This window comes from Mesorhizobium sp. M8A.F.Ca.ET.165.01.1.1 (assembly GCF_004792065.1).
Taxonomy (GTDB): Bacteria; Pseudomonadota; Alphaproteobacteria; order Rhizobiales; family Rhizobiaceae; genus Mesorhizobium.
Genome location: NZ_SRTH01000007.1, coordinates 113,522 through 168,644, shown reverse-complemented (window position 1 = coordinate 168,644; position 55,123 = coordinate 113,522). Strand labels below are relative to the sequence as shown.

The window sequence follows — 55,123 nt, the reverse complement described above, 5'->3', positions numbered from 1 at the left end:
GTCATGCTGGTTCCATGGCGGATGGCGGCGACCGCCGGGCGCTTGCCGCCGGCCCCGATTCAGGCCGATGGAAAGGCCGGGTCGGCGCCGTGGCCGTCAGTCGCGCCGCATTCGGCGCAGGGCGCGCTGGCGCCGGGGCAGCCGCGGTAGTGCGTGCCGGCGGGACAGCAAAGGCCGTTTGAACTCGTCCAGCGCGGGCACTGGAAAACCTGTCCGGTGCCGCCGCAGCCATCGCACTCCAACACCGGTGACCGGACCAGATAGGACTTCGTTCCCAATCTGACGCTTGCGCCCAAAACTCGACCCACCCCAAAATGACTGCACAGGACACGCCGTGCATTAGCCCCAGCTAACAATATCACGTTGCCGGTTACGGACAAGTTTCAGGATCGTTAATTGTTCGTCAACGCCCGGCGCATGTTGTGGCGGCTGACGACCGGCGCCCTGCGCGTGCTCCGAAATCGGAGAGAAAAAAATCGCCGACTCATGAAAAATCGCTGGCCCATGTCGGATCCGCGCGTGGCGGCGCGTCCTTGGGGCTGATGAAGCTGGAGAACAACCATGTCGTCGCAAATCGCACAATCGCCGTGGCAGACCGCGGCCCTCCTCGTTGCCCGGCTGATCTTCGCCGCCGTCTTCCTGATGGCGGTGACCTTCAAATTCATGGGCATGGAGGCCACGGCGGGCTATATCGCGGCCGCCGGTTTCCCGTTCCCGCTCTTCCTCGCCTGGTGCGCGGCGATCCTGGAGGTTGCGCTGGTGCTGTGTCTGCTGAGCGGCGCCTTCTTCACGCAGGCCGCCCTGGTCGCCGCCGCCTATGTGCTGTTCCTGGCCTTTGCCTTCCACGGACCCAGCCACTGGTCAGGCAACCAGGCCGAATTCGGCTTCTTCGTCGACCATTTTTCATTCCTGGCCGGGCTGCTGTTCGCGGCGGTCCATGGACCGGGGAGGATTCTGGCGCTGAACCTGGGATGGCCGGGCAGGGCTTAGCAGCCCGCCCGGGGCAGGGATTAGGAGCCCGCCGGGGCAGGGCCTAGGAGCCCGCCCGGGGCAGGGCTTAACAGCCCGCCCGGCAAGGCGCGAAGAGGACCTTACATCTGGTCGTTGTAGGGCTCCTTCATCTGGCCGACCATGCGGGCCAGCTTCGAGAAGGACGGCATGTCCGCCTCCGGCTGGCACTGGTTGGCGAGTTCCAGCAGCCGGATCGGGAAGTTGACGGCGTCGCGGCTCGACGCCGACATGCCTCCTGATCGCTCCTCGCCGGTTTCGGAGGCCTCGGCCTTGCGCAGGGCAATGTCGATCTCCTCCGCTGTCAGCACGCCCTTCTTGACCAGGACGTGGTTGATCGAGGCGACGGCCATCAGCAGGCCTTCGAGTTGCAGGTTGGCGACGTTCATGGACTGCTCCCTCCATTGATCGCAGTGGAAACGCGTCAGCAGCGTTTCCGATCCCAGGACGCTGGCCGGCCGGACGCGTCTATTCCTGCGTCAGGCGCTCGCCATATTCGCGCCACACCGCCTTGACCTCGAGGCTGCCGAGGCGCGGGATCGAGGGGTCGCCGCAGTCTATGGCGACGGTGCTGATGTCGTAGTTGGGGTAAGCGTGGGCGACGAAGCGGATCGCTTCGCCAAGCGAGTGCACCCGGATGATCGGATCCGCCTGGCCCTGGCCAGTGCTGCGCACACCGGAAACCGTGGCCGGAGCGTGCCGCATCCTAAAGACGGATGCCATGGCTGGTCTGTCCATCGTCCTCTCCTAAAAGGCCGTGCGACGGGAATCATTCCATGAGCTGCCGCTGATGATTTCACAGGAGCCGGCTGTTGAAAAGCCTGATGAATGTCAGGGCCGCGGTCATGCCCCTTCCAGCAAAATATGAATTTTTTCCTAGAAGCTCGTTGACCGGGTGAGGGCAGCCATGCTACATATTTGTCCATGGTGCTGATTTGCGCCAACGACCCGCCGCCGAGGCGGGTTTTGTTTTTTGGCGCCATGCCAGGAACGCCGCTGCGATTGCAAATCTGAATGCTGGCGGGACAGCGCCCCCTCTGTCCTGCCGGACATCTCCCCCACATGGAGGGAGATCGGCAGCTTTGGCGCTCCGCCACTCCATAAGACGTTGGAAATTGGCGAAAGCCGGCGAGTGCTTAATCTCCCCCCTCGTGGGGGAGATGTCCGGCAGGAGAGAGGGGGGCGCCGTAGAGCGCTACCTCCGCGAGATGCGAGAAATCCCATGCCCCGCTATGCCACCATCATCACCGGCGACGACGGCCTTGAGGTCGTCAGCGCCATCGGCGAATTCGACGGCGTGGCGCCGCAGGCGCGGCTCGGCCGTGTCGAGGCGGTGGCGCCCGGCGTGCTGATCGGGATGGTGCGAGACGCCAGCGGTGGGTTTTGTTTTCCGCGGGCCGGCATCGACAGCCGCGCTGTCGGCCTCGCCATGGCGAAGCTCAAGGCGCGGGCCGAGGCGGCAAAACCTGCCGCAAGGCCCAAGCGTGGCAAGCGGGCCGGGAAGAAGACCGTTCGCTCGAAGAAGGCGGTCCGGCGAAGCAGATCGGAGCCGTCCAAAGCGGCGACCGGCGATGCCTTGGGGTAGGCCGATGGCTGACGAAACCGACGTCGCGCCGAAGCGCCGCAAGGCAAGGCCGGCGAGGCGCAAAGCCGCCGCCAGCCCGGCAGCCGCGAAGGCGCCCCGCCCGAAGCGGACGAAGAAGACGCTGGGCGACGATTTTCTCGCCGCCGTGCGGGCCGATTTCCGGGCGCATGGCGCCGGCGTCCTGGCCGAGGTGCGGGCCGACAAGCCCGACCAGTATCTGAAGATCGTGCTTTCGGTGCTGCCCAAGGACATCGATGTCGCCATCAACCAACTGGACACGCTGAGCGATGAAGAGATCCGCAGCCGAATCCGCAGCCTCGAAACCGTCCTCAGGCCGTTCCTCGACGACCCCGCCGATCGCCGCGAAGACGGAATATCTGGCGCTGCTGGCGGAACTTGACCGCCGGCGCCGCGCCAACCAGTTGGCGGCGTACAAACCGTATCAGCGCCAGGCCGAGTTTCACGCGGCCGGCGCGACCAATCGCGAGCGGCTGTTCATGGCCGGCAACCAGCTCGGCAAGACCAGAGCAGGCGGCGCCGAATGGGCCATGCACCTCACCGGCCGCTATCCCCAGTGGTGGCAAGGCAAGGTTTTCGACACGCCGGTGCGGCTGTGGGCCGCCGGCGTCACCGGCGAGGGCACGCGCGACAACCCGCAGCGCGTGCTGGTCGGCCCGCCGCAGCAGCAGGCGGCATGGGGCACCGGCATGATCCCGGCCGACGCGATCGCCGACGCCATCATGGGACGCGGCGCGCCCGGTGCGCTCGACAGCGTCGTGGTGCGCCATGGCGGCGGCGGCGACCGACAGGCCGGCGAGAGCGTGTTGTCGTTCAAGAGCTTCGAGAAAGGCCGCGAGAAATGGCAGGGCGAGACGCTGCACGGCGTCTGGTTCGACGAGGAACCGCCGCTCGACATCTATTCCGAGGGCCTGACCCGCACCAACGCCACCGGCGGCATCACCATCGTCACCTTCACGCCGCTGCTCGGCATGAGCGATGTGGTGCTGCTGTTTTTGTCGGCGGGGGAGGTGGAGCGGATGGGGTGAGCAGCCGGTTCGCGTAAGCGAATTCATCGTGCCGGTGGCACGATGAAAGGCCGGCGAACGCCGGGACGCTGCAGAGCAGCGGGGACCCGGCCGGGTCCGCTCAGGACTTGGGTTCCTCGCCCCCGCAAAGCGCGGGAGAGGTGGCCGTGCAGCGGTCGGAGAGGGGCTTCGTGGGGCGCCCGCTTAACCAGGTCGGCGCCATGCCCCTCTCCGTCTCGGCTTCGCCGAGCCACCTCTCCCCCCGCTTCGCGCGGGGCGAGGAAACCAAGCTTTCCAAGGACAGCCCTCATGTCCCGTCACGTCACCTTCATGACCATCGACGATGCCGCGCATTATTCGCCCGGGGAACGCGCGGCGATCGTCGCCGCCTCTCGGATATTCTGTTCGAGGTGATCGTGCGGAGGTTCAGGCGCGCGGCGGAGGAATAGCCCGAGACTTTGCTCGGCGTCGAAAATCTGCACCTGTCGGTTCTATCGAGCCAAAGCCCGCTTCGGTTCGCGCCGAGGCGGGCTTTTTGCATTTGTGGCTCCCGACCGGCCACTGCTATATCCCGACGCAAGGCTGCCGCGTTCGCGGCGGCGTTGATTCAGCTTGGGTTTGCGGATGCACATTGAACGATATGACGGGGACCGCGACGCGTTGCGGCCGCTGTTTGCCCTTGCCGACGATTCATCCATGCAGATCTCCAGCTATATCGCTCAGGGCGAGGTGCTCGTCGCGCGGGATGGCGGGAGGGTCGTCGGCCATGCGCAGATCATCGAGACAGGCGACGGCGGTGTCTTCGAACTCAAGAGCCTTGCCGTGCGTCCGGCAAGACAGAGCGAGGGGTTGGGGCGTGCCCTTGTCGCGGCGGCAATCACCCGCTGCCGCGAGTGCGGCGGCCGACGCCTGATCGTTTCGACGGCGAGCGCCGATATCGGCAACCTGCGATTTTACCAGCGGCAGGGCTTTCGGATGTACCGCATCGTTCGGGATGCGTTCGGGCCATCGACCGGTTATCCCGAAGGCCTGCTCGTGAACGGCATTCCGTTGTGCGACCAGGTGGTCTTTGAACGGGATCTCGGCGCCGATTGACGATGGCGGATTGCCCGCATGTGTTGCAATGCCATTGGACTAGCGACAGCCATCGCACACAACCAATAGCCCGCTCCGGTTCGCCGGGGCGGGCTATTGGTGTTTCTGGGCCTAACGCGCATCTTCGGATTTTTCATGCATGGCGTGCTCCAAAGCCGGGTTACTTCGGTAGACCTGCCTTAGGCCAGGATGTTGACGGCGCGGGCCGCGACCAGCGCGATCGTCAGCAGCGAGATCATCGCCTCCGCCATCATCAAAAGCTTGGCGCGTCGGGAAAGCGGCAAGGTGTCGGTCGGAGAAAATGCCGTCGCGTTGGTGAAGGCGAGGAAGAAATAATCGACGAAGCCAGGCAGCCAGTCGCGGATTTCGCGATCATTCAGGGTCATTTGCGGAAACAGGAAATCGGCATCGGCGCGTTTGACCAGGCCGCAGGTCGGCGGCCCGCCCCGGTCGGTGCTCCAGAACCACAAGGCAAAGACGATCACGTTGGTGACCCAGATGTTGAGCGCGTCGACCAGCAGCGTCTGGCCGCTGGAGCCGGCATGGCCAGCCAGCAAGGCACGCACCAGGAGCACCAGCGAACCGCAATTCATGACGCTGACGACGCCGGTCATCACCAGGGCCGTCCGGCGGATCATGACGCGAAACCGTCCGACCAGATACCAGTGCTCCTCCTCGACCGCTTTCTGGGTGGCGGCCTGCGTCCAGGCGGTGGCCACGGACAGCGGCGCGAGCAGGGCGGCCTCCAGCGCCGGCGCCAGCCAGCGGGGACCGAATGAAAGATCGTTGATGACCAGAAGCTGCAGGCAGATGATGACGAGGACCGCCGCGCGCGCCAGCCAGAAGTCGAGCGCACGGTGGTGAATGACGGCATGCGGGTGACGCATCGAATATCCGGGATTTTCTAGTGGGATCAGGTGTGCGGGCTGTTCTGCCCGGTAAGGGCAACGGGACGCCGAAGTTCCCGCTCAATCTTGGTCTAGCAATGACCTGCAAGTATACTTTTTTGTAAGCTTTGACGTTGGGGCTGTTCGGCAAACCGGGCAATGTGGTTTAAGCCGCGCATGGCGGGAATTGACGACTCCATCGATCGTTGGGTGCCGGCAGGGCTGCCTGCCGTGGCGCTGGACTCGTCGTCGTTCTGGTCCGCCCTGCTTCGGCACCCCTGGGGTTTGCTGGCACTTTTGTGTCTGGTGCAGACGCTGTGCTGGACCGTGGTGCCAACACTCATCGATCCCGCACCGCCCGGCGATGTCGTGGAAGGCTTCATGTGGGGCCGCGAATGGGTGCTTTTGACCTACAAGCACCCGCAGCTCCCCGGCTGGCTGCTCGAGGCCAGCCATCTCCTGACCGGATCGTTCCGCTGGCCGCAATATCTGCTGGCCCAACTGACGATCTCGGCCACGTTCGTCCTGGTCTATCTGCTGGCCCGCGACATGCTCGGACAACGCCGCGCGCTGGCCGCCGTGCTTTTGATGCCATCGGTCTATTTCTTCGGCTGGCCGACGCCGCAATTCAATCACGACTATGCGCAAATGCCGTTCTGGGCCGCGATCTGCTGGCTGCTGTGGCGCGCCGGCCGCGGTGGCGGGCCAGGCTGGTGGCTGGCGCTCGGACTGGTGTCGGGCGTCGGGCTTTATGCCAAGTTTTCCACCGGCCTGCTGCTTGCCTTCGGCGCTCTCTGGCTGCTGTCCGACGCGCGCGCGCGCAGTCGGCTGGCGACGCCCTGGCCGTGGCTTGGCCTGGCCGTTTGTCTCGCGGTCGCCGCGCCGTTGGCCATCGCACTCTACCGCATCGATTTCCTGCCGTTGACCTATTTCGCCGGCCGCGATGCCTGGGTAACCGAGCACCGTGCGCGCCTCTACTATATCGGTGTCCAGCTGGCCGGGTTTTCCGGCTTCCTCCTGGTGCTGGCGATATCAGGGCTGCTGCGGCGTACGTCGGCTCCGCAGGACCCCGTCGAGCGCGGTAAGCTGGTCTATCTCACCTGGATGGGACTTGGGCCGGCGACGCTGATCATGGTCGCCTCTTTGTTCACCGGCACCGGCGAGGCCTGGGGCGCGCCGATGTACAATCTCGTCGGCGTCGTCGCGCTCGCCTTTCTCGGTCACCGGCTCGGTGCCCCCGAGATGCGAAGGTTGGCGATCTGCGCCTTCATCTGCATCGTGGCCATGTCGGGGGCCTATGCGGCCATCCGCTGGACGGATTGCAATGTGCGCGGGCGGATGGACGCCGTCTGCTGGCCGGCGCGGCCGATCTCGGACGAGGCCGAGGCGGTGTGGCACGCCGCGGTGCCCGGCCGGCTCGACATTGTCGGCGGCGATACCAATCTTGCCATGCTGGCGGGCCTCAACGCCTATGACAAGCCGTCGATCTTCACCGATCTCGATATGCGGTTCGCACCCTGGATCACGAGGCAGCGGTTGCGCGACCATGGCATGCTGATGGTTTGGTCGGGTCCTCACGTGCCGTCGCAGCTGCGGGCATGGTTGGACAACGTTCCGGTCAAGACCGTTCTTTTCAACTGGTCGCGCGAGGCGCCGCCTGTGGCGATCAGTTTTGCGGCCATTCCGCCTGGTATCCGATATCTGCCGGTCGCCGCCAGCAGCCGGACTCGGCATCCGCGCATCTAAGGTTTCCCCGTTCCTTAGGGGGCGCCTTTCACCGGTATAGCCGAATGGCCCGCTCGTCCGACTGGACGAAGCAGGCGACAATGCCCATTTATGGGACTATCCAAATTTGTTGTCGCGCAATTCCCCGGGGAACGCCGCTACAGTTTTCCCGGAATTGCCTTTTGAGGAGACGTTACATGGCGACTTCGAGCGAACGTGCAGTGCTTGCCGGCGGCTGTTTCTGGGGCATGCAGGATCTGATCCGGCGCATGCCGGGCGTCCTCGCCACGCGTGTCGGCTACAGCGGCGGCGACGTGCCGAATGCCACTTATCGCAATCATGGCACCCATGCCGAAGCCATCGAGATCAGCTTCGATCCGGCGAAAATCAGCTTCCGCCAGCTTCTGGAATTCTTCTTCCAGATCCACGATCCGACGACGCGCAACCGCCAGGGCAACGATGTCGGCATGAGCTATCGCTCGGCAATCTACTACACCAGTGAGGAGCAGAAGCGTGTGGCGGAGGACACCATCGCCGATGTCGATGCCTCTGGCCTGTGGCCCGGCAAGGTTGTCACCGAGCTCGCTCCGGCGGGAGCGTTCTGGGAGGCCGAGCCCGAGCACCAGGATTATCTGGAGAAGTATCCGAACGGCTACACCTGCCATTTCGTCAGGCCGGGTTGGAAACTGCCGGTTCGTGAAAAGGCCGTTTCATAAGGCTCGCGGATCAGTCTTTGCGGCAGTGGGTTTAAGCGCCCGCCGATTGCCGCGAGGCCATATCAATAGCGGCTGTTAACCACCGCCCGGCGGTTGACAGTGCGCGGCGTTGCTGACCAACTACGCGGGTTGATTGGTTTCAGGGGGAGCATGAGGAAGCTCTACGAGAAGCGTGTGTTGGTGAAGCGGGAAAGGCTCCCAAGTGTCGCCGCGGCAGGACCGCTTTCTCCCAAACCAGGCTGACGGCTCGGCCGGTCTTTTGGTAGTGACTGGACCGGTTCGTTACGGTGCTCGGATTGCCGGGCGATGTCTTGCCCCGCCGGATCTGAAAAGATGATTTCTTCCGAGCCTGTGGCCGGCGCCCGGCAGCTCAATGCAGTTTTCATCCTGGATGTTTCTGCTTACACCGGGCCCCTGCTTTCCGGGTGGGTCGAGGCGGGAAATCGTATTGGCGCGATCATCGTGCCTGGCTTTCAGCGCCCATCCAGAGGCTTCAGCATTGGCAATTTTCGACGCCGGCTGAGGCGCCAGCTTCTGCTCAGGCGCTATCTCGGCAACACGCCGGTAAAGTTGATCGAATTCGGCCGGCCTTACGACTGGGATGAGCTTGGCCGGCAATTGCCTGAGATCGCCGCGGATGTACTGATCTGCTACGCTTTCCCGACCCTGATCCCGCAACAACTGCTCAGCCTCTTTCCCAAGGGCGGCCTTAATTTTCATCCGGCGCTGCTGCCCAACTACCGGGGTCCGCATCCTCTCCATCGCCTGGCCGCGGACGGCCAGCATGCCGTCCATGGCGGCGTGACATTGCACAAGATGTCCGCCAATTTCGATGACGGCGACATCCTCGGACACGTGCCGTTCTGCGAAGCACACTGGGCAACGCGGCGGGATGTGGCCGACAGCGTGGCGACCGCGATGCGCGCGTTGGTGCGCGAGGTGGCGCCAGCCTATTGCGAGGATTTGGTGTCCGGGACGCGGCAGCCAACCGGTGATTTCGTCTGGGCGCGACTTGAGCGGAACCACATGGCGATTTCATCCGACATGTCGATCGAGCACGTTGCCCGATTGTGGCACGTCCTGGGCGGCAATCCCGGTATCTATCTGGACGTTGCCGGCCGCGAGGTTCGGTTGGCCTTTCAGATCGCGCGACTGGGTCCGCCAACTGGAAAAGGTCCGGTCAGGCGATGGGGGAGGGTGGAGTTCGATCTTGCCAATGGCCGGGTTCGATACCTCACCTATGGCCGCCTGCTCAAACGGCTGATGAAAATGCACACCGCATTCGCACGGCCAAAAGCCGGAAAACCGTGCCCCGAAATAAGAGTGTTTGGCAAAGTGGCCAGCGAATCGGTGCCAGAGGTACCGCCAGCCGGTCGTGGCGTATAGTGAGACCAACGAGCATGGAAAGCGCGGAACTTGCGTCCGCGCTTTCCCTGCTGCGAAAACTACTTACCGCAGTTCTTGTCGGCCACGGTCGGCGCGGTCGCCCTGCCATTGGCATCCGTCTGCGCGCTGGTCGGGCAATTCTGGTCCGCGTTGGAATTCATTCCGCCCGGCGTGATGGTCGGGCTGTTGGTTGCACCCGGATCGAGCCAAATTCCCGGGCGCCGGCACCCGGTTGTGCCTGCGCTGGCGCAATGCTTTGGCGCAGCTTGCTGAAAAAACAGCTTCCCCAACCGATCGAATGGTGCTTTAACGCCGCCATCCACAGGGGTGCTCCGTACGGTCGGGGCTGAGACGGGGGCGGCAAGCCCACAGACCCTAGAAGCTGATCTGGGTAATACCAGCGGAGCGAGGCGGGCGATGTTTTCAGGCGCACAGGTTTCCCTATATCTCATGGCCGACGATTTTGTCGGCGTCATCCTGGGCGCGCTTGGCGCGCTCGATTCGTATCGCGACAAGCTCAGGATCGAGACCGACGACATCTCGACCTTGCTGGTCGGGCCCCCCGAGGTGCTATTCCCGGCGCTGCGCGACCTTTTCGTGGCTGCGTCTGGCAGCGGTAAGCATTGCGTGCTGTCGGCGACCATTTCGCGTGGTTGCCCAGGTGAGCCGGACGATCCGATCTGCCGCTCCGACACGTTTGGCGGACCTGCCGGGCCACTCGGCCCGCGCAAGCAAGCCGCCATTTCCGCCGTGCGCGGCGCGCCCGCCACTGGGCAGCCAGCGGCGGCGCAGTTCTCGCTCTATGTGATGGGCACGGACGACCACATGGACGAGATCTATGGCTGCATCGATTTCCTGAAGCAGTCCGGCGTCTACGATCGCTCCAAGAATTTCTGCACCAAGCTGCGCGGCGATGCCGGCGCGATCTTCTCGGCGCTCGACGAAGCCTTCTGCCGCTTCGGACCAGGCGCCGGCCACGTAACCCTCGACGTCACGGTTTCGGCCAACAGTCCCACTGCCGTCTGAACCGTTCGCGCCGACGCGCGCCGTCAAGGTCATCCTCTCGTGGCTTCATCGTCGTTCAACCCGCGTCAACTCGCGGGCTTCCTCGCCCAGGCGGCGCCGGCCGTGATATCGATCGGCCTGGTGCTCGTGGCGTGGGAACTCTACGCAAACCATTCCGGCATCAAGCCGACGGTTCTGCCGGCACCCTCGCGCGTCTTCGAACAGGCGATGCTCAATCGTGACGCGCTGCTCGACAACGCCATTCCCACCATCCGCGCCACGCTGATCGGTTTTGCCTGTTCGCTCAGCGCCGCCTTCGCGCTGTCGATGCTGGTCGACTTCTTCCAGCCTTTGCGGCGCGCGCTGTTTCCTGTCTTCATAGTCAGCCAGACCTTGCCGCTGGTCGCCATCGCGCCATTGGTGGTGCTGTGGTTCGGTTTCGGGCTGACGCCCAAGATCATGCTGGTGGCACTGGTCACCTTCTTCCCGATGCTGGTGGCCCTGGTGCAGGGCTACGAGGCTACCGAGGTCGAGATCGGGCAGATGCTGCGCGCCATGGGAGCAGGGCGCTGGCGGGTCTTCATCCTGGCACGGTTGCCTTCGGCGCTGCCTTATTTCTTCGCTGGCCTCAGGATCTCCATCACCTATGCCGTCGTCGGCGCCATCTTCGCCGAATATGCGGGCGCGGCCAAAGGGCTGGGCATCTACATGCTCAACGCCAAAAACAATTTCCGTCCCGACCTGGTGCTCGCCGCCGTCGGCGTCAGCGCCGCCCTTACCCTCGTCCTGTTCGGGCTGACGGTGGTGCTGCAACGACTTGCCATGCCTTGGGAAAGAGCCGCTGGCAGGCAAGCCGCCCGAAAAGGCCCGCAAGCATGAGCCGGCTCGAATTGCGGCATATGCGCAAGGCCTTTGGCGGGCTCGAAGTGCTCGCCGACATTTCGCTGCGCGTGGATGCCGGCGAATTCGTCTCGATCCTTGGGCCTTCGGGTGCCGGCAAGTCGACGCTGTTCCAGCTTCTGACCGGCGCCGAGCATGGCGAGGGTGAGATGTTTTTCGACGGCGCGCCGCTCGACGATCATGGCAGGCATTTCGCCTTCATGCCGCAGCGGGACGCGCTGATGCCGTGGCGGCGCATCCTCGATAACACGACGCTCGGGCTCGAGGTGCAGGGCCTCGGCCGCAAGGCGGCGCGGACGCGTGTCGCGCCGCTGTTTGCCGAGTTTGGGCTTGCCGGCTTCGAGCGGCATTTTCCGGCGCAGCTTTCAGGCGGCATGCGGCAGCGCGCGGCGCTGCTGCGTACTGTCGTGCAGGAACGCGACATGTTGCTGCTCGACGAGCCGTTCGGCGCGCTCGATGCACTGACGCGCGCGGCCATGCAGCGCTGGCTCGAACAGATGTGGCGGCACCATCGATGGACGGCGTTGCTGATCACCCATGACGTGCGCGAAGCCGTGTTCCTCTCCGACCGCATCTATGTGCTGTCCACGCGGCCGGCCCGTGTCGTGCGCGAGATCAAGGTGCCACTGCCGCGCCCGCGCGATCCGACCAGCGCCGCCACACGGCGGGCCGGAGAACTCGAGGCCGAGATCCTCGACATTCTGCTCAACCTCCAGCCAACCAAAGGACATGACCATGATTGACTTGACGCGCAGGCAGGCTCTGCTGCTCACCCTTGCCGGTAGCGTACCGCTGATCACCGGATCGAGCCGCTCCTTCGCGGCAACGCAAAAAGTCACTGTCGCGCTGGACTGGACGGTCAACACCAACCACATCGGGCTGTTCGTCGCGCGCGAAAAGGGGTTTTATCGCGAGGCCGGTCTGGAGGTTGATATTGTGCCTTACAGCGACACCGGCGCCGGCACGCTTGTCGCCAACCGCGTCGCCGATTTCGGCATCAACGGCACCATCAGCCTGTTCACCCAGAAGACCGCCGGCGCCGACTTGAAGGCCGTCTATGCCGTCGTGCAGTCCGAAACCGGTCGGCTGGTGTTCAACGCGGCGCGCAGCGAGATCAAAAGTCCGAAGGATCTGGACGGCCTGACCTATGGCGGTTTCGGCAGCGCCTGGGAGAACGCACTGATCTCGACCATCATCCGGCATGATGGCGGAAAGGGCAATTTCGAGACGGTGACGCTCGGCACTTCCGCCTACGAGGCGCTGGCCAACGGTTCGGTCGACTTCACGCTCGAAGTGTCGACCTGGGAGGGCGTCGAAGCCGAGCTCAAGGGCGTCAAGCAACGCAGCTTCGTCTATGCCGACTATGGCGTTCCCGACGAGCACACGACGCTCATCTCTTCGAGCGAAGCGTTTCTCCAGGCAAACCCCCAACAGGCGTCGTCCTTCATCCAGGCAACGCGGCGCGGCTATCAGTTCGCGGTGGATCACCCAGAGCAAGCCGCCACGCTGCTGATAGCCGCCAACAAGGATGCCCTCACCAATCCGGCGTTGATCCAGGCTTCGCTGAAGGCACTGATCGACGGGCACTATCTGCGCGGGCAAGACGGCACCATCGGCATCATGGATCCCGCCAAGATGGAAGCGATCGGCTCCTATCTCCTCGCCGCCGGTATCCTGCACGATGCCGATGGCAAGGTTGTCGCGCAACGTCCGGATTTTGCGGGATATTTCAGCAATGGGTACCTCAAGTAGGGCGTCGGTGCAGAGGCCGCGAAAGGTCATATCGCGAGATGCTGAAAGACCGGGTACGGCCTTGCCGTTCGGCGGCTTTGACCCGGTTTGATGCCGATCTGATCTTCTCGGTTAACGGCACGGCAATGGTTACGTGCAAAGGTCGCCCCCGAGGGATCATCGGGATGCTTGCCTTGCTCATGTCAAAAAGTGAAGCGCTTTCGCGTGCAGCAGACAAAGGGCTTTTGTCGGCGGCGCGCAAGCACGAGATCATGCTCGACTTGCGCGAAGGCTTCTTTCGCGCCTGTGCGCTGCTGTGCGCGGCGCTGTTCGTCTATCGCGGCGTCTATCAGCTTCTCGAGGATCCGACCCGGCTCAACACCGCGCTGGTGGCGATTTCCGAGATACTCACTTTCACCTGGCTGCTGCTGTCGCGGCGTCCGGTCACGCGTGACTGGAATCTGCTTACCGTCATCGTTTCGGTGACAGCCAGTTTTGGCGTTGCGTTGATCAGTCTCAAGCCAGGCATTGCGCTGATTCCTCTCTACGTCGCCGCGCCGTTACAGATCATCGCATTGTTGTTCGTTATCTGGGGCAAGATCTCGCTGGGGCGCTCTTTTGCGATCCTGCCGGCCAATCGCGGTGTGATGACGGGCGGTGCCTATCGGCTGGTGCGGCATCCGATCTATGCCGGCTACCTCGCCGGCCATGTGCTCTACCTCCTGTCGGCCTTTTCCTTCCACAATCTCGCTGTCTATGCGGTCATCACCTACATGCAGCTGTATCGAATCCTGCGCGAGGAGGCCTTGCTGGCCGCCGAGCCGGAGTATCGCGCTTACATGGAACATGTACACTATCGGCTGTTCTACCGGTTATTCTGAAGGCCAGGCTGTGAGGGTTGGCCAACAGGCTCCTCAGCGTCCAGTGGTCGGAGCTGCTCCCTAGGCGAGGGCGCTGTAGCTCGGCGCTTCGGTCGGCGGCAGCAACGGCGCGAATGCCGGGGCCGGCGCCAATATCGGAGATTCGGGCGGCATCAACGCCGGGCTCGGTGCCAATGCTGGTGGAACAGGCGGTATCAACGCGGAGCTTGGCGCCAATGTTGGCGGTACTAGTGGTGTCGGCGTCGGCTGGCATCGACAACGTAACCAATCCCAGCAACCCGTCGAACGTGGGCATATCGCCCAACCCTAGCCAGCTCAACGGTCCGCGTGCCGTGACCCAGATGTCGAGCTCCCAGCTGAGGCGCATGAAGAAGCGCTGCGTCGACGTTCTCGGCAGCGAGGGGACTTATGACCGCGACCTGCGCCAGCTCTGCCTGCTGATCGCACGCCGCTGAGGTTGAAGGAGGCTGCGGAACCAGCCCTGAGGCTTTGACCGCACTCTCCTGGCCTCCGACCGGTCGGAAAGCCCGCCGTCCAGGCGGGCTTTCTGCTTTGCGGGCTGGATGCTCCGTAGCCGGGATGGCCCGGCGGAACGCCAGCTCCCCTAAAACGTTCATACCTTACAACATCTGAAATAGCGCGATGTTGAAACGGCGCGAAAGCGCGCATTTAGGAGCTGGGAAAGTCATGGGTCTCGGAACAATACTTATCATCATTCTAATCCTGGCGCTGCTTGGCGGCTTCAGCGGTATCGGTGGTGGTCCGTTCTACGGAACCGGTTATTATGGTGGCGGTGGTCTCGGACTTGTGCTGATCATCATCATCATCCTTGTCGTCCTGGGCCGCATTTAGCAGTTCGATCACGGGAGCAATCGCGATCGCGTGACCGCGCTTACGTTGCCGAGCAGCGGATTGTGATGCATCAGGCATTTCGCGGGGTTCAGGTATGGTGATCGCGGTCCACACCTCCCGTGAAAACAAGAGGAGAGGGTCCACCCCTTCATCCTCCCCAAGGCCCGCTCCGGCTTCCCGGAGCGGGCCTTTTTTCGTCAAAGCGGTTCCTCGAAGGGCGGCTCCGGGCGAATTGCGATGAAGCGTCCCTGCGCTGGTGGTTGACAGAATTGGCTTGGCACGGTCATCGAGGACCAGTTCGTCGCCGTGTTCACTGGCCGCTCGGGGAAGCACTGTCCTTCTTCCTGCTCGCCGTCGTGCTGGTCATCCTGGCGGTGGCTTCGCCGCTGCTGCGGAGGGTGGCGTGATGGCGACGACGCGCATCCTCGAATGGCTGGGTCGCCTCTATGTCGGGCTGCTGCTCGCCTTCCTTTATTTGCCTATCATCATGGCGCTGATGTCGTTCAACGTCTCGCCCTTCTATCAGCTGCCGTTCGAATGGACGACCGAGTGGTACGCCTCGCTGTGGCAGAACGACCAGCTGATCGCGGCGACCTGGAACAGCATCGAGATCGCGGTCATCACCACGATCATTTCAACCGTGCTCGGCTCGGCGGCGTCGCTGGCGCTCTTTCGTCATGAGTTTCGTGGCAAGAAATTCCTGCAGGCGCTGCTGTTTCCGCCGATCGCCATTCCTTGGCTGATCACCGGCACGGCGATGCTGATCTTCTTCTTCGGCGTCGGGCGCGGCCTGTTCGCCATCCTGCTCGGCCATGTCGCGCTGGCCAGGGGCAGGCTGGGCCGTGCGGCCCGAGCGCATCCGCATTGCCGCCGATGCCGGGGCCATGGATTCCGCCAATGTCAACATGCTCGAGGGGCAGGTGTCGAAGCGCATCTTCGCCGGCAATAACAGCACCTATTTCGTCGAGCGCGCCGGACAGACGCTGAAGGTCATCGTGCAAAATACCGGTGCCGACAGGCTGGCGGAGGGGCAGGATGTGGTGCTGCGATGGTCGCCGGAGAGCACGGTGTTGATTGGCGGTTAGGATGGAGTCGACGATTGGGATGGTTGGTGTTCCTTGGCGCCCCCCTCTGCCCTACCGGACATCTCTCCCACGAGGGGGGAGATTGACTGTCATCGCCGGTTTCGCAAATCTCTCACGTCGCAAAAAACGAGCGCCAAGGCTGAAGCCGCCGATCTCCCCCTCGTGGGAGAGATGCCCGGTAGGGCAGAGGGGGGCGCTGTCCCGCCATACGGTCGGGTAGGCCTAGGAGCACATCGATGACGCTTGAACTGGATGCCCGCGACCAATCCATGCTCGGCGGCGAGCACGGCCCGTCCGCTGCGGCGGCCATGAAAATCCTGGCCGCTTTTTCCAACGCGATCGGAGCAAACAGCCTGCTCGACATCACCGGCGCCCATATCGACGGTTGCCTCTATCACGGCAAGGCAGGGCTCGATTTCGTCGAACGGCTGGTCGAAGGCGGCGGCCGTGTTCAAGTGCCGACGACGCTCAATGTCGGGTCGTTCGACCTCATCCATCCCGGCATGGTGAAGATGCCGGCGGCGGAGGAAGCACCGGCGCGGCGGTTGATGCAGGCGCATCTCGAACTTGGCTGTCAGGCGACATTCACCTGCGCGCCTTATCAGACCCGCTTCCGGCCCGAATTCGGCCAGCAGATCGCCTGGGGGGAATCCAACGCCATTGTCTTCGCCAATTCGGTGATCGGCGCGCGCACCAACCGCTACGGCGATTTCATCGATCTGTGCTGCGCCATGACCGGACGCGCACCGGCCTGGGGCCTGCATCTCAGCGAAAACCGGCGCGGCCGTGTCCTGTTCGAACTGGACGCTGCCGAGCTGGAACCGACTGACAGCCTGTTCGTCGGCGTCGGGCTGATCATCGGGCAAGCCAGCGGCGACCGCGTTCCGGTGATTGCGGGCCTGCCCAGGCCGCGCGACGAGGACCAGTTGAAAGCGCTCGGTGCCGCGGCGGCAACGACAGGCGCGGTGGCGCTGTTCCATGCGGTTGGCATCACGCCGGAGGCCGGAACCGGCGACGAGGCGTTTCAAGGCATGGTGCCCGAGGAGATCGTCCGCGTCAGCCGTGCCGACATCGACCATGCATTGGCCAGGCTGTCGATGGTGCCTGACGGCGCGCCGCTCCGCGCCGTGTCGCTGGGCACGCCGCATTTCTCGCATGAGGAATGGATGCGCCTGCTGCCGCTGCTGCGTGAGGCAGCACCCGGCAAGGGCATCCCGATCTACGTCAACACCGGACGCGCGACGCTGACGCGATTGCAGGAGGAGCGGGCGCTCGACGGCTTGGAGGCATTCGGCCTGATCCCGGTTGCCGATACCTGCACCTATGTCACCTCGATCCTCGAACGTCTCGACGGCGTGGTGATGACCAATTCCGGCAAATGGGCGCATTACGCGCCGGGCAATATCGGCGTGACCGTCGCCTTCGCCGAGATGAGGGACTGCATCCGCTCCGCGGCCGTGGGGCATGTCGTGCGGGGTGTGTCGTGACGCGGCGGATTGAAACGGGCGCGGCTGACCGGCTGGGCACTTTCCAACTGGCCGGCACCGCCGAAGGGCAGGCTTTAGTGTTCTCGCAGCCGCTCAGCTTCTGGGGCGGCATCGATGCCGAGACGGGCGACATAACAGATCATTCGCATCCAGGTCTTGGCCAGAATGTCGCCGGCAAGATCCTTGTCATGCCGAGCGGCCGGGGATCGTCATCCTCGTCCTCGGTGCTGGCCGAGGCGATCCGCAGAGGCACGGCGCCGGCGGGTATTCTTCTGGAGCGGCCGGACCCGATCCTGGCGGTGGGCGCGATCGTCGCCGAGTTTCTCTACGACATTCGAATTCCGCTTGTGGTGTGCGATATTTCCGGCATTGGTTCCGGTGGTCGGCTTTTCATCGGTATTGGTGCGGATGGCGCTGCGGTCGTTCGCAAGGTCTAGGAACATGCGTTCCTAATCAAGCTCAGCGCGCACATCGCGGATGGAGGCCGCCGCTGCTTCCCAAATCTCATTTCTTCCAAGACGGCTTCCTCTCGAACAAACCTGCCGGCGCGGCCCCGAACATTGGCACGATATTCTAAGCTGCGCGGTTGACCGTGGGCGTGCTCTGCGGCGTATAATTCTACTAAATTCATAGACTAACTGCAGGTTCCTGGGCGCTTGCCGCTTGACCTGTGAAAGCCGGCTGAAGGGAGAGCATCGATGCCGAAGACAGAATCCAATCCGATCGAGCTTGGCACCAAGGCTGTCGACTTCCTGTTGCCGGACGCACAGGGCGTGCTGCACCGGCTGGCCGACTTCGATGTCAGGCCGGCCTTGCTCGTTGCCTTCATTTCGAACCGTTGCCCCTTTGTCGTGCTGATCCGCGAACAGCTCGCCGCATTCGCGAGAGACTACGCGGCCAAGGGCCTGCATGTGGTGGCGATCAACGCCAACGACCATCTGGAGCATCCCGAGGAGACACTGGCGCGGATCGGCGAGGAGTCTGAAAAGGTCGGTTATACCTTCCCCTATCTGAAAGACGCCTCGCAGCAGGTGGCGAAAGCCTATGGCGCGGCCTGCACGCCCGACTTCTTCCTGTTCGGCGCCGATCGCCGGCTCGCCTATCACGGCCAGTTCGACGACGCGCGGCCAGGCAATGGCAAGCCGGTGACCGGTGCTGATCTGCGCGCGGCTGTCGACACGGTGCTGGAAGGCGGCAGGCCCGCCGCAAGCCAAGTGCCGTCGATCGGCTGCAACATCAAATGGAGCGCCGGCAATGAGCCGGTGTGGTTCTCCGGTGCGGCCCGCGCCGCATAGCGCCGGCCACCTCGCACTCCTTCGCCGAGCATCCATGCCCAAGTCGCAAAAATCAGCTTCCGACAACTTGCATCTGCAGGCCGATGTGCTGGTGCTGGGCGGCGGTCCGTCGGCTGCCTGGGCGGCGGTCGCCGCGGCCGAGAGCGGCGCCAAGGTGGTGCTTGCCGACAAGGGCTATCTTGACACCAGTGGCGCCACCGCGCCATCCAACACCGGCACATGGTGCGTGCCGCCCGGCGATAACCGGCACGCGGTGGTCGAGCGGCGCTGGCAACGCACCGGCGAACTCGCCGACCAACGCTGGATGCTGCGCTGCGTCGACACGGCCTACCGCAATCTGCTCCGGCTTTCGGAATGGGGCTATCCTTTTCCGAGCGAGGATGACGGCCGGCTCTACATCGCCAATCTGCGCGGGCCGGACTACATGCGCTTCATGCGCCGCCGCGTGCTGCTGGCCGGCGTCACCGTGCTCGACCATCATCCTGCGCTCGAACTCCTGTTCGATGGCGATGCCATCGTTGGCGCAGGCGGTGTCGCCCGGCAGGCGGGCCATGACTGGCGCGTCGACGCCAAGGCCGTGGTGCTGGCGACCGGCGGCTGTGCGTTCCGCGAGCGCATCCTCGGCGGGACAGGGCTGACCGGGGATGGTTATCTGATGGCGGCTGAGGCCGGCGCCAGCCTTTCCGGCATGGAATTTACCGGCAAGTACACCCTGGCGCCGTACGGTTCCTCGCTGAACAAGGGGTTGCCGTTTCGCTGGGCCTCGTTCCATCGCGAGGATGGCTCGCCGATCCTCGGCCCCACGGGCGAGCCGTTGCGCAACGGCATCGGCGACCGCGAGGACGAGGTGGCGCGCGCACTGATCGACGGTCCAGTCTATGCGCGGCTCGACCAGGCCGAACCGGCGTTGCAGGGCTGGCTGCGTCAGGGTCAGCCGAACTGCTTCGTTCCCTATGACCGGACCGGTATCGATCCGTTCAGCGATCTGTTCCGCATCACGCTGCGTGCCGAAGGCACGGTGCGCGGCACTGGCGGCATCGACATTGTCTCCGACGATTGCGCCACAGGCGTGCCCGGCCTCTATGTCGCCGGTGACGCCGCAGGCCGCGAGATCATGACCGGGGCGGTGTCGGGCGGTGGCGCCGTCAATTCCTCCTGGGCGCTGGCCAGTGGCTGGTGGGCAGGCAAGGGCGCATCGACCCATGCCAAGCGCCGCGCCGGCAAGGCGTTTCGGGGCACCGTGCAACCGCTCGGTCAGGCCGGGCTGCGTCCTGCGGCAACGCCGCGCGCCGATATCGCGGCGGGCGAGGTCATCGAGGCGGTGCGTAACGAAGTGACGCCACTCGACAAGAACTTCTTCCGCAGCGGCGCAAGCCTGGAGAAAAGCAGCGAGCGGCTGGAGAGCGTCTGGCGCGATGTGCGCGACCATCTGGGGGGCGAGGGCGCGGACAAGGTCCGCGCACGCGAGGCGGCATCGATCACCGCTGCCGGACGCTGGTCCGTGGCCTCGGCGTTGCACCGCACCGAGAGCCGCGGCATGCACCGCCGCACCGATCTGCCGGGCAAGAGCCCAGCCTTGGCGCATCGGCTGATCATCACCGGTGTCGACGCGTTCCGTATCGAAGGGACGCCCGAGCGGCCGGCGGAGCTGGCATCATGATCGAGATCGTCTCGGCCACGCGCTGCGTGGAATGCGACATCTGCGTCAAGGTATGCCCGACCAATGTCTTCGACGCGACCGAGCATGGCGCCCCCGTCATCGCACGCCAGGACGACTGCCAGACCTGCTTCCTCTGCGAAATCTATTGCCCGACCGACGCGCTTTACGTGGCCGAGTTCGCCGAAGGGCCGACCGGCATCACTGAGGTGGAGGTCGAGGAACGTCTTCTGTTCGGCAGCTATGCCCGCGCGCTCGGCTGGGCGCGCGGCAAGGCCGGCGGCTCCCAGTTCGACCCGACGCACCGCATCCGCGTGGCGCAATAGGAGGCGAGGGACCATGGACCGCATCGTCGTCAACGACATCAGCAAGACCTTCCAGCTCAAGCCGGGGCAGTTCGTCACTGTCGACGGCGAGGCGAGCGACCGCGTCACCGTCCTCGACGGTGTCGATCTTGCCATCCGCAAGGGTGAGTTCATCACGCTGGTCGGTCCGAGTGGTTCGGGCAAGTCGGTGCTGCTCGACATCATCGGCGGGCTGACGCAGGCGACGGGTGGGGAGGTCCAGCTCGACGGCAGGCGGATTACAAAGCCTGATCCGAAGACCGGCTATGTCTTCCAGCAATATGCGCTGTTTCCCTGGCGCACGGCACTGGCAAACATCGAATATGCGCTGGAAGTGCGCGGCGTCGCCAAGGCCGAGCGGACGGCGACGGCCCGGCATTTGTTGTCGCTGTTCGGCCTTGCCGGCTTCGAGGACCGTTTTCCCAATCAGCTCTCCGGCGGCATGCAGCAGCGCGTGGCGATCGCGCGCGCCTTGGCCAGCAATCCGGAAGTGCTGTTGATGGACGAGCCCTTCGCCGCGCTCGACCAGCAGACGCGTGAGCTGCTGCAGGGCGAGCTGTTGCGCATCTGGGGCAAGATCAAGACCACTGTCATCTTCGTCACCCACTCGATCGACGAGGCGATCTTCCTGGCCGACCGCGTGGTGGTGATGACGGCGCGGCCCGGCGCGGTGAAGGAGATCATCGATATCGACCTGCCAAGGCCACGCGACGGCGATATCCGCGCCAGCACCGAATTCAACCTGTATCGCGCCCGCGTCTGGGACGTGCTGCGCGACGAGGTCAACAAGGCGCAGAAGGACTGGACGCTGTCGCCGGCCTTCAGCCATTGAGGAGCTAGACCCATGGCCTATCTGACCGAAAAGCTCGGCCCCGCCATCGGCTTTCGCAGCGCTGCCGGCGAGGCTGCGGTTTCGACCAACGTCCCTGCGATCAAGACGCGCGGTGTCGCCGCAGGTGCCAAGGTTCGCGGGAAGGGAGCGCACGCCGGCACCTTCCTCTATGGCTTGCCGCTGCTCGGCCTGTTCTTTCTCGCCTGGGAGATCGCGCCGCGGCTCGGCTGGCTGAACCGCATCTTCTTCCCGCCATTGAGCGAGGTGCTGATCGCCTGGTGGGCGTTGCTCGCCTCGGGCGTGCTGGTCGAACATATCGGCATCAGCTTGCAGCGCGCCGCGATCGGCTTTGCGCTCGGTGTGGTGGTGGCCATACCGCTCGGCCTCTTGATGGGCCGCTATGCGCTGTTCGAGAAGGTCAGCGATCTTCTGGTGCAGACGCTGCGCAACACCTCGCAATTCGCGCTGCTGCCGGTGTTCATCCTGTTGCTCGGCATTGGCGAGGAATCGAAGGTGGCGATCACCTTCTACTCCTCGGTGTTCTTTCTCCTCGTCAACACTATCAGCGGGGTCAAGTCGGTCGATCCGCTGCTTATCAAGGCGGCACGCTCGATGGGTACGTCCGACTTCGACCTGTTTCGAAAAGTCATCCTGCCGGCGAGCATTCCCTCGATCGTCGCCGGCGCGCGGCTGGCGGTCAAATCCTCGCTGTTCGCGGTGATCGGCGCCGAGATGCTGGCGGCCAAGTCCGGCCTCGGTTTCCTCATCCAGAACTCGCAGCTGATGATGGAAACGGCCGACATGTATGCCGGCATCCTGACGCTCACTGTCATCGGGCTGACCGTCAACTACCTGCTCGTCTGGTTCGAGCGCTGGGCCACGGCCTGGAAGGGGCAGTCCGAGTCTTCGCTCATTTAAGCCATCCATTCATACCAATCAGGAAGGATTTTTCCATGACCAGCATCGCATTCGATGGATTTCGCCGGCTGCTCCTCAAGGGCGCCATTGCCGTCGTCATAGGCCTTGGCGGCATGCCGGCCTTCGCGCAGGACAAGCCCGATGTCATCCGCATCGGCAGCACCGCGCCCGGGCATCTCAAATTCATCCTCGCCCAGAAGGATGGCTGGTGGGAAAAGGAATTCGCCAAGGACGGCATCAAGGTCGAACTGGTGACCTTTAATGGCGGCTCGGAGGCAACGACGGCGCTGGCGACCGGCGCGATCGAGTTCACCTACACCGGCAACAACCCGGCGCTGCGTGTCGCCGCCTCCGGCGCCGACGTCAAGCTGATCGGCCTGTCGAGCTATGTCAGGACAGGCGGCTCCTACATCGTCGTCAAGACCGATTCTCCGCTGAAGACATTGCAGGACCTCAAGGGCAAGAAGGTCGCCTATCTTACCGGCACGGTGCGGCATTCAAATTTCAGCAAGGCGTTGAACAGCGTCGGCCTGACGACGAATGATGTCGAGGGTCTGAACCTGCCTTTCGAGGCATCCGGCCCGGCACTGCTGCGCGGCGACATCGACGCCATCGTCGAGACGGATTCGACGGCGGCCAAGCTGGTCGATACCAGCGAGGCCCGCATCCTCTTCGACACCGGCACCCATCCGGAATGGAACGTGCCCAATGTCATCTCGGTCAACGGCGCCTTCGCGGCGAAATATCCCGATCTGATCAAGCGCCTGCTGAAGGTCGATATCGAGATTTCGCGCTGGGCCGACGCTCATCCCGATGAGACGATCAAGACCTTCGTGGAGGCGACCAAGTCGTCGGAAAAATCGGTGCGCAAGACTTATGCCGATGGGGCGTTTCACCAGGACCCGAAACTCACCGACGATGCGATCGAGGCCCTGAAGGGCGAGGAAAAATTCATGGCCAGCGCCGGGCTTTTGAAAGGCTCGATCGATTACGGCAAATGGATCGACAAGAGCTTTGTCGACGCCGCCGCGGCGGAAGTCGCCGCTGTCCAGTAAGCCGGAGTGATCGGGGCAGCGCGCGTTCGCGGCGCTGTCCCGTTCGTCTGAGGATATCAAATCTCCGGGATGTTCTCCTTGAAGATCACCTGCAGCCTCGGCTGGTGCAATTCATAGGGCAGCCCCCGGACGGCATGGGTCAGGATGTTGAGCGCCTCGCGGGCCTCGACGCGCGGGTTCTGGTCGATGACCGCGTCGAGCGTGCCGTCGAGCAGCAATTCCTTGGTGCCGTCCGTCGCCTCATGGCCGAGGAAAACCATGGATCGCGCACGGCCGCGCTCCTTGAGCGCGCGCGCGATGCCGGTGTTGCCGGCGCCGACATTGTAGATCGCGGCAAGGTCCGGGTGCCGCTCCAGAAGGGCTGACGCCTCCGAATAGGCCTTTTCGCGGTCGTCGAGCATTTCGCGCATCTCGACGATCTGCAGGTTGGGTGACTCTTCCGTCAATATGTGCCGGAATCCCATCTCGCGTTCCTCATGGCCGCGATAGGACAGCGAGCCGGCGAACAGTGCCACCTTGCCGGGGCGTCCAGACCCCATGAAACGGTTGAGCAGATAGCCGGCCAGCCGCCCGGCAGCGCGGTTGTCGATGCCGATATAGGCGACTCTCGGCACATGCAGGATGTCGGAGGCGATGGTCACCACCTTGACGTCGTTGGCCGACAGCGAGCGGATCGCCTCGCGCACCGTCGGATGGTCGAGCGCGATGACGCCGACGCCTTGCGTCTGGCCGCGCAGATCCTGCAGCAGGCGGGCGAGCCGGTCGGGATTGAAGCCCTCTATGGTGGCGATGTGGACGTCGAGATCGGGGCGCGCCGAGGCCTGCGCCTCGATGTGGCGGTGCAGCATCTTGATGAACGAATTCGTGCCCGCCGGCAGGGCGAAGTCGAGCCGGATGATCTCGCCGGGCAGGGGCCTGGGCGGCGCGCCGTTCGGGCTCTCGGCGATGTAGCCGAGGCGCTGCGCCATTTCGAGCACGATCTCGCGTGTACGCGCCCGCACGCCGGGGCGGTTGTTGAGCACACGGTCGACGGTGGCGGCGGAGACGCCGGCTTCCCGGGCTATGTCAGTCAGGGTGGAACGCACCGTCTTTCATCTCCTCAATGCATCAGGATCACGCAATGCGGGCTGCCGGCCCGATGCTGCCAACGCCTCGCTATCCGCGATTCTGATGGGAAATGATGTATCCGGCCTTGGCCGATGCGCAAGCCGCCAGGCTAAATCAAGTCGCCCGGGGCGATCGTGCCGGGAAGGGAAAACACATTTCCCATCAAATCGAGGCATCTGGAGAGGTGTATGAACTCCGGTATGACGCATTCCCCCGCCTCGTTGCGATGTTGTGAGGTATTTTGATCATTTATGATGTTGACAGCCTTCCGATACTGCCGTCAATATCCCTCATGGGCTCGTGGAGGAAACGTTGGCCCTGAGGGAGGAATTCCAATGTCTGATCTGATCCGCATCTCGCGGCGCCGATTGTTGGCGTCCGGAGGAAAGGCCGCGGTGTTCGTCGCCGCGACCGGTATCGCACCGCAATTCATTCGTCCCGGCCGCGCTTTTGCAGCCGATGCACTGGCGCCCGGCATGATCGGCGGGCCGACCGGCTTCGACGGCGCCGAGCGTTATCAATACGGCCCCGACACGCCCGAGGGCCGTGCCGTCGAGGCCGCCAAGGCGCTGAAGGGCGCCGGCAAGGCACCGGCCAAGATCGTGCTTGGCCTCTCGGACGGCTCAATCGGCCAGCTCACCCAGCCTTTCCCGGCCGGCGCGCCATCGATCAAGGAGCTCTGGGAAAAGGAGACCGGCATCCCGATCGAGATCGTCGGTCTGCCGAATGGCCAGGAATTCACCAAGACCATGCAGGACATCTCCACCAAGGGTGGAGCCTATGACATCTATTCGACCGAGTGGAACCGCCTTGGTGATCTCGCCGAGACCGGCGGCATCGCCAAGCTCGACGACTTCGTCGCCCAGTACAAGCCCGAATGGGACGATCCCAAGACCGGCTATGTCGACGGCGCCAAGGGCGTGTCGCTGCTCAACAAATATCGCGGCTCGAACTACGGCGTGTCGCTGGACGGCGACTTCCAGACCTGGGTCTACCGCACCGACCTGTTCGGCGACAAAGCCGAGAAGAAGGCCTTCAAGGACAAATACGGCTACGATCTGGTGCCGCCGAAAACCTGGAAGCAGCACGGCGATATCGCGGCCTTCTTCCAGCGCCCGGACAAGGGTCTGTTCGGCTCCACCGACCTGCGCAACCAGGGCTGGGGCTACACCAACTGGTACCAGCGCTATGTGTCGATGGCCTCGCCCAACCAGTTCCTGTTCGGCGATGACGGCAAGCCGCTGATCAATTCCGAACACGGCATCGCGGCCACCAACGAATATGTCGAATCGCTCGCCCATCATTCGCCGGATGCGATCTCGTGGGGCTGGCCGGAGCAGTACGGCAATTTCGCCAAGGGCGGCGCGGCGATGACCTGCGCCTTCTCCAACCTGCCGAAATTCCTCGACAATGCCGGCAACAAGGACTCCAAGGTCACCGGCAAGATCGGCACGATGCTGCCACCCGGCCGCGAGATCGACGGCAAGCTGATCAGCCGCTCGGTGCTCTGGTTCTCGCTGACCGGCATGGTCTCGTCGCAGTCGAAGAACCAGGAGGTCGCCTATCTCCTGCTGCAATGGCTGGGCTCGGCGCGCATCTATGCCTGGATGAGCGCCAACCCCGGCGGCTATCTCGATCCGTTCCGGCTTTCGGATTTCTCCGATCCGCTGGTGCGCCAGACCTATCATGCCTACCACATGGACGTGGTGCGCGAGACGGTCGCCCGAACGGTGCCGACCATCAACTATCCCGGCGCCACCGCCTTCCACAACGCGCTGGACGAAAACCTCATGGCCTCGCTGACCAAGGCCAAGACACCGGAGCAGGCGATGGCCGACACCGAAACCGAGTGGAAGAAGATCGCCCGGCGCATCGGCGAGGACAAATTGCTCGAAGCCATCAGGACCAACAAGGAGGCCTGGCCGACCGTTCTCGATCCGATCAGCTGATCCGTCTCCCTGGATCAGATCCGGAGGGGGAGGGGCGAAAGCTCTTCCCCCTCCTCAACCGACGCCACCAGCAAAAGCAGCCAGATGAAGCGTTCCGTCCCCTTCGAGATATTCCGCTACGCCGCGATCCTCGCGGCGATGGCCGTCACGCTGATGCCGATCCTGTGGATGGTGTCGATGGCCCTCAAGCCGATCGCCGAATGGTCGGCGACGGGCGCGGATCTCACATGGTGGCCGAAGAACCCGACGCTCAGCAATTTCCAGTTCGTGTTCGGCGAATCCACCAACAATTTGATCGTCGCGCTCGACCGCACCGCGCTGAAGCCGATCCTGTCGTCACTGCTGTCGGCGGTGTTCGGCACCGCGATCGCCATGTCGGCCGGCACGGCCGCCGCCTACGGCCTGTCGCGCTTCGGCTCCGGGCAGAACCTGCCGCTGGCGCTGATCCAGCTCAGGCTGTTTCCGCCGATGGCCGTCATGATCCCCGTGATGATCATGTGGGCTTTCCTCAACTTCACCGACAGCTGGTGGGGTCTGGCGCTGATCTATGGCATCGTCACGCTGCCGTTCGCCTTCTGGCTGATGAAGACCTTCTTCGACGACATGCCGCGCGAGATCGAGGAAGCCGCCTTGGTCGAAGGCTGCTCGCGGCTGCGCGTCTTCACCCGCATCACGTTGCCGATGATGCGCGCGCCGCTGGCTAGCGCTGCCCTCTTCGTCTTCATCCTCAACTGGTCGGATTATCTGATCGCGTTGCTTCTGACGACGCGCGAATGGGTGACGATCCCGGTCTACATGGCCTCACTGTCATCCTCGATGACCGGCCAGCTCTATGGCGCCAAGGCAGCACTCGGGCTGATCGCCGCCGTGCCGCCGGTCATCATGGGCATCGCCATCCAGCGCCATCTGGTGCGCGGGCTGACCTTTGGGGCGCTCAAGCAATGAGCGCCTTGACCGCAACGATTTCGGAGGACGAGATGGGCGCCGTGCGCGGCAAGCCAGTCCTGCGCGACGAAGGCACGCGGCTGGGCTTTCGCCTGACCTTGCCGGCGCAAATCCTGGTGCTGTTTATCTCGGCCTTTCCGCTGTTGATGCAGCTCTACATCAGCGTCACCGACTGGTCGCCGCTCTCGGGCCTCGGCTGGTGGAACGCCTGGGAGATGTGGAACAGCTTCGCCAACTACACCGACCTCGCCGCCGACGCGCGCTTCTGGAGCGCGCTGAAGCGCACTGCCATCGTCATGATCGTCTGCGTGCCGGCGGAGTTCCTGCTCGGCCTGGCACTTGCGACGCTGTTCGCCGACGATTTTCCCGGCAAGCGCATCTTCTATTCGATCCTCTTGATGCCGATGATGGTGGTGCCGGCGGTGGCCGGCTACATGTTCTTCATGCTGTTCCAGTCGGGCGGCCCGGTGAACGACATCCTGTCGGCAGTCACCGGCACGCAAGTCACCATTGCCTGGCTGTCGGACCCGACGCTGGCGCTGATCGCGGTGATGATCGCCGATATCTGGCAGTGGACGCCGCTGATGTTCCTGATCCTGCTTGCGGGCCTCGTCGGCGTGCCGGAGGACCAGATCAAGGCGGCGACGCTGCTCGGCGCCAATCCCTGGCAGCGCTTCACCACCATCGTGCTGCCGAAGATGAAGACGATCATCATCATCGCGCTGGCGATCCGGGTGATCGAGAACTTCAAGATCTTCGACACGCTCTACATCATGACCGGCGGCGGCCCCGGCGTCGCCACCGAAACCATCTCCGTCTACATCTACAAGGTCACCACGCAGGATCTGATCTGGGGCTATGTCGCGGCGATCGCGCTGGCCATCCTGGTCGTGCTCTCCATCGTCGCCGTGTTCGCCATGAAGCGCATGGCGCGGGCAAGGCAGGTGCCGGCATGAGCACGATCCAACTCAAGCACCTCACCAAGACATTCGGCGACTTCACGGCGCTGAAGACCATGGACCTCGACATATCGGATGGCGAGTTCATGGCGCTGCTCGGGCCGTCCGGCTGCGGCAAGTCGACGACGATGAACATGATCGCCGGCATGGAAGAGCCGAGCAGCGGCAAGATCCTGTTCGGCGAGCGCGACATGGCCGGGGTGCCGATGGGCCGGCGCGGCGTCGGCTTCGTCTTCCAGAACTATGCCATCTTCACCCATATGACGGTGCGCCAGAATCTTGCCTACGGGCCGAGGATGCGCGGTGCCGCGAAAGCCGAGATCGACCGGCGCGTCGGCGCCATCGCAGAGCTGTTGCAACTGACGCCGCTGCTCGACCGCAAGGCCGACAGGCTTTCGGTCAATATCCTGCAGCGCGTGGCGATCGGCCGCTCGGCGATCATGCAGCCGGCGATATTCCTGCTCGACGAGCCGCTGTCCAATGTCGACGCGGCCTTCCGCGCGGTCATGCGCACCGAGCTGAAACAGCTGCAGCGCCAGTTCAAGCAAACCATGGTCTACGTCACCCACGACCAGTTGGAAGCGATGACCATGGCCGACCGCATCGCGGTCATGGACCATGGCGTGCTGCAGCAGGTCGGCACGCCGCTGGAGGTCTATAACAATCCGGCCAATGTCTTCGTCGCCCGCTTCATCGGCGCGCCGGGCATGAACCTGCTCAAGGGCAGGCCGGCGGAGAGCGACCGGGGTCTGGTCGTCGATCTCGGCCCGCTGGGCATCACGCCGCCATTGCCGGATGAGCTGGCGGCCAGCGTGCGCGGCGCAGGGGGCGAGGTCCTCTACGGTTTCCGGCCGGAACAGGTGGCCTTGGCGCAAGACGGGCGCGGGCTTGCCATGCCTGTCACCTTCGTCGAACGCATCGGCGCACGTACCATCGTTCATCTCGTCCAGGGCGAGGGCGCCGTGAAAGCGGTGTTCGACAATGATGTCGGGTTGTCGATCGGGCAGGCCGCCGTCGTCGCGCCCGCGGCGTCCTCGGTGCGCGTCTTCGACGCCGTCAGCGGCCTTGCGATGAGGGCGGGCTGAGCCATGGCTGACATCGTCTTTCGCAATGTCACGAAACGCTATGGCGGCACACTTGCCGTCGACGATGCCTCGTTCACCGTCAACGACAACGAGTTCTTTTGTTTCTTCGGGCCGCCGCTGTCGGGCAAGTCGACCATCCTGCGGCTGGTGCTCGGGCTGGAGACGCCGGATGCCGGCGAAATCCTCATCGGTGGCAAGCCGGTCAACACCGTGTCGCCGGCCGAGCGCAACGTGGCGATGGTGTTCCAGAACCTGGCGTTGTTCCCGCATATGAGCGCGCTCGACAATGTCCGCTTTCCGCTGGTTGAGCGGAAGGTCGCCGACGTCGATATCAAGCGGCGCGTCGCCGATGTCGCGGCCAAGCTGCATATCGGTCATATCCTGCACAAGCCGCCGGCACAGCTTTCGGGCGGCGAGCGGCAGCGCGTGGCGATCGCACGGGCGCTGGTGCGCGATCCCAATGCCTACCTGATGGACGATCCGATCTCGGCGCTCGATGCGCGGCTGCGCGAGGAAACGCGCGTTGAGTTGAAGCGCATCCAGCGCGACCTCGGCAAGACGCTGATCTATGTCACCCATGACCAGGAAGAGGCGATGTCGATCGCCGACCGCATCGCCATCCTGGACAATGGCAGGATCAGGCAGATCGGCGCGCCGGCCGAGATCTATGACCGCCCCGTCAGCACCTATGTGGCGCGGCTGCTCGGTTCGCCTGTCATGAACATCCTCAAATCCGTTCGCGGCGAGAGCGGCGTCGAAGCCGCCGAAGGCGCGCTCAGCATCGCCGACCGCGCGGCTCCGGCCGACGCAGTCGAGATCGGACTGAGGCCGGAGGACATCAAGGTCAGCCCCTGGAGCGACAACGAGAAGGCGGGCCGGGGCCGCCCGGCGCGGGTGTTCGAGGTCGAGCCGCTTGGCGGCTACACCGTGGTGACGCTCGCCGCCGGGCAGGCGCGGCTGAAGGCACTGCTGCGCGGCCAGCCCGATATCAGGCCCGATGCGATGGTGGCGATATCCTGCGAGCCGGCACGCGTGCATTATTTCGGACAGGGCGGAGGCGCGTTGGCAAGATGAATGCGGCCGCGAGGACAGAATTTCGGGAGGAAGGCATGACAGGCAAGGGCTTCGAGCCGGATGTGAAGGTCCGCACGAAGGAATACAGGATCGGCTGCGTCGGCGCCGGCATGATCATGGCCGAGTGCCACCTGGCCGCTTACAAGGAGGCGGGGTTCCCGGTGGTGGCGATCGCTTCGCGCACAAAGGCGAATGCGCAAAAGGTCGCCGACCGTTGGAGCATCCCGACCGTCCACGACACGCCTGAACAACTGATCGAGGACGCAAATGTCGAGATCATCGACCTGGCCTTTCCGCCCGACCAGCAGCCGGCGCTGATCCGCCATGCGCTGAAGCAGAAGCATATCAAGGGGATCCTGGCGCAGAAGCCTTTGGTTCTGTCGGTCGATGAAGCCGTCAAGCTGCGCGACGAGGCAGCGAAGGCTGGCAAGATCCTCTCGGTCAACCAGAACATGCGCTACGACCAGTCGATGCGCGTGTTGAAGCAGATTATCGACAGCGGCGCGCTCGGCGATATCGTCTTCGCGCAGATCGACATGCACGCCATCCCGCATTGGCAGACTTTCCTTCAGGGTTACGACCGGCTGACGCTCGCCAATATGAGCGTGCATCACCTCGACGTGCTGCGCTTCCTGTTCGGCGATCCCGACGAGATCACGACGCTGACGCGTAAGGATCCGCGCACGCAGTTCGACCATTCCGACGGCATCACCGTCTCGACGCTGCGTTTCCCCACAGGCGTGCTCGCCGTGTCGCTGGAGGACGTCTGGTCCGGTCCGCGCCAGGAGGGCTATCGCGACGACCAGCACATCAACTGGCGCGTCGACGGCACCAAGGGCGTCGCCAAGGGCACGATCGGCTGGCCGACGGGTGCCGCCTCGACACTGATTTACGCCTCGGCGGAGACGACCGGGGGCGAGTGGGTCAGCCCGAGCTGGGAGACGATGTGGTTCCCGCATGCCTTCATCGGGGTGATGGAGCAGTTGCAGCATGCGGTGAAGACCGGCACGCCGCCGGCGCTCACCGTTGCCGACAACGTCAAGACCATGGCGCTGGTGGAGGCGGGCTACCGCTCCATCGCGTTGGGCCGCACCGTCAAGCTTTCCGAAATCTCGACAAACTCGATCAACTGAAAATCACTGGCAGCTGAAATCACTGGCAGCTGAATCGCTTACAGGGAGGAATTCACATCATGATGCAGGCAGGTATTTTCACGGGCTATTTCCCGTACGGCCTTGAAGAGACGGCGAAGAAGATCCGCGGGCTCGGTTTCAATACGGTGCAGCTCGACCTGCATTTCAGGGATGTCGACCTGTCGGCCGGCCAGATCACCAAGGACAAGGCCAAGAAGGTGCGCGACGTCTTCCGCGACAACAATCTGCCGGTCTGCTGCGTGTCGGGCTACACCAACATCATTCATCCTGACAAAGCCGAGCGTGACAAGCGCGTCGGCTATCTCAAGGAGATTATCCGTAACGCCCGTCATTTCGGCTCGCCTTACGTGATCTCGGAAACCGGCACCTACAACACCGAGTCCGACTGGGTGCATCATCCCAAGAACAAGACCGAGGAAGGGTTCGAGGAATGCCGCAAGGTGATCGCCGACCTCGCCCAGACGGCCTATGACCACGGCGCGGTGTTCCTGCTCGAAACCTATGTCAACAACGTCGTCGGCTCGGTCGAGGAGACGGTCAGGATGTTCGCGCAGGTCGATCATCCCGGTCTCGGCCTGCTAATGGATCCGACCAATTATTTCGAGACCCACAACATCGACCGGATGGACCAGATCCTGAACCAGGTGTTCGACACGCTGACCGACAAGATCAAGATCGCGCATGCCAAGGACGTCAAGCGCTCGGGCGACGACAAGTCGGAGAAGCATGCCGATATCGGTGACGCCGACGCGATGGAAAGCCACACCTTCCGTGGGGTTGGTGAAATCGAACTGCCGGCGCCCGGCCTCGGTTCGCTGAACTACGACCTCTATCTCCAGCGGCTGGCTGAAAAGCATCCGAACATCCCGGTGATCATCGAGCATCTGTCGGAGGACGACGTGCCGCGCGCCAAGACGTTCCTCGACGGGAAGTTCCGCGCCAACGGCCTGTGACGGCTAGCCGCGCCGCCCGGTGCGTGGCGGCGCGGCGTCAAACAAGGGAGGAAAGAATGTTGAAATTCGCTTGGAAACTGGCTGCCGCCGCGACAGTGCTCGCCGGCGTCGCCCTTGGCACGACGGCGCGGGCGCAGGACGGCCAGAAGACCTTCTATCTCTTGTCGCATGGCGGCCCGTCGGATGCGTTCTGGATCGACTGGAACGCCGGCGCGACCAAGGCCTGCGACCAGCTCAAGGTGACCTGCAAGATCTCCTTCAGCGGCGGCGACATGGCGGCACAGAAGGAGGCCTTCAATTCGGCGCTTGCCGCCAAGCCCGACGGCATCGCCACCACCTCGGCGCAGCCGGGCCTGTGGACCGAAGAGGTGAAAGCGGCAAAGGCGGCCGGCATCCCGATCGTGTTCTTCAACACCGACGATCCGGCGACCGGACGGCAGGCCTATGTCGGCGCGGATCTCAAGGAAGCGGGCGTCACCTGGGCCAAATACCTCGTCGACCACAAGATGGTGAAGCAGGGCGACAAGGTGTTCCTGCCGGTCGAGGTTCCCGGCGCCAGCTATCAGCAGCTCGAGACTGAGGGCATTGCCAGCGTTTTCGATCCGTTGGGGATCAAATATGACGTGGTCGATTGCGGCACCGACCCGGCCGGCATCATCGCCAAGATGACCGACTACATGGTCGCCAACAATCCGCCGGCGATCATCGCGCTCGGCGATTCCGTGGCGGCCAGCGTCAAGCGCGTGTTCGATGGCGCCGGTGTGCCGGCGGGCAAAATCCCCGTCGTCGGCTGGGGCAATTCCAAGGAGACGGCGCAGGCCGTCAAGGATGGCTTCGTCAACGCCGCCGCCTGGCAGTACCCATCCGCGCAGGGCTTCATGCCGGTGGCGCTGCTCGGGCTCGCTGCCTCGGGCGAACCGATCGGCTACGACATCCATACTTTCGGTCTCTACGACGCCGCCAGCGTCGAGCCGATCCTGAAGCTCTACGACAAGAAATGAGAAGCCGGCGCCCGCCTAAAGCGGCGGGCGTTTTTCCAAGCATGGTCCAAGCAGTCATGACAATTGCCGCAGAAGACGACGCGCCGAGGGCGAAAGGTAGGTCCAGCCTGCTGCGCTCGCCGCAATTCTCCTCCTTCATCATCCTCATCGTGCTGCTGGCGGTGTTCGCTGTCGCCGACGCCAATTTCCTGTCGCCGCTCAACATCTCCAACATGATGGCGTTCCTGCCCGAGCTCGGCATCATCGCGCTCGGCATGACACTGCTTTTGACGGCAGGCGAATTCGACCTTTCCGTCGGCGCCGTGTTCGGGCTGGCGCCTGTGGTGGTGATGCTCCTGGTGCAGAATGGCGGCGTCGATATCGGGGTCGCGCTGCTGGCAGGACTTGTGCTGTGCATCGCGATCGGCGCGATCAACGGGCTGATCGTCACCAAGATCGGCATCTCGTCCTTCCTGGTCACGCTGTCGATGCTGCTCGTCGTGCGTGGCGCGGCGCTTTACATCACGCAGGGCTTTCCGCTGAAATCCTGGGACCAGCCCGGCTTCTTCGTGACACTGCTCGCGGGCAGTTTCAACATCGGTTCATTCCGCTTCTACACCTCGCTGTGGTGGTTCATCGGCCTTTCGCTGTTTGCCATCTACATCCTGCGCTACGCCAAGCTCGGCAACTGGATCAGCGCCATCGGTTCCAACCGCAACGCGGCGGTGGCGCGTGGTGTGCCCGCCGACAGCGTCAAGATCTGGCTGTTCGTCGCGACCTCCGTGCTTGCCGGCCTTGCCGGCATGATCAGCGCCTTCCGCATCTCCGCCGCCTCGCCGGTGGCCGGCACCGGCTACGAGTTGGAGGTGATCGCCATGGTGGTCGTCGGCGGCACGGCGCTGACCGGCGGACGCGGTACGATCCTCGGCACCATCGTCGGCGCGCTGATGCTGCGCGCCATCCGAAACGGCATCGTGCTGATCGGCGTGCCGGGGCTCGCCTACAACATCTTTGTCGGCCTGATCATCCTCGCCATGCTCATCCTGCACGCTTTGCTGCAGAAGAACGCCGCAAGGGGCTGACGATGACGCAAGAAGTACTTCGGCTGCAGAACCTGCAAAAGTCCTTCGGCAGCGTGCGGGCGCTGAAGAACGCCTCGCTGACACTGCGGGAAGGCGAGGTGGTGGCGCTGCTCGGCGACAATGGCGCCGGCAAATCGACGCTGATCAAGGCGATCTCGGGTGTGTTTCCGGTCGATCGCGGCGACATCTATGTGCGCGGCGAGAAGGTCTCGATCCGTTCGACCAGGGATGCGATGGACCTCGGCATCGAGACCATCCACCAGGACACGTCGCTGGCGCCGGACCTCAGCATCGCGCGCAATCTTTTCCTCGGCCGGGAGCCGGTCAATTTCGGTTGGCTCGGCGTGTTCGCGCCGCTCGACCTCGCCAAGCTGCGCAAGGCCGCCTCCGAACTGCTCAAGCGCGTCGGCATCTCGAAAAAGCTCGACGCCGACGCGCTGGTCAGCACACTTTCTGGCGGCGAACGTCAGTCGATCGCGATCTCGCGCGCCATGCAGTTTGCCGCCAAGGTCATCATCCTCGACGAGCCGACCAACAATCTCGGCGTCGAGGAGACCCATGGCGTGCTGCGTTTCGTCAAGGAGGTGCGCGACGCCGGCCATTCGGTGCTGCTGATCACCCACAACATCCACCATGTCTTCCAGGTCGCCGACCGCATCGTCGTGATGCGGCGCGGTGAGATCGTCGCCGAACAGACGGTCGCCGACACCGACCTCTTGACCGTGGAAAGCATCATCACCGGCGCCGACATGTCGGCCTTGCTCAAGGAGGCGAAGGCAAAGTGAAGGGCGTCGCATGGTAGAGCTATACGGCAAGACGCTGTCACGCCGGCAAGTGGCCGAGCGATCCGGCATGCTGTCGCAATTCGCCGGCGTGCGGCTGATGACGCTCGGCGACGGCGTGGAGCGCGGCATCCGTATGCTCGAATTCCGCACCGGCTCGGGCCTGCGCTTCACCGCGCTGGTCGACCGGGCGCTCGACATCGCCGATTGCGACTTCAAGGGCCAGGCGATCGGCTGGCATTCACCGAGCGGCTTTCGCCATCCGGGCCTGCACGAGTATGAAGGGGAAGGGGGGCTGGCCTGGGCGCGCTCGTTCTCCGGCCTGCTCGTCACCTGCGGCCTCGACCATGTTCTGGGCCGTGAGACCGTACCCGCCGACAGCTACAACTACCCCGGCAGGAAGACGGTGCTCCATTCGCTGCATGGCCGTGTCGGCACCATCCCGGCGCGGCTGACCGGCTATGGCGAGCGTTGGGACGGCGACCGTTGCGTGCTGTGGGCCGAAGGCATCGTCCAGCAATCGGCGGTATTCGGCGAGGACCTCCATCTCATCCGCCGCATCGAGGCCGATGTCGGCGGCAACGAGATCCGGCTTTCCGACCATGTCGTCAATCACGGCTTCAACCGCACGCCGCATATGTATTTCTATCATGTCAATATCAGCCATCCCTTGCTGGATGAGGGCTCGCGTTATCTGGCGCCGATCCGCGACGTCGTCTGGGCCGGCCATGCCGGCGAGCGCTACGCGGCGCAGAAGGTCGGCTATCGCACGGCGCCTGCGCCGCAACCGGGCTTCAGCGAACAGGTCTGGCAGCATGAGATGGCTGCCGATGCCAATGGCGAGGTGCCGGTGGCCGTCGTCAACGACCGCATCGGGCTCGGTCTCGAACTGGTGACGCGCAAGGACCAGTTGCCGTGTGCCTACCAGTGGCAGAATTTCCAGGCCGGGCAGTACGCGCTGGGGATGGAGCCTTCGACCCACCATGTGCTGGGCGATCTCGCCGCCCGCGAGCGCGGCGAGATGATCTGGCTGGAGCATGGCGAAAGCCGGGCCTACGACGCGGTGTTCCGGGTTCTCGACGGCGCCGGTGAGATCGCGGCGGCCGAAGCCAGGATCGCGGCTATCGCCCGACAGCCCGAGCAGGATTATCCTGAGCCTTCCGGAAACTTTCCAAGACTGGCCGGCAGGACATGAGCGCGACATTCATCCAAAGCAAGCCCTCCGGCCGGCGGACCGGATTGCCAGCGGTGCGCGACGATTGGAGGTCAGTGTGACGACGATGGCAAAGAAGCGCGACTACAGCCTGGTCGGCGAAAGCACCCGGGCCGCGATCGAGACCGGGCTCGCCTCGGCCGAGTGGTACCACACCGACGTGCCGCGCAAGGCGATGAAGGAGCTTATGCAGCGTTCCGACGGCCCGGCGATCCGCGACACCATCATCTGGCTCGCTGTCATCGTGGGCTCGGCCGCCGGCATCGTCTGGTTCTGGGGTTCGTGGTGGACGGTGCCGTTCCTGTTCGTCTACGGCGTGCTCTACGGCTCGTCGAGCGACTCGCGCTGGCACGAGTGCGGCCACGGCACGGCGTTCCGCACGCGCTGGATGAACGATGTCGTTTATCACATCGCCTCGTTCATGCTGATGCGCAATCCCGTGCAATGGCGCTGGAGCCATGCCCGCCACCACACCGACACCATCATCGTCGGCCGCGACGCCGAGATCGCGGTCATGCGTCCGCCGGATCTGTTGAAGGCGGCGCTCGCCTTCACCGGCATTCTCGATTTCCGCTATTCGCTGCCGACGCTGGTGCGCCAGGCGTTCGGCACCCTGTCCGACGAAGAGAAGAGCTATATCCCCGAGATGGAACAGCACAAGGCGGTGGTCGCGGCCCGCTGGCACGTGGCCATCTATGTCGCGACGATCGCTGTCGCGATCACGCTGCGTTCGTGGATACCGCTCGTGCTGATCGGGCTGCCGCGCCTTTACGGCACCTGGCACATGGTGACGACCGGTCTGCTGCAGCATATCGGCCTGGCCGACAACGTCATCGACCACCGGCTCAACACGCGCACCGTCTACATGAACCCGATCAGCCGGTTCATTTACTGGAACATGAACTACCATGTGGAGCACCACATGTTCCCGATGGTGCCCTATCACGCGCTGCCCAGGCTGCACGAACTGATCAAGCATGATCTGCCCCAGCCGAACCCGTCGATGTGGCATGCCTACCGCGAGGTTTGGCCGGTGCTGCTCCGGCAGCTGAAATACGAGGACTATTACCTCAAGCGCGAACTGCCGCCGACGGCCAGGCCCTATCGCGGCGAGTTCCACGAGGTCGATATGTCGGCGGCGGCCGAATAGCGATCGATAATGTCCGCAGGAGATTGAGATGGCCGAGTGGCTGGAAGCGTGCGCCGTGGACGATGTCGAGGAAGAGGATGTCATCCGCTTCGACCATGGTGGGCGGAGCTTCGCGATCTATCGCTCGCCGGATGACGAGTTCTTCGCCACCGATGGTTTTTGCACGCATGAAAAGGCGCATCTGGCCGACGGGCTTGTCATGGACGACATCATCGAATGTCCCAAGCACAATGGCCGCTTCAACTACAAGACCGGCCAGGCCAAGGGCGCGCCGGTCTGCGTCAACCTCAAGACCTATCCAGTCCGAATCGAAGCTGGCAAGGTGATGATCGAGATCGGCTGACGAGCCGCCATCCAGAAACAGGGACAAGAGTTCAATGAGCCGAAAGAGACCGACCGTCGCCGATCTGCGCGCCATGAAGGGCAGGCGGCAGCTGACCATGCTGCGCGTGCTGACACTGGATGAAGCGGAAGCCGCCGAGCGGGCAGGGGTCGACATCGTCTCGGTGCCGCCCGAACTGGTGCTCAATCCGCAATACCGCGATGCGGCGCCCAGCCTGTTCACCATGCCGGGCGACAATTTCTACGAGATCGGCACATCGGACGATTTCCTGCGCTGGGCTTTTCGGCTCTACAAGGCCGGCGCCGACGCGGTCTATTGCAGCGCCGGCTATGCCACCATCAAGCGGATGGCGGACGATGCCATTCCCGTCATCGGCCATGTCGGCCTCATTCCATCGCGCGCGACCTGGACAGGCGGCTTCAAGGCTGTCGGCAAGTCCGCCGACACGGCCATGCAGGTGTTCGAGGCGGTGAAGCAACTGGAGGCAGTGGGCGCCATCGGCGCCGAAATAGAAGTTGTGCCGGTCGAAGTGGCGAAGGCGATCTCGGAGCGGACGTCGCTGATCATGCTGTCGATGGGCGCGGGCACCGGCTGCGACGCGCAATATCTATTCGCCGACGACATCCTTGGCCAGAACAGAGGCCACATGCCGCGCCACTCCAAGGTCTATCGCAACTTCGCCTCCGAGTATGACCGGCTGCAGGCCGAGCGGGTGGCGGCGTTCTCCGAATATGTCGCCGACGTCAACAGCGGCGCCTATCCCGAGGACAGGCACATCGTGCACATGGACCCGACCGAGCTACGCCTGTTTCTCGACAAGGTCGGCCGGAGCTAGGGCCGGCCGCCACGCATTGCCGGCCAGCGCGGCGTGGAGTGCCTCCGCATCGACGCCGAGCGGCCGGTCCTCCTTCAGGGAAGGGACCAGCGCGCGTATCGCCGTGTGGACGGCTGACGTGCCTGGTGCCAGCGTCAACCCTTCACGCAGGTCGACGGCCTGGGCGGCCGCCATCAGTTCGAAAGCGATCAACCGCCGCCACAGCACGATCATGTCAGCGCATTTCGAAACCGCCAGCGGCGTCTGCGTGGCGTGATCCTCGACGCCTTCCGAGACGGGCAGGAAGTCGAGCATCACCGGATTGGCCTTGTGACGGATGGCAGCCAGGATCGATGTCACCGTCTTCTGCAGCGGCACGAAACCGGCCGAGGCGCCGCCGACCGGCGACAGATATTTCGGCAGGCTGTTGCGGCCCGAGCCGGTGAGCTGGACGAAGCGGGCTGCACTGGCGGCCGCGCATTGAGCGATTGCCAGGCTGAGCGCCTCGAAGGCGAGCGCCAGCGAAGCGGTGTGGAAGTTGCCGGTCGACAGCACCAGCCCGTCGTCGCTCAGAACCAGCGGGTTGTCGGCGGCGGCATTGAGTTCGATCTCGACGGCGCGTTTTGCCTGGCCGATCGCCTCGGTCAGCACGCCATGGATCGAGGGCATGCAGCGGATCGAGAGCGGATCCTGTAGGGTGGTGGGCGCCGGCGCTTCGTCGCGGGCGAGAAGATCGTGCAGCGCCTTGGCGGCTTCCTGCTGGCCAGCGGCTGGCCGCGCCATGTGCAGGCGCGGGTCGAGGATGGTGCGGTTGGCGCCAAACCCTTCCATGGTCAGCGCGCCGGCCTGCTGCTGCTGGTCAAGGGCCGACAACGCGTCCGTGACCACAAGCGAGCCGCCGCCGGCGGAGACGGCGGAAGCGTTGATCAGCGACAGCCCATCCTTGGGCGCCAGGCCGATGGGGCCGAGACGGGCCATCATCAGCGCCTTGACCGCCGGCATGCGCCTTCCCTGATAATCGGCTTCGCCTTCGCCGATCAGCAGGCGGGCGATCGCGGTCATCAGCACCAGGTCGCCGGCGCCGATGGAGCCGAGCGACGGCATCACCGGATGGACGCCGGCGTTGAGGACATCGACCAGGGCAACGAACACTGCGGGCGACAGGCCGGAGCCGCCCGCCGACAGCATCGTCAGGCGGGCGAGCATGGTTGCCCGCACGGTTTCGACCGGCAGGGCCCCGCCGACCGCGCCGCTGCGGCCTTCGAGCAACTGGCGCTGGAAGGCGCTGGCGTCACCCTCGACCGGCGTGCCGAGATTGGCGCCGAGACCGGTGTTCAGGCCGTAGATCTGCTGGCCCGAGGCCGCGGCCTGGTCGAGCACCTTTCGCGCCTTCTCCAGCCCGCCGATGACATCGGCTCCGATTTCCACCTTGCGCGCCTCGCGGGCGACGGCGGCGACATCGCCGACGCTGACGCCGGCTCCGGTGAGGACGAGCGCGCTCATGCGAAGCGTAGCCTCTGGCCGATGCCTTGCGCCTGTGCCTTGGCCAGCATCGCCTTGCCAAGCGCGATGTCGGACAGCGACAGGCCACGATGCCAGAACAGGATGGTTTCGTCGTCGCTCTGCCGTCCCGGCCTCAGGCCGGCGGCGATCTGGCCGAGTTCGGCATGCAGCGTCGTCTCGCTCAGCCGCCCGGTCTCGACATGGGCGCGCAGCGAGCCGAACTTGCCGCCCTTGCACTGGCCCCAATCGTCGACGACCATCTTCTGCATGATGTCGGTCAGCGACAGCTCCACCGCGCTCATCGTGCCATAGGGCACCACCAGCGCGCCGGGCTTGATCCATTCGGTCTTGAGCAGCGGTTGCGGCTCCGGCAGGCGCGAGGCCTCGACGACAATGTCGGCCCCTTCGACGCAGCTTTTCCAGTCGGCCACGGCAGTGACCGTCTTGCCGAGGGCGGCCGACAATTTGGCGGCAAAGCCGTCGCGGCTTTCCGGCCGGCGCGAGTGGACGCGGATTTCGTCGAAATCGAAGAGATGGTCGAGCAGGCGCACGTTCCAGTAGGCGGTGCCGCGCGCGCCGATATGGGCCAGCACTTTCGAGTTCTTGCGCGCCAGATGTTTGGCGCCGATGGCGGTGACGGCGCCGGTGCGCATGTCGGTGATGACGGTGGCGTCGAGGATGGCGCGCGGGGTACCGGTGCGCGGATCGAACAGATTGAGGATGCCGAATTCCGAAGGCAGGCCGTGAAGGTAGTTGTCGACATAGTCGCCGACGATCTTGACGCCGGCGGCGTCGAGCGGCGCGACGTAGCCGCGCAGGACATTGAAATGGCCGTGGAAGGACGGGTCGGGTTCGAGGTGGACACGCGGCTCGATCACCGTCTGGCCCTTGCCTTGTGCGATGAGCCCGGCCTCGACCGCACCGATGATCTCGGCATCGGTCATGGCAAGGGCTTCGATGTCGAGGGCATTGAGGTAGTCGATATAGATAGGCTTCATGCGTCTGCGTTCCTCGGCCACCCCGCTCATCCATAACAGGCCGCGGCGCGACACGAAAGTTTGTTGGCTGTTGTCTGGACGCCATCGGCCAAATGCTGTTCAAAGCGGTCCGTCATGACTGCCATTTCCGAGACCGAAGCTTCAGCCGACCCAGCCGGGAATTCGCGGCGCGTGGCGCTGATCGTCGCCATCGCCTTCTTCATGCAACTGCTGGATTCGACGATCATCTCGACCTCGCTGCCGCAGATGGGGGAATCGTTCGGCGTGCCGGCGGTGGCGATGAGCATCGGCATCACCGTCTACATGCTGACCATGGCGGTGTTCGTGCCGCTGTCGGGCTGGCTCGCCGACCGTTTCGGCGCGCGCAACATCTTCCTCGTCGCCATCGCGCTGTTCACGCTGGCTTCGCTTGCCTGCGGCTTTTCGCAGAACCTGACCGAATTCGTCATTGCCCGTGCCGTGCAGGGGCTGGGCAGCGCGCTGATGACGCCGGTCGGCCGCATCCTGGTGCTGCGCAACGCGTCGAAATCCGAATTGCTCAACGCCACGGCGCTGATCACCTGGCCGGCGCTGTTCGCGCCTGTCGTCGGGCCGGTGCTCGGTGGCTTCATCACCACCTATCTGTCCTGGCACTGGAATTTCTTCATCAACATTCCGCTCGGTATGATCGGGCTGGCGCTGGTCGCCCGCTTCATCCCCGGTGACCGTGAAGCCGATCCCAAGCCGCTCGATTGGCCGGGTTTCTTCCTGACGTCGCTGGGGCTCGCCTGCCTGCTCTATGGCCTGGAGCGCATCGCGCATCCGGAGGATGGCGCCTTGCCGACGGTGGGGCTGATCGCGGCGGGGATCGTCGTCGGATGGCTGGCGGTGCGTCATCTCCATCGCGCGCCGCATCCGCTGCTCGACCTGTCGTCGTTCAAGGTGCAGACCTTCGCCATCTCGACGCTTGCCGCTGGCACCATCTTCCGGGTTGCGATCAACGCCACGCCGTTCCTTTTGCCGCTGTTGTTCCAGGTCGGCTTCGGCCTCTCGCCCGTCGACGCCGGCATGATGATCCTGGCCTATTTCCTTGGCAATCTCGGCATGAAGACGGTGACGACGCCGATGCTGCGTCGCTTCGGCTTTCGCTCGGTGATGGTCGTCAACGGCATCATCGCGTCGGCATCGATCATGGCTTGCGCGGCGATCTCGCCGCAGACGCCGCAGGCGCTGGTGGTGGCGCTGATGCTGATTGCCGGCCTGTCGCGCTCGATGCAGTTCACCGCGCTCAACACGCTGGCCTTCGCCGATATCGCCGCCGGGCAGCGCAGCTCCGCTGCGACCTTGTCCTCGATGCTGCAGCAGGTGGCGATGCTGTTCGGCGTTGCCGTGGCGGCGGCGATCCTCAACCTGTCGCAGATCGCGAGAGGCCGGCCGGCGCTCGATCTCGTCGATTTTCGAGCAGCCTTCCTGGTGATCGCCGTCATCGGGCTGGTGGCGTCGTTTCGTTTCCTGGTGTTGCCGAGGACCGCCGGCGCCGAGGTCTCGGGCCATATTGCCGGGAACTGAAATCGAATTTTCCCGCCCATGGCGAGGTTAAATTCCGTCTTCGCCTTTCGCCTTGGTGTGACGCTTTCGCAATGCGCCGAGATGGTGCAAACAATTGCCAAAAGCGTTTAAGTTTCCGGGCATTGCGCCAGATTCGGCAATCAATGCGTCCACTTTGCGAATCTCATCGCAAGCCCACGTTTTGAACGCGGATTCATTTGACGAAGCGACGCTGAGCCGATTAGTTTTCGACCCAGGGGTGGCAGCGCTGCCATCGGGGTGAAAGCAGACAATGAACATGGCCGGCTGGCTGAACTTCAGGAGCCTGAATCAGGAAGGCATTGTCTTTGCCATAGCGGTGGTGCTGTTCGTCGCCGCCGCAATTGGCCTGCCGGGTTTCATAGATCCCAACAATCTCGTCGCCATCGTCCGCTCGGTGTCGGTGCTGGGCATACTGGCGCTCGGCATGGCCGTCGTCATCATCGGCCGCGGCATCGACCTGTCGGCGGTGGCGATCATGGCGATGTCGGTCGCCTGGTACCTGCAATTGCTCAACACCGGAACGCCGGACGGGCTGGCCTTCGCCTATGTGCTGGCCGGCGTGCTCGCCATCGGCCTGCTCAACGGCTTTCTCGTCGCCTATGCCGATGTGCCGGCGATCTTCGTCACGCTGGCGACCGGCTCCTTCGTCTTCGGCTATGTGCGTTCGCAATTGATCACGCAGGACGCGGTGCCGGTGCCTCAGGGCCATTGGGTGGAACTGCTCGGCGGTCTGCGCTTTCTCGACGTTCCGATCGAGGTGTTCGTCTTCGCCGGGCTCGCCTTCCTGTTCTTCCTGTTCCTGCGCTACACCAAATGGGGCCGCTACATCTATTTCGCCGGCGACAATCCGGTGGCGGCGCGCAACATCGGCATTCCGGTGCGGCCGATGCTGGTGCTGCGCTATGTGCTGTCCGCTTTCGTGGCGCTGATCGCGGGCCTTTTGACGGCGGCCAGCCTGCACTCGATCAACACGCGGGTCGTCAACTCGACGCTGCTCTACGACATCGTGCTGGTGGCGGTGATCGGCGGCATCGGATTGTCGGGCGGGCGAGGCGGCGTGCGCAACGTGCTGGTGGGCGCAGCACTGATCGGCATCCTGCTCAACGCCATGACCATCATCGACATTCCGCTGCTCTACCAGAACCTGATCAAGGCGGCGATCCTGCTCGGCGCCATCATCGTCGACGGCATCATCAATCCGCGCGACGAACAGACCGCGCAGCAGGGCGATATTTAGGGCAGATGGGCTAGCCCATCTTGCTCGGGGTACCCGGTGCGATCGGAACGATCGGCCGGCAATGAAAACCGAACCAGAGGATGACACATGAAACTGATCAGAACACTCATGGCGGCTGCCACGGCCCTTGCCGTCACCGCCTTCGTGGCGCCGACCTTCGCCGCTGACGATCCAGGCCCTGCTGCCTATGCACAAGCGCTGAAAGGCAAGCGCGTCATGCTGGTACCGCTGGCGATGGGCTTCGACCTGGCGCAGGGCTGGGCGCATTACCTGAAGAAGGAGGTCGAGGCCTGGGGCGGCACGTTCGAGACGCGCGACCCGAACTGGGTGGTCGATGCCGGCGCGCAGGCGATCACCGATGCGATCTCGTCGGACACAAGGCCAGATGTGCTGATCATCCATGCACCGGACCTCAACTCCTATTCCAAGCTGATGAAGAAGGCGCAGGCGGCCGGCACCTATGTAATCCTGGTCGACAATCCGGCGAATTTTCCCGCCGACGCCTTTGTCGGCAGCGACTGGGACCGGCTCGGCCAGCTCGAGGCTGAAGCGGCGATCAAGGGTTGCGGCGAGGACTCGTCCAAGAAAATCGGATTGGTGCAGGGCGACCAGGCCAATTCTTCCAGCCTTTACCAGTATGCCGGCATCATGAAGGTGCTGGACAAGCATCCCGACTTCAAGGTCGTGGCCAAGCCCGACTCCAACTGGGATGCCACGACCTCGCGCAATGTGACCACGACCATGCTGCAGCAGAACCCCGACATCTGCTCGATCATCGATTTCTGGGATGGTGACGCGACCGGCGCATCCGCCGCGATCCGCGACGCCAAGCTCGACGGCAAGGTGTTTTTGGTCACCACCGGCGGCGGCGAAAAGGCGGCCGATTGCGACAAGCTGAACGACGGCACCTATGGCGCCGTGGTGATGACCGACCTTGCCCGCCAGTCGGGCGACATGAACGCCATCATAAAATTCCTGCTGCAGAGCGGCCAGCCGGCCGGCACCTCGCACACCTACATCTACACGCTGGAGAAGGCGACGACCAAGGCCGACCTCAAGCCCGACAGCTGCTGGGACCTGAAGGCGCTGCAGTCCGAAGCGGCGGCGAAATAGTGTCGCGCGGTTAATGTCAGCGAGGTGGCTTGGGCCATCTCTAATCGCTAGCGGTTTGCGCTGCCCTCACCCTTACCCTCTCCCCGTGAAGAACGGGGAGAGGGGGACGCCGACGTTGGTGCGCTTCCCTTCTCCCCGTCTCTATACGGGGAGAAGGTGCCGGCAGGCGGATGAGGGCAGCGGCGAGATCGAGAATTACCCGAAGCCATGCCTCGGGAACAACCCGGCCCTTTTTCTCATGGAATAGCAGCAGCCGATGACCTTTCGCGAACGCCTTCAGTCCTGGCGCTACAATCTCGTGCCCGACCATCTGGTCGGCGAGATCCTGACCAAGCGCTGGACCGACAACGCCATTCCTTTCCTGGCGCTGGTGGTGACATTGGCGACCTTCGGCTCGATCATTCCGGGCTTCTTCAAGCTCTCCTCGCTGCAGGAATCGACCCGTCAGCTCGGCGAGTTCTCGATGGTGGTCACCGGCATGACCGTGGTGATGCTGGGCGGCGGCATCGATCTCTCGGTCGGCTCGATCTTCGCGCTGTCCTGTTTCTCCGCCGTCTATGTCTTCTTCATCCTGGAACAGTCGATCTGGCTGGCGCTGGCCGCCTCGTTCGCCACTGGGTTGATCTTCGGTGCCATCAATGGATACCTCGTCGGGTACCTCAGGCTGCGCGCCTTCCTCACCACGCTGGTGACCTTCATCTTCGGGCGGGCGCTGTTCGACATCCTGGTCACCACCTATGCAGCCGATGTGCAGCTTTCGACGGCCACATCGGATGTGCTCGACTTCATCGGCGACAGCACCTTCTGGGGGCTCTCCGTCTCGGTGTGGCTGGCAATCATCCTCGCCATCGTCACCCATATCGCGCTGACGCGCTCGCGGCCCGGCTGGCATGTGCTGGCGGTCGGCGGTTCCCGCCGCTCGGCGCACAATGCCGGCATCCGGGTGCGCCGCACCGTGTTCATGACCTATGTCTTTTCCGGCTTCTGCGCCTCGATCGGCGGCTTTCTCATCGCCTGCCGGTTGAGTGGGGCAGGGCCAGGCACCGGCCTCAACCTGGAGATCATGGCGCTGACCGCTGCGGTGGTCGGCGGCGTCAGCCTCGGCGGCGGGCGCGGTTCGGTGATCAAGGGCCTGATGGGCGCCATCATCGTGCTGACCATGACCAACGGGCTGATCCGGCTCGGCTACGGCACCGGCACCAACCAGATGGTGCTGGGCATCATGCTTGCTGTGGCGGTGACCATCGACATCCGCTGGCTGAAGAACCGCCACAAGGTACTGAACGAGGTCTATGTCGCGCCGGTCTATCTCAAGATGGGCGAAACACAGTCCGCGGTGCCGGGCTCCGGCACGCCTTACGCGCTCGACAACCGGTTGTCTTCAGCCGACCATATCGGGCTTGGCGAACTGGAGGGGCCTGAAGACGTCATCCTCGACCGCGACGACAATCTCTATTGCGGCACCCGCCATGGCGAGATCGTCCGCTTCTTCGCGCCCGATTATGTCAGGTCGGAAGTGTTTGCCCATATTGGCGGCTTTCCGCTGGGGCTCGCCTTCGATAAATCGGGCAACCTGATCAGCTGCGTTGGCGCCATGGGGCTGTATTCGGTTTCACCGCAGCGCGAGGTCAAGCGTCTGTCGGCCGAGACGTCGCGTTCCTGGACGTCGATCGTCGACGATGCACGGCTGCGCGATCCCAATGATTGCGATATCGCGCCGGACGGGCGCATCTACTTCACGGATTCGACGAAGCGCTACGATGCCCATGACTGGGCGCTGGACTCGATCGAGAACCGCGCCACCGGCCGCCTGCTGGTCTACGATCCCCGGGATGGCTCGACAAAGACGCTGCTCGACGGCTATCGCTACACCAATGGTGTGTGCATGGCGCATGACGGCAAGTCGCTGTTCTTCGCCGAAAGCTGGGCCTGCCGCGTGCATCGCTACTGGCTGGAAGGGCCGAAGGCGGGCACCGCCGAATGTGTCATCCGCGACATGCCGGGGTATCCCGACAACATCAACCGGGCCTCGGACGGCAATTACTGGATGGCGTGGCTGGGTATGCGCACGCCGAGCTTCGACCTTTCGCTGCGCCATCCCGACATGCGCAAGCGCATGACGCGCCGGCTGCCGCAGGACGAATGGCTGTTTCCCAACATCAACACCGGCGGCGTGGTGAAATTCAACGAGAAGGGCGGCATCGTCGAGGCGATGGGCGACTTGACGGGCGGCGCGCACCCGATGGTCACCTCGATGCGCGAGCACAAGGGATATCTGTTCGTCGGCGGCATCCTCAACAACCGCATCGGCCGCTACAAGATCAGGGGTGCCGACCCGAACTGGACCAGCCCCGCTTCCTATTGGGGAGCGCAACCATGATCCTCGATCCGATCCTGGATATGTTTCGCGGCAAGGCAGTGACCATCCCGCCGCTCGACGGCGCCTTCCGGCCGAACACGCGGCTCGATGATGCGCCGGCTTTCGCCGAACTGACCGAGCCCGACAATCTGCTGGTTGCCGGTGGCCGGCTGCTCGCCTCAAGCGGCAACGCCGTCCTTGGGATTGCTGTCGGTGTGGAACCCGTCGTGGTCGAGACCTTTCCGTCTCCTGTCACGGCGCTGTCGCTGTCGCCTTCAGGCGAACTCACGGTAGGGCTGGAGAGCGGCAAGCTGTTCATCGCGGGCAGGGAGGTGTCGCTGCCAGCCGGAATCCGTTGCATCACCGCTCTTGCCTATGCCGAGGACGGCGGGCTTTGGCTGGCTAATGGGTCGGCCGAGCACACGCCGTCGCAATGGGCCGCCGATCTGTTGAAGAAGGGCGCCTCCGGTTCGCTTTGGAAGCGGGATGCGGCAGGCGGTGAGTTCAGCAAGCTGGCCGGCGACATTGCGTTCCCTTACGGGCTCCATCTCCTCGGTAGGGACGTGCTGGTGAGCGAGAGCTGGCGCCACCAGCTCGTCCGTTTCGATGGCACGACCGGCGATCGCTCGACCGTGCTGACGCATCTGCCCGGTTATCCCGCGCGGCTGTCGCCGGCCGGCGATGGCGGAGCGTGGCTGACCCTGTTCGCGCCGCGCAACCGGCTGATCGAATTCGTGCTGCAGGAAACGCACTATCGCCAGGATATGATCGGACAGGTGCCGCCGGCCTACTGGATCGCGCCGGCGCTGGCCTCCAACCGCAGTTTCCTCGAGCCGTTGCAATGCGGCGGCATCCGAACCATGGGCATCCACAAGCCATGGTCGCCGAGCCGCTCCTACGGGCTGGTGGTCAGGCTCGACCAAAACATGCAGCCGCGGTTCAGCCTGCACAGCCGCGCCAACGGCACGCGCCACGGCATCTGCAGCGTGGCGGAAAGGGACGGAGGGCTGTTGATCGCCTCGAAGGGCGGCGACTGCGTGCTGGCCGTCGACCTTGCCTCGGGAGGTTTCTGATGCAACCGATCGTTCGCCTCGAGAACGTCACCAAGAATTACCGCGGCGTGCCTGCGGTGAAGAACGTCACCTTCGAGCTACGCAAGGGCGAAATCCATGCGCTGCTCGGCGAGAACGGTGCCGGCAAGTCGACGCTGACCAAGATCATCGCCGGAGTGGTCGATGCCACCTCGGGCAAGATGTTCCATAAGGGCCAGGAGATCGCCTACGCCTCACCGCATGCCGCGCTCGAAGCGGGCATTGCCATGGTGTTCCAGGAGACCAGCCTGGTGCCGTCGATGACGGTGGCGCAGAACCTCTATCTCGGTACTGAAAAATTCCTCAACCGGCTGCGCGGCACGTATATCTCAGCACAGCAGTTCCTGCAGTCGCTGAATTTTCCGGTCGATCCGAACGCCATGGTGGCGACGTTGGGCGCCGCCAAGCGGCAGATGGTCGAAATCGCGCGCGCCGTGCACCACAATGCCGAGATCATCATCTTCGACGAACCGACAGCGACGCTGACGCCGGAGGAGAAGCGCCACTTTTTCGCGCTCATCCGGCGGCTGCAGGCGAACGGTGTCTCGATCGTCTTCATCAGCCACGCGCTGGAAGAGGCATTGATGATTGCCGACCGCATCACCATCCTGCGCGACGGCGAACTGGTCGTCACCGACGATACGCCGGCCTTCGACCGCGACAAGATCGTCGCCGCCATGGTCGGGCGTACGCTGTCGGGACAGATTTACCGCCAGCGCGATGAGGCCAAGCTGCGCAAGGCCGGCAAGAAAGTGCTGTCGGTGCAGGACATCTCGATGAGCAATGTCGTGCGCAACAATTCCTTCTCGATCTTCGAGGGCCAGATCACCGGCGTGTTCGGGCTGATCGGCTCGGGGCGCACCGAGACGTTTAAGATCGTGTCGGGCATCTACAAGCGCGATTTTTTGCGCGGCGGTGCGATCGAACTGGACGATAAGCCCGTGCGCTATCTCGTGCCGAGCCAAGCGGTGGCCGACGGCATTGTCTATGTCACCGAGGACCGCAAGAGCGAAGGCATCTTCGAGACGATGGGCATCGCCGAGAACCTGTTCGGCGGGCTGCTGGCGGCGGGCCGTGAAAAGGCCTGGGTGATCAACCAGCAGGAGATGCGGCAGCTTTCGGCGGAATGGACCAAGACGCTGAACATCAAGGCGATCAACGACAATGCGCGAGTCGTCGAACTCTCCGGCGGCAACCAGCAGAAGGTGGTGATCGGCAAGGGGCTGGTGCAGAAGCCGCGCATCGTCATCTTCGACGAGCCGACGCGCGGCGTCGACGTCGGCGCGATCGCCGAGATCCACCAGATCATCAACCGGCTGGCGGATGAGGGATTGGCCGTGGTGGTGATCTCTTCCTATTTGCCGGAGATCATGAACCTGTCGGACCGCATTTTGGTCTGCCGCCAAGGGCGCATCGTCGAGGAGTTTTCGCCGGCGGAGGCGACGGAGGAGAGGATCATGTACGCGGCGGTGCATTAGGTGGCGAGACAAGGTGGATGATCGCACCATTGGATCGAACACCGGAGGCTAGCCGAGGCATCCGTCATTTCGTCATCCACGGGCGGAGCAAGGAGCGTAGCGACGCGGCGCAGACCCGAGGATCCATGCCGAGACTCAGAAGCGCTGCTATGGTGCAGGATTTGGCTCCGCTGCACTCTACGGTGAAAGTCGCGGCATGGATCCCAGGGTCTCCGCGACGGCGCTTCGCGCCTGCTTCGCCCAGGGATGACGAAGTTTAAGTGCTTCGGCCAACCTTCAAGGCGCCACGCCATTGAGCGCCAAAAACCGAGTCAAAAAAGTTGGTTAGCCGCCGCATTTGCTCGAAACTTGTTTCAACGACCTTATTCATCCAAACGAAAGGACCCGATCATGGCCACCACAAAGCTCCTCAGCGATGCCGAGGTCGAGAAAATCCCGGCGGTGAAGGCGGTGTTCGACGACATCAGGGCGACGCGCAAATCGGATTTCGTCAACAATTTCTGGCGTGGGCTCGCCAATGATCCGGCGGCGCTGAAGCGGATCTGGGAACAGTTGAAGGCGGTGATGGTGGCGGACAGCGCCATCGATCCGCTGACCAAGGAAATGATCTACATCGCGGTGTCGACGGCCAATGGCTGCTCCTACTGCGTCCACTCGCACACGGCGGCGGCGCGCGCCAAGGGCATGACCGACGCGCAGCACGGCGAGCTGGTGTCGATCATCGGGCTCGCCGGCCAGACCAATCATCTGGTTACGGCGATGCAGATTCCAGTCGATCCGCAATTCGAGGTGAAAAGCTAGAGCCGTTCCGGGAAACGCGCATAGCGGCCTTCCATCTGAAATTACGCAAAAACAAAGAGTTGGAGCGGTTCGGCAATTCTATCGCACGCTGAACCGCGCCGGCGGCCAGCCGGCCCATCGGCGCGATGGGAACATTTGTCCCCACGCTGTTAAGGAAGTGACATGTAACGGCACTAAGGAAGCCACACGCGAGGTCGCCCGGTGGTTTTCCGGCAGCAGGCTCTCGCAGTGGAGCCGGCATGAAAATCGTCCAGATCACCGATACCCATTTCAGCCCGACCAAGCCGCATTTCAACGGCAATTGGCAGCCGCTCGCCGCCTGGATCGAGCAGAGCGGTGCGAACCTCGTCATCCATACCGGCGATCTCAGCGTCGATGGCGCAGACAAGGATGCCGACATCAGCTTCTGCATGGACCTGATGCGGGAAATCTCAGTCCCGATGCTGCTTGTGCCCGGCAATCACGATGTCGGCCATCTGCCCGGCTCCTTGCAGCCGGTCAATGCGGAACGTCTTGAGCGCTGGCGCCGGCTGGTTGGCCCTGATTATTGGATGGAGGACGCGGGAAACTGGCGGCTCATCGGCCTCGACAGCCTGCTGATGGGCTTTGATGATGCCGAGGAAACGGCCCAGTTCGAATGGCTGCGCGCGGCGCTGGAAAGCCGAGGCGGCCGGCGCGCCGCGCTCTTCGCCCACAAGCCCTTGTTCATCGATGAGCCGGGCGAGGGCGACACCGGTTACTGGAGCATCCGCCCGGCACAGCGGCAGCGTCTCTACGATCTGATCGCCGCCCATGATGTCGCGCTGTTCGCCAGCGGGCACTTGCACCGGGCATGGCAAGGCAAATACCAAAACACTTCGCTGATATGGGGTCCGTCGGCTGCCTTCGTCGTCGGGGACATGGAGCGCGACATGCCGGGCGAGCGGCTGCTCGGCGCCGTCGTGCATGAGTTCGGCGACACGGTCACCAGCGAGATCGTCGCAATTCCCGGCATGACCGTCCATGTCCTCGATGACGTGGTCGAGGAGGTCTACCCGCACGAGGCGCACAAGGTCCGCAGGAAGGTCGCGTCATGAGCGCGCTCTCGCTTCGCGGCCTGAACAAGGCCTTTGGCGGCAACGCCGTCCTGAACGGCGTCAGCCTCGATGCCGAAGCGGGCGAGTTCATCGCTCTCGTCGGCCCCTCGGGCTGCGGCAAGAGCACCTTGCTGCGCATCCTTGCTGGGCTCGATCATGCCGACAGCGGCGAGATCTTCGTTGGCGGCAAGGACATGTCGGCGGTCGCCGCGGCCGATCGCAACATCGCCATGGTGTTCCAGTCCTACGCGCTCTATCCGCATCTGACGGCCGGCCAGAACATTGCCGTTCCGCTGGCCATGAAGCGGTTGAGCCGGACACAGCGCCTGCCGCTGGTCGGCTCGGCCCTGCCGGGCCAGAAAGAGATCCGGGCCGGGATTTCGCGGGATGTCCGCGAGATGGCGACGGTGCTCAAGATCGACCATCTGCTTGACCGGAAGCCTGGTCAGATGTCGGGTGGGCAACGGCAGCGCGTCGCGCTGGCGCGCGCCATGGTGCGCCATCCCAGCATCTTCCTGATGGACGAACCTCTGTCCAACCTCGACGCCAATCTGCGCGTCCATGCCCGTGGCGAGATCGTCGAACTGCACCGGCGCGCCGGCGTACCGACGCTCTATGTGACGCATGACCAGGCCGAGGCGCTTTCGATGGCCGACCGCGTGGCGGTGATGATCGGCGGCAATCTGCTGCAACTCGCCGCGCCCGAGGCGATCTACAACGATCCCGCTCATATCGAGGTCGCCCGCTTCGTCGGCCAGCCGAGGATCAACATCATCTCGGCGCTCGCCGAGAATGGCCGCGTCGATTTCTCGGGCATCCGGCTTGCCCTGCTGGAGAAAGTGGCGAACGGCCCGGTCAGCCTCGGCATCCGGCCTGAATTCGTCAAGCTGTCGCCCAGCGGCCGGAGCGGGCTTGCCGGACGCATCGAGCGCCTGGAATTCCTCGGGTCGGAAGTCATTGCCCATTGCCGGCTCGACGCTTCCGGCGACGTCGTCATCGCCAAGCTTGCGCCGCATGAGGCGAGGGAACTGATTTCGGGAATGCCGGTGGGTATCCTTCTGTCCCCCGAACAGGCCATGGTCTTCGGGCCGGAGGGACGGCGGCTGCGTACGGCAAGCGCCGCGCCCGCACGCCAGGAGCCGGCCTATGTCTAGCGTCGCGCTGGCGGGCCGCGCTTCGGATGCAGCGGCACTTCATCGGCGCAGCGATGACCGCACCGCCTGGCTGCTGGCAGCTCCGGCGATCGTGCTGTTGCTGCTGTTCGTGCTGCTGCCGGTGGTTGCCGTCATCTTCCTCGGCTTCACCGATTTCGAACTCGGCTACGGCAAATTTCGCCTGGTCGGCTTCGAGAACTACGCGCATCTGATCACCGATCGAACCTTCCGCAAATCATTGTGGAACACATCGGTCTATACGGCGATCGTGGCGCCGGTCTCGATCATGCTCGGCCTCGGCGTCGCCTTGCTGATCGAAGGCGAACCGCGTGCGCGCGGCTTCTTCCGCACCGTCTATTTCCTGCCGGTGGCGTCGCTGATCGTCGCCATGGCGACCGTCTGGCAATACCTCTTCCATCCGACGATCGGGCCGCTCAACGCGCTGCTTTCGCTCGCCGGCATTCCCGGTCCGAACTGGCTCGGTGCCTCGAACACCGTGCTCTACAGCCTGTCGATCATCGGCATCTGGCAGTCGGTGGGCTTCAACATGGTGCTGTTCCTGGCGGGCCTGACGGCTATCCCGCGCGAGCTCTACGCCGCCGCCCACGTCGATGGCGCGAAATCGGCGCTCGATCGGTTCTTCCTGGTCACCTGGCCGATGCTCGGACCGACGACGCTGTTCGTCGTCACCATCAGCATCACCAATGCGGTGAAGGTTTTCGAGACCGTGAAGATGCTGACCGATGGCGGTCCCAACAAGGCGTCCGAAGTGCTGCTGTTCACCATCTACCAGGAAGGCTTCGTCTATCTGCGCGTCGGCTATGCCTCGGCGATGACGGTCGTCTTCCTGGCGATCCTGGTCGTGCTGATGCTTCTCCAGTACCGCGTGCTCGACCGACGGGTGCACTACACATGACCAGCATCCCGGCCGGCCGCCTCATCCGCTTCGCGCTGCTTTCGCTCGGCGCGCTGATGATCCTTGCCCCCTATATCTTCATGATCTCGACGGCGGGCAAGACGCAGAGCGACATCTTCACCTCGTCGCTGTCGCTCATCCCCGAGCATTTCTACTTCGCCGAGAATTTCGCCAAGGCGTTTGCCAAGGTGCCGATGGCAACGCTGCTGTGGAACGGCGTCATCGTGTGCGGCCTGATCTTCTTCTTTCAGGTGCTGGTCGCCATCCCCTGCGCCTACGCCATGGCCAAACTGAAATTCCGCGCGGCGCGATTTATGATGGTGCTGGTCATGCTCGGCCTGCTGGTGCCGATCCACGCCACGGCGCTGCCGCTCTATGTAGCCTTCGACAGGATGTCGCTGTTGAACAGCTATACCTCGCTGGTGGCGCCTTTCACCATTTCGGTGTTCGCGATCTTCATGTTCCTGCAGTTCTTCCGCGCCATGCCCGACGATCTCATCCACGCGGCGCGGCTCGACGGCATGTCAGAACTCGGCATCGTCGCGCGCGTCATCGTCCCCAACGCCTGGCCGGCCGTCACCGCCTTCGCGATCTTCTCGGTGGTCGCGCACTGGAACGATCTCTACTGGCCGCTGATCGTCGTCAGCAAGCAGGCCTACGCCACGCCGCCGCTCGGCCTGATGTATTTCCGCGCCGCGGAGGCCGGCGACGACTACGGCGCACTGATGGCCGCAACGCTGATCATCACCCTCCCACTCGTCGTCGCTTT

Annotated in this window: 54 protein-coding genes, 3 pseudogenes and 1 riboswitch (1 of these 58 only partly in view); of the genes and pseudogenes, 51 read left to right on the top strand and 6 right to left on the bottom strand. The window is 63.9% G+C overall.

What is annotated here, in order from left to right; all coding sequences use genetic code 11:
* Window positions 1-561: 561 nt before the first annotated feature.
* Window positions 562-990 (top strand): DoxX family protein, encoded by a 429-nt coding sequence (locus tag EN808_RS20325; protein ID WP_127279403.1) that lies wholly within the window; start codon window positions 562-564, stop codon window positions 988-990.
* A 101-nt stretch (window positions 991-1,091) separates the two neighbouring features.
* Here EN808_RS20325 and EN808_RS20320 read toward each other — a convergent pair whose 3' ends face one another.
* Complete coding sequence (locus tag EN808_RS20320; RefSeq protein WP_127279404.1) at window positions 1,092-1,397, bottom strand: hypothetical protein; 306 nt, start codon at window positions 1,395-1,397, stop codon at window positions 1,092-1,094.
* A gap of 79 nt (window positions 1,398-1,476) precedes the next feature.
* A complete protein-coding gene (locus tag EN808_RS20315; protein ID WP_127279405.1) occupies window positions 1,477-1,746 on the bottom strand; it encodes a hypothetical protein in 270 nt (89 codons plus the stop codon).
* Between the two features lie 484 nt (window positions 1,747-2,230).
* Here EN808_RS20315 and EN808_RS20305 point away from each other — a divergent pair, with 484 nt between their 5' ends.
* The 4 genes and pseudogenes from EN808_RS20305 to EN808_RS20285 all read left to right on the top strand — a co-directional run bounded on the left by EN808_RS20305 (window position 2,231) and on the right by EN808_RS20285 (window position 4,713).
* Window positions 2,231-2,593, top strand: coding sequence for a hypothetical protein (locus tag EN808_RS20305; protein ID WP_135916724.1), 363 nt, complete (start codon window positions 2,231-2,233; stop codon window positions 2,591-2,593).
* A 4-nt stretch (window positions 2,594-2,597) separates the two neighbouring features.
* Complete coding sequence (locus EN808_RS20300) at window positions 2,598-2,993, top strand: hypothetical protein (RefSeq protein ID WP_135916723.1); 396 nt, start codon at window positions 2,598-2,600, stop codon at window positions 2,991-2,993.
* Window positions 2,950-3,609: pseudogene (locus EN808_RS20295) on the top strand (terminase family protein); the annotation flags it as partial. The gene EN808_RS20300 and the pseudogene EN808_RS20295, both read left to right, overlap by 44 nt.
* Window positions 3,610-4,242: 633 nt before the next feature.
* Entirely contained in the window at window positions 4,243-4,713 is a 471-nt protein-coding gene (locus tag EN808_RS20285) for a GNAT family N-acetyltransferase (protein ID WP_135916721.1), read from the top strand.
* 179 nt (window positions 4,714-4,892) lie between these two features.
* Here EN808_RS20285 and EN808_RS20280 read toward each other — a convergent pair whose 3' ends face one another.
* Complete coding sequence (locus EN808_RS20280) at window positions 4,893-5,600, bottom strand: hypothetical protein (protein WP_135866179.1); 708 nt, start codon at window positions 5,598-5,600, stop codon at window positions 4,893-4,895.
* Window positions 5,601-5,777: 177 nt separating this feature from the next.
* Here EN808_RS20280 and EN808_RS20275 point away from each other — a divergent pair, with 177 nt between their 5' ends.
* The 21 genes and pseudogenes from EN808_RS20275 (at window position 5,778) to EN808_RS20170 (ending at window position 23,469) form a co-directional block, all read left to right on the top strand.
* Window positions 5,778-7,346, top strand: coding sequence for a glycosyltransferase family 39 protein (locus EN808_RS20275; RefSeq protein WP_245511827.1), 1,569 nt, complete (start codon window positions 5,778-5,780; stop codon window positions 7,344-7,346).
* 176 nt (window positions 7,347-7,522) lie between these two features.
* Window positions 7,523-8,041 (top strand): peptide-methionine (S)-S-oxide reductase MsrA, encoded by a 519-nt coding sequence (gene msrA, locus EN808_RS20270; RefSeq protein ID WP_135916720.1) that lies wholly within the window; start codon window positions 7,523-7,525, stop codon window positions 8,039-8,041.
* A gap of 570 nt (window positions 8,042-8,611) precedes the next feature.
* Window positions 8,612-9,427, top strand: a complete 816-nt coding sequence (locus EN808_RS20265) for a formyltransferase family protein (RefSeq protein WP_210235456.1) — start codon at window positions 8,612-8,614, stop codon at window positions 9,425-9,427.
* 313 nt (window positions 9,428-9,740) lie between these two features.
* Window positions 9,741-9,854: riboswitch (TPP riboswitch) on the top strand.
* Complete coding sequence (locus tag EN808_RS20255) at window positions 9,845-10,453, top strand: YkoF family thiamine/hydroxymethylpyrimidine-binding protein (RefSeq protein WP_135916717.1); 609 nt, start codon at window positions 9,845-9,847, stop codon at window positions 10,451-10,453. It overlaps the preceding riboswitch by 10 nt.
* A 39-nt stretch (window positions 10,454-10,492) precedes the next feature.
* Window positions 10,493-11,311, top strand: a complete 819-nt coding sequence (locus tag EN808_RS20250) for an ABC transporter permease (protein WP_167531515.1) — start codon at window positions 10,493-10,495, stop codon at window positions 11,309-11,311.
* Complete coding sequence (locus tag EN808_RS20245) at window positions 11,308-12,075, top strand: ABC transporter ATP-binding protein (protein ID WP_135916716.1); 768 nt, start codon at window positions 11,308-11,310, stop codon at window positions 12,073-12,075. The genes EN808_RS20250 and EN808_RS20245 overlap by 4 nt, the downstream gene beginning before the upstream one ends.
* On the top strand, window positions 12,068-13,084 hold the full coding sequence (locus EN808_RS20240; protein WP_135916715.1) for an ABC transporter substrate-binding protein: 1,017 nt from the start codon (window positions 12,068-12,070) through the stop codon (window positions 13,082-13,084). Before EN808_RS20245 ends, EN808_RS20240 begins: the two co-directional genes overlap by 8 nt.
* Window positions 13,085-13,122: 38 nt before the next feature.
* Window positions 13,123-13,944, top strand: a complete 822-nt coding sequence (locus tag EN808_RS20235) for an isoprenylcysteine carboxylmethyltransferase family protein (RefSeq protein ID WP_245525105.1) — start codon at window positions 13,123-13,125, stop codon at window positions 13,942-13,944.
* Between the two features lie 215 nt (window positions 13,945-14,159).
* A complete protein-coding gene (locus EN808_RS37090) occupies window positions 14,160-14,399 on the top strand; it encodes a hypothetical protein (RefSeq protein ID WP_245525104.1) in 240 nt (79 codons plus the stop codon).
* 232 nt (window positions 14,400-14,631) lie between these two features.
* Window positions 14,632-14,796: a DUF3309 family protein gene (locus EN808_RS20225; protein WP_127280942.1), complete on the top strand. Its 165-nt coding sequence runs from the start codon at window positions 14,632-14,634 to the stop codon at window positions 14,794-14,796.
* A 270-nt stretch (window positions 14,797-15,066) separates the two neighbouring features.
* Window positions 15,067-15,203 (top strand): annotated as a pseudogene (locus tag EN808_RS37085) (ABC transporter permease); the annotation flags it as partial.
* Window positions 15,203-15,745 (top strand): hypothetical protein, encoded by a 543-nt coding sequence (locus tag EN808_RS20215; protein WP_245525103.1) that lies wholly within the window; start codon window positions 15,203-15,205, stop codon window positions 15,743-15,745. The pseudogene EN808_RS37085 and the gene EN808_RS20215, both read left to right, overlap by 1 nt.
* Window positions 15,636-15,881 (top strand): annotated as a pseudogene (locus tag EN808_RS20210) (TOBE domain-containing protein); the annotation flags it as partial. The gene EN808_RS20215 and the pseudogene EN808_RS20210, both read left to right, overlap by 110 nt.
* 236 nt (window positions 15,882-16,117) lie before the next feature.
* Window positions 16,118-17,368, top strand: coding sequence for an aconitase X (locus tag EN808_RS20205; protein WP_135882008.1), 1,251 nt, complete (start codon window positions 16,118-16,120; stop codon window positions 17,366-17,368).
* Entirely contained in the window at window positions 17,365-17,805 is a 441-nt protein-coding gene (locus EN808_RS20200; protein ID WP_189524140.1) for a DUF126 domain-containing protein, read from the top strand. Before EN808_RS20205 ends, EN808_RS20200 begins: the two co-directional genes overlap by 4 nt.
* Window positions 17,806-18,066: 261 nt before the next feature.
* Complete coding sequence (locus EN808_RS20195) at window positions 18,067-18,663, top strand: thioredoxin family protein (protein WP_135916713.1); 597 nt, start codon at window positions 18,067-18,069, stop codon at window positions 18,661-18,663.
* 34 nt (window positions 18,664-18,697) lie between these two features.
* Complete coding sequence (locus EN808_RS20190) at window positions 18,698-20,323, top strand: FAD-binding protein (protein ID WP_135916712.1); 1,626 nt, start codon at window positions 18,698-18,700, stop codon at window positions 20,321-20,323.
* Window positions 20,320-20,646 carry a ferredoxin family protein gene (locus EN808_RS20185; RefSeq protein ID WP_135866199.1) on the top strand — a complete coding sequence of 109 codons (327 nt, stop codon included), beginning with the start codon at window positions 20,320-20,322 and terminating at the stop codon, window positions 20,644-20,646. The genes EN808_RS20190 and EN808_RS20185 overlap by 4 nt, the downstream gene beginning before the upstream one ends.
* Before the next feature lie 13 nt (window positions 20,647-20,659).
* The gene (locus EN808_RS20180) at window positions 20,660-21,496 is read left to right on the top strand and encodes an ABC transporter ATP-binding protein (protein ID WP_135916711.1); all 837 of its coding nucleotides are present in this window, start codon (window positions 20,660-20,662) and stop codon (window positions 21,494-21,496) included.
* 12 nt (window positions 21,497-21,508) lie between these two features.
* On the top strand, window positions 21,509-22,414 hold the full coding sequence (locus tag EN808_RS20175; RefSeq protein ID WP_135866205.1) for an ABC transporter permease: 906 nt from the start codon (window positions 21,509-21,511) through the stop codon (window positions 22,412-22,414).
* Between the two features lie 35 nt (window positions 22,415-22,449).
* Entirely contained in the window at window positions 22,450-23,469 is a 1,020-nt protein-coding gene (locus EN808_RS20170; protein ID WP_127279548.1) for an aliphatic sulfonate ABC transporter substrate-binding protein, read from the top strand.
* 56 nt (window positions 23,470-23,525) lie between these two features.
* Here the strand turns inward: EN808_RS20170 and EN808_RS20165 are convergent, their stop codons facing one another.
* Entirely contained in the window at window positions 23,526-24,554 is a 1,029-nt protein-coding gene (locus EN808_RS20165; RefSeq protein ID WP_127279549.1) for a LacI family DNA-binding transcriptional regulator, read from the bottom strand.
* Between the two features lie 357 nt (window positions 24,555-24,911).
* On the opposite strand from EN808_RS20165, the gene EN808_RS20160 reads away from it, so the two are divergent.
* From EN808_RS20160 to EN808_RS20095, 14 genes are all read left to right on the top strand, one after another.
* Complete coding sequence (locus tag EN808_RS20160; RefSeq protein ID WP_135916710.1) at window positions 24,912-26,525, top strand: extracellular solute-binding protein; 1,614 nt, start codon at window positions 24,912-24,914, stop codon at window positions 26,523-26,525.
* 84 nt (window positions 26,526-26,609) lie between these two features.
* Window positions 26,610-27,470 (top strand): carbohydrate ABC transporter permease, encoded by an 861-nt coding sequence (locus EN808_RS20155; RefSeq protein ID WP_135916709.1) that lies wholly within the window; start codon window positions 26,610-26,612, stop codon window positions 27,468-27,470.
* Complete coding sequence (locus EN808_RS20150) at window positions 27,467-28,426, top strand: sugar ABC transporter permease (RefSeq protein WP_135866213.1); 960 nt, start codon at window positions 27,467-27,469, stop codon at window positions 28,424-28,426. Before EN808_RS20155 ends, EN808_RS20150 begins: the two co-directional genes overlap by 4 nt.
* On the top strand, window positions 28,423-29,514 hold the full coding sequence (locus tag EN808_RS20145) for an ABC transporter ATP-binding protein (RefSeq protein ID WP_135916708.1): 1,092 nt from the start codon (window positions 28,423-28,425) through the stop codon (window positions 29,512-29,514). Before EN808_RS20150 ends, EN808_RS20145 begins: the two co-directional genes overlap by 4 nt.
* A gap of 3 nt (window positions 29,515-29,517) precedes the next feature.
* A complete protein-coding gene (locus tag EN808_RS20140) occupies window positions 29,518-30,588 on the top strand; it encodes an ABC transporter ATP-binding protein (RefSeq protein ID WP_135916707.1) in 1,071 nt (356 codons plus the stop codon).
* A 35-nt stretch (window positions 30,589-30,623) separates the two neighbouring features.
* On the top strand, window positions 30,624-31,721 hold the full coding sequence (locus EN808_RS20135) for a Gfo/Idh/MocA family oxidoreductase (protein ID WP_135916706.1): 1,098 nt from the start codon (window positions 30,624-30,626) through the stop codon (window positions 31,719-31,721).
* 59 nt (window positions 31,722-31,780) lie between these two features.
* Window positions 31,781-32,695, top strand: coding sequence for a sugar phosphate isomerase/epimerase (locus EN808_RS20130; RefSeq protein WP_127279317.1), 915 nt, complete (start codon window positions 31,781-31,783; stop codon window positions 32,693-32,695).
* 56 nt (window positions 32,696-32,751) lie between these two features.
* On the top strand, window positions 32,752-33,696 hold the full coding sequence (locus tag EN808_RS20125) for a substrate-binding domain-containing protein (protein WP_135881999.1): 945 nt from the start codon (window positions 32,752-32,754) through the stop codon (window positions 33,694-33,696).
* 56 nt (window positions 33,697-33,752) lie between these two features.
* Window positions 33,753-34,757 carry an ABC transporter permease gene (locus EN808_RS20120; protein ID WP_245520668.1) on the top strand — a complete coding sequence of 335 codons (1,005 nt, stop codon included), beginning with the start codon at window positions 33,753-33,755 and terminating at the stop codon, window positions 34,755-34,757.
* A gap of 2 nt (window positions 34,758-34,759) precedes the next feature.
* Window positions 34,760-35,542 carry an ATP-binding cassette domain-containing protein gene (locus EN808_RS20115; RefSeq protein ID WP_135916705.1) on the top strand — a complete coding sequence of 261 codons (783 nt, stop codon included), beginning with the start codon at window positions 34,760-34,762 and terminating at the stop codon, window positions 35,540-35,542.
* A gap of 10 nt (window positions 35,543-35,552) precedes the next feature.
* The gene (locus EN808_RS20110) at window positions 35,553-36,734 is read left to right on the top strand and encodes an aldose 1-epimerase family protein (RefSeq protein WP_127873207.1); all 1,182 of its coding nucleotides are present in this window, start codon (window positions 35,553-35,555) and stop codon (window positions 36,732-36,734) included.
* An 85-nt stretch (window positions 36,735-36,819) separates the two neighbouring features.
* Window positions 36,820-37,902 carry a fatty acid desaturase family protein gene (locus tag EN808_RS20105; protein ID WP_127280343.1) on the top strand — a complete coding sequence of 361 codons (1,083 nt, stop codon included), beginning with the start codon at window positions 36,820-36,822 and terminating at the stop codon, window positions 37,900-37,902.
* Between the two features lie 28 nt (window positions 37,903-37,930).
* Complete coding sequence (locus EN808_RS20100) at window positions 37,931-38,245, top strand: MocE family 2Fe-2S type ferredoxin (RefSeq protein ID WP_127280341.1); 315 nt, start codon at window positions 37,931-37,933, stop codon at window positions 38,243-38,245.
* Between the two features lie 34 nt (window positions 38,246-38,279).
* Window positions 38,280-39,080 (top strand): 3-methyl-2-oxobutanoate hydroxymethyltransferase, encoded by an 801-nt coding sequence (locus tag EN808_RS20095; RefSeq protein ID WP_127280342.1) that lies wholly within the window; start codon window positions 38,280-38,282, stop codon window positions 39,078-39,080.
* On the opposite strand, the gene hutH is transcribed toward EN808_RS20095, so the two are convergent.
* Window positions 39,045-40,562 (bottom strand): histidine ammonia-lyase, encoded by a 1,518-nt coding sequence (hutH, locus tag EN808_RS20090; RefSeq protein WP_135916704.1) that lies wholly within the window; start codon window positions 40,560-40,562, stop codon window positions 39,045-39,047. The genes EN808_RS20095 and hutH overlap by 36 nt on opposite strands.
* Complete coding sequence (locus EN808_RS20085) at window positions 40,559-41,560, bottom strand: ornithine cyclodeaminase family protein (protein WP_135916703.1); 1,002 nt, start codon at window positions 41,558-41,560, stop codon at window positions 40,559-40,561. Before EN808_RS20085 ends, hutH begins: the two co-directional genes overlap by 4 nt.
* 114 nt (window positions 41,561-41,674) lie before the next feature.
* On the opposite strand from EN808_RS20085, the gene EN808_RS20080 reads away from it, so the two are divergent.
* The 11 genes from EN808_RS20080 to EN808_RS20030 form a co-directional block, all read left to right on the top strand.
* A complete protein-coding gene (locus tag EN808_RS20080; RefSeq protein ID WP_127278340.1) occupies window positions 41,675-43,108 on the top strand; it encodes a DHA2 family efflux MFS transporter permease subunit in 1,434 nt (477 codons plus the stop codon).
* Window positions 43,109-43,379: 271 nt separating this feature from the next.
* Window positions 43,380-44,366 carry an ABC transporter permease gene (locus EN808_RS20075; RefSeq protein WP_127278341.1) on the top strand — a complete coding sequence of 329 codons (987 nt, stop codon included), beginning with the start codon at window positions 43,380-43,382 and terminating at the stop codon, window positions 44,364-44,366.
* Between the two features lie 87 nt (window positions 44,367-44,453).
* A complete protein-coding gene (locus EN808_RS20070; protein WP_135916702.1) occupies window positions 44,454-45,479 on the top strand; it encodes a sugar ABC transporter substrate-binding protein in 1,026 nt (341 codons plus the stop codon).
* 256 nt (window positions 45,480-45,735) lie between these two features.
* Window positions 45,736-47,859, top strand: a complete 2,124-nt coding sequence (locus EN808_RS20065; protein ID WP_135916701.1) for an SMP-30/gluconolactonase/LRE family protein — start codon at window positions 45,736-45,738, stop codon at window positions 47,857-47,859.
* On the top strand, window positions 47,856-48,911 hold the full coding sequence (locus EN808_RS20060) for a hypothetical protein (RefSeq protein WP_135916700.1): 1,056 nt from the start codon (window positions 47,856-47,858) through the stop codon (window positions 48,909-48,911). The genes EN808_RS20065 and EN808_RS20060 overlap by 4 nt, the downstream gene beginning before the upstream one ends.
* The gene (locus EN808_RS20055) at window positions 48,911-50,407 is read left to right on the top strand and encodes a sugar ABC transporter ATP-binding protein (protein WP_135916699.1); all 1,497 of its coding nucleotides are present in this window, start codon (window positions 48,911-48,913) and stop codon (window positions 50,405-50,407) included. Before EN808_RS20060 ends, EN808_RS20055 begins: the two co-directional genes overlap by 1 nt.
* Before the next feature lie 390 nt (window positions 50,408-50,797).
* Entirely contained in the window at window positions 50,798-51,208 is a 411-nt protein-coding gene (locus EN808_RS20050; RefSeq protein ID WP_127278345.1) for a carboxymuconolactone decarboxylase family protein, read from the top strand.
* Between the two features lie 239 nt (window positions 51,209-51,447).
* A complete protein-coding gene (locus tag EN808_RS20045; RefSeq protein ID WP_135916698.1) occupies window positions 51,448-52,284 on the top strand; it encodes a metallophosphoesterase in 837 nt (278 codons plus the stop codon).
* A complete protein-coding gene (locus EN808_RS20040; protein WP_135916697.1) occupies window positions 52,281-53,438 on the top strand; it encodes an ABC transporter ATP-binding protein in 1,158 nt (385 codons plus the stop codon). Before EN808_RS20045 ends, EN808_RS20040 begins: the two co-directional genes overlap by 4 nt.
* Window positions 53,431-54,354 carry a sugar ABC transporter permease gene (locus EN808_RS20035; protein ID WP_127280742.1) on the top strand — a complete coding sequence of 308 codons (924 nt, stop codon included), beginning with the start codon at window positions 53,431-53,433 and terminating at the stop codon, window positions 54,352-54,354. The genes EN808_RS20040 and EN808_RS20035 overlap by 8 nt, the downstream gene beginning before the upstream one ends.
* Window positions 54,351-55,123: the 5' portion of a carbohydrate ABC transporter permease gene (locus EN808_RS20030; protein ID WP_135916696.1), read on the top strand. 58 nt of this gene lie beyond the right edge of the window; only the first 773 of its 831 coding nucleotides appear in the window; its start codon is at window positions 54,351-54,353; the stop codon falls past the right edge of the window. The genes EN808_RS20035 and EN808_RS20030 overlap by 4 nt, the downstream gene beginning before the upstream one ends.

What these genes read in the sequence shown, in the direction of transcription:
- EN808_RS20325 (WP_127279403.1), top strand. Translation starts at nt 562, where the DNA reads ATGTCGTCGCAAATCGCACAATCGCCGTGGCAGACCGCGGCCCTCCTC.
- EN808_RS20320 (WP_127279404.1), bottom strand. Translation starts at nt 1,397, where the DNA reads ATGAACGTCGCCAACCTGCAACTCGAAGGCCTGCTGATGGCCGTCGCC.
- EN808_RS20315 (WP_127279405.1), bottom strand. Translation starts at nt 1,746, where the DNA reads ATGGACAGACCAGCCATGGCATCCGTCTTTAGGATGCGGCACGCTCCG.
- EN808_RS20305 (WP_135916724.1), top strand. Translation starts at nt 2,231, where the DNA reads ATGCCCCGCTATGCCACCATCATCACCGGCGACGACGGCCTTGAGGTC.
- EN808_RS20300 (WP_135916723.1), top strand. Translation starts at nt 2,598, where the DNA reads ATGGCTGACGAAACCGACGTCGCGCCGAAGCGCCGCAAGGCAAGGCCG.
- EN808_RS20285 (WP_135916721.1), top strand. Translation starts at nt 4,243, where the DNA reads ATGCACATTGAACGATATGACGGGGACCGCGACGCGTTGCGGCCGCTG.
- EN808_RS20280 (WP_135866179.1), bottom strand. Translation starts at nt 5,600, where the DNA reads ATGCGTCACCCGCATGCCGTCATTCACCACCGTGCGCTCGACTTCTGG.
- EN808_RS20275 (WP_245511827.1), top strand. Translation starts at nt 5,778, where the DNA reads ATGGCGGGAATTGACGACTCCATCGATCGTTGGGTGCCGGCAGGGCTG.
- msrA (WP_135916720.1), top strand. Translation starts at nt 7,523, where the DNA reads ATGGCGACTTCGAGCGAACGTGCAGTGCTTGCCGGCGGCTGTTTCTGG.
- EN808_RS20255 (WP_135916717.1), top strand. Translation starts at nt 9,845, where the DNA reads ATGTTTTCAGGCGCACAGGTTTCCCTATATCTCATGGCCGACGATTTT.
- EN808_RS20245 (WP_135916716.1), top strand. Translation starts at nt 11,308, where the DNA reads ATGAGCCGGCTCGAATTGCGGCATATGCGCAAGGCCTTTGGCGGGCTC.
- EN808_RS20240 (WP_135916715.1), top strand. Translation starts at nt 12,068, where the DNA reads ATGATTGACTTGACGCGCAGGCAGGCTCTGCTGCTCACCCTTGCCGGT.
- EN808_RS20235 (WP_245525105.1), top strand. Translation starts at nt 13,123, where the DNA reads ATGCTGAAAGACCGGGTACGGCCTTGCCGTTCGGCGGCTTTGACCCGG.
- EN808_RS37090 (WP_245525104.1), top strand. Translation starts at nt 14,160, where the DNA reads ATGTTGGCGGTACTAGTGGTGTCGGCGTCGGCTGGCATCGACAACGTA.
- EN808_RS20225 (WP_127280942.1), top strand. Translation starts at nt 14,632, where the DNA reads ATGGGTCTCGGAACAATACTTATCATCATTCTAATCCTGGCGCTGCTT.
- EN808_RS20215 (WP_245525103.1), top strand. Translation starts at nt 15,203, where the DNA reads ATGGCGACGACGCGCATCCTCGAATGGCTGGGTCGCCTCTATGTCGGG.
- EN808_RS20205 (WP_135882008.1), top strand. Translation starts at nt 16,118, where the DNA reads ATGACGCTTGAACTGGATGCCCGCGACCAATCCATGCTCGGCGGCGAG.
- EN808_RS20195 (WP_135916713.1), top strand. Translation starts at nt 18,067, where the DNA reads ATGCCGAAGACAGAATCCAATCCGATCGAGCTTGGCACCAAGGCTGTC.
- EN808_RS20190 (WP_135916712.1), top strand. Translation starts at nt 18,698, where the DNA reads ATGCCCAAGTCGCAAAAATCAGCTTCCGACAACTTGCATCTGCAGGCC.
- EN808_RS20185 (WP_135866199.1), top strand. Translation starts at nt 20,320, where the DNA reads ATGATCGAGATCGTCTCGGCCACGCGCTGCGTGGAATGCGACATCTGC.
- EN808_RS20180 (WP_135916711.1), top strand. Translation starts at nt 20,660, where the DNA reads ATGGACCGCATCGTCGTCAACGACATCAGCAAGACCTTCCAGCTCAAG.
- EN808_RS20175 (WP_135866205.1), top strand. Translation starts at nt 21,509, where the DNA reads ATGGCCTATCTGACCGAAAAGCTCGGCCCCGCCATCGGCTTTCGCAGC.
- EN808_RS20170 (WP_127279548.1), top strand. Translation starts at nt 22,450, where the DNA reads ATGACCAGCATCGCATTCGATGGATTTCGCCGGCTGCTCCTCAAGGGC.
- EN808_RS20160 (WP_135916710.1), top strand. Translation starts at nt 24,912, where the DNA reads ATGTCTGATCTGATCCGCATCTCGCGGCGCCGATTGTTGGCGTCCGGA.
- EN808_RS20155 (WP_135916709.1), top strand. Translation starts at nt 26,610, where the DNA reads ATGAAGCGTTCCGTCCCCTTCGAGATATTCCGCTACGCCGCGATCCTC.
- EN808_RS20150 (WP_135866213.1), top strand. Translation starts at nt 27,467, where the DNA reads ATGAGCGCCTTGACCGCAACGATTTCGGAGGACGAGATGGGCGCCGTG.
- EN808_RS20145 (WP_135916708.1), top strand. Translation starts at nt 28,423, where the DNA reads ATGAGCACGATCCAACTCAAGCACCTCACCAAGACATTCGGCGACTTC.
- EN808_RS20140 (WP_135916707.1), top strand. Translation starts at nt 29,518, where the DNA reads ATGGCTGACATCGTCTTTCGCAATGTCACGAAACGCTATGGCGGCACA.
- EN808_RS20135 (WP_135916706.1), top strand. Translation starts at nt 30,624, where the DNA reads ATGACAGGCAAGGGCTTCGAGCCGGATGTGAAGGTCCGCACGAAGGAA.
- EN808_RS20130 (WP_127279317.1), top strand. Translation starts at nt 31,781, where the DNA reads ATGATGCAGGCAGGTATTTTCACGGGCTATTTCCCGTACGGCCTTGAA.
- EN808_RS20125 (WP_135881999.1), top strand. Translation starts at nt 32,752, where the DNA reads ATGTTGAAATTCGCTTGGAAACTGGCTGCCGCCGCGACAGTGCTCGCC.
- EN808_RS20120 (WP_245520668.1), top strand. Translation starts at nt 33,753, where the DNA reads ATGACAATTGCCGCAGAAGACGACGCGCCGAGGGCGAAAGGTAGGTCC.
- EN808_RS20115 (WP_135916705.1), top strand. Translation starts at nt 34,760, where the DNA reads ATGACGCAAGAAGTACTTCGGCTGCAGAACCTGCAAAAGTCCTTCGGC.
- EN808_RS20110 (WP_127873207.1), top strand. Translation starts at nt 35,553, where the DNA reads ATGGTAGAGCTATACGGCAAGACGCTGTCACGCCGGCAAGTGGCCGAG.
- EN808_RS20105 (WP_127280343.1), top strand. Translation starts at nt 36,820, where the DNA reads ATGGCAAAGAAGCGCGACTACAGCCTGGTCGGCGAAAGCACCCGGGCC.
- EN808_RS20100 (WP_127280341.1), top strand. Translation starts at nt 37,931, where the DNA reads ATGGCCGAGTGGCTGGAAGCGTGCGCCGTGGACGATGTCGAGGAAGAG.
- EN808_RS20095 (WP_127280342.1), top strand. Translation starts at nt 38,280, where the DNA reads ATGAGCCGAAAGAGACCGACCGTCGCCGATCTGCGCGCCATGAAGGGC.
- hutH (WP_135916704.1), bottom strand. Translation starts at nt 40,562, where the DNA reads ATGAGCGCGCTCGTCCTCACCGGAGCCGGCGTCAGCGTCGGCGATGTC.
- EN808_RS20085 (WP_135916703.1), bottom strand. Translation starts at nt 41,560, where the DNA reads ATGAAGCCTATCTATATCGACTACCTCAATGCCCTCGACATCGAAGCC.
- EN808_RS20080 (WP_127278340.1), top strand. Translation starts at nt 41,675, where the DNA reads ATGACTGCCATTTCCGAGACCGAAGCTTCAGCCGACCCAGCCGGGAAT.
- EN808_RS20075 (WP_127278341.1), top strand. Translation starts at nt 43,380, where the DNA reads ATGAACATGGCCGGCTGGCTGAACTTCAGGAGCCTGAATCAGGAAGGC.
- EN808_RS20070 (WP_135916702.1), top strand. Translation starts at nt 44,454, where the DNA reads ATGAAACTGATCAGAACACTCATGGCGGCTGCCACGGCCCTTGCCGTC.
- EN808_RS20065 (WP_135916701.1), top strand. Translation starts at nt 45,736, where the DNA reads ATGACCTTTCGCGAACGCCTTCAGTCCTGGCGCTACAATCTCGTGCCC.
- EN808_RS20060 (WP_135916700.1), top strand. Translation starts at nt 47,856, where the DNA reads ATGATCCTCGATCCGATCCTGGATATGTTTCGCGGCAAGGCAGTGACC.
- EN808_RS20055 (WP_135916699.1), top strand. Translation starts at nt 48,911, where the DNA reads ATGCAACCGATCGTTCGCCTCGAGAACGTCACCAAGAATTACCGCGGC.
- EN808_RS20050 (WP_127278345.1), top strand. Translation starts at nt 50,798, where the DNA reads ATGGCCACCACAAAGCTCCTCAGCGATGCCGAGGTCGAGAAAATCCCG.
- EN808_RS20045 (WP_135916698.1), top strand. Translation starts at nt 51,448, where the DNA reads ATGAAAATCGTCCAGATCACCGATACCCATTTCAGCCCGACCAAGCCG.
- EN808_RS20040 (WP_135916697.1), top strand. Translation starts at nt 52,281, where the DNA reads ATGAGCGCGCTCTCGCTTCGCGGCCTGAACAAGGCCTTTGGCGGCAAC.
- EN808_RS20035 (WP_127280742.1), top strand. Translation starts at nt 53,431, where the DNA reads ATGTCTAGCGTCGCGCTGGCGGGCCGCGCTTCGGATGCAGCGGCACTT.